Annotated in this window: 46 protein-coding genes (1 of these 46 only partly in view); 30 read left to right on the forward strand and 16 right to left on the reverse strand. The window is 61.4% G+C overall.

Annotated elements, in window-relative coordinates; all coding sequences use genetic code 11:
• Positions 1–193: the 5' portion of a threonine/serine exporter family protein gene (locus QZ460_RS00225; protein WP_290539570.1), read on the reverse strand. The gene continues 308 nt to the left of window position 1, outside the view; the window shows 193 of its 501 coding nt (coding positions 1–193); its start codon is at positions 191–193; its stop codon lies beyond the left edge, outside the window.
• The gene (locus QZ460_RS00230) at positions 190–957 is read right to left on the reverse strand and encodes a threonine/serine exporter ThrE family protein (protein ID WP_290539571.1); all 768 of its coding nucleotides are present in this window, start codon (positions 955–957) and stop codon (positions 190–192) included. The genes QZ460_RS00225 and QZ460_RS00230 overlap by 4 nt, the downstream gene beginning before the upstream one ends.
• A gap of 193 nt (positions 958–1,150) precedes the next feature.
• Between QZ460_RS00230 and QZ460_RS00235 the strand changes: the two genes are divergently transcribed.
• Both QZ460_RS00235 and QZ460_RS00240 read left to right on the forward strand, forming a co-directional pair.
• On the forward strand, positions 1,151–2,863 hold the full coding sequence (locus QZ460_RS00235; protein WP_290539572.1) for a glycosyltransferase family 39 protein: 1,713 nt from the start codon (positions 1,151–1,153) through the stop codon (positions 2,861–2,863).
• Positions 2,860–3,228: a GtrA family protein gene (locus QZ460_RS00240; protein WP_290539573.1), complete on the forward strand. Its 369-nt coding sequence runs from the start codon at positions 2,860–2,862 to the stop codon at positions 3,226–3,228. The genes QZ460_RS00235 and QZ460_RS00240 overlap by 4 nt, the downstream gene beginning before the upstream one ends.
• A 63-nt stretch (positions 3,229–3,291) precedes the next feature.
• On the opposite strand, the gene QZ460_RS00245 is transcribed toward QZ460_RS00240, so the two are convergent.
• Positions 3,292–4,011: a polyprenol monophosphomannose synthase gene (locus QZ460_RS00245; RefSeq protein ID WP_290539574.1), complete on the reverse strand. Its 720-nt coding sequence runs from the start codon at positions 4,009–4,011 to the stop codon at positions 3,292–3,294.
• 163 nt (positions 4,012–4,174) lie between these two features.
• Between QZ460_RS00245 and QZ460_RS00250 the strand changes: the two genes are divergently transcribed.
• Genes QZ460_RS00250 through QZ460_RS00260 form a run of 3 tightly spaced genes read left to right on the forward strand, consistent with a single transcriptional unit; the run spans position 4,175 to position 8,195 of the window.
• On the forward strand, positions 4,175–4,615 hold the full coding sequence (locus tag QZ460_RS00250) for an N-acetyltransferase (RefSeq protein ID WP_290539575.1): 441 nt from the start codon (positions 4,175–4,177) through the stop codon (positions 4,613–4,615).
• On the forward strand, positions 4,612–7,272 hold the full coding sequence (locus QZ460_RS00255; RefSeq protein ID WP_290539576.1) for an AsmA-like C-terminal region-containing protein: 2,661 nt from the start codon (positions 4,612–4,614) through the stop codon (positions 7,270–7,272). Before QZ460_RS00250 ends, QZ460_RS00255 begins: the two co-directional genes overlap by 4 nt.
• A gap of 5 nt (positions 7,273–7,277) precedes the next feature.
• The gene (locus QZ460_RS00260; protein ID WP_290539577.1) at positions 7,278–8,195 is read left to right on the forward strand and encodes a lysine exporter LysO family protein; all 918 of its coding nucleotides are present in this window, start codon (positions 7,278–7,280) and stop codon (positions 8,193–8,195) included.
• Between the two features lie 181 nt (positions 8,196–8,376).
• Here the strand turns inward: QZ460_RS00260 and QZ460_RS00265 are convergent, their stop codons facing one another.
• The 5 genes from QZ460_RS00265 to QZ460_RS00285 form a co-directional block, all read right to left on the reverse strand.
• Entirely contained in the window at positions 8,377–8,676 is a 300-nt protein-coding gene (locus QZ460_RS00265) for a transcriptional regulator (RefSeq protein WP_290539578.1), read from the reverse strand.
• A 4-nt stretch (positions 8,677–8,680) separates the two neighbouring features.
• Complete coding sequence (locus tag QZ460_RS00270; RefSeq protein WP_290539579.1) at positions 8,681–9,271, reverse strand: hypothetical protein; 591 nt, start codon at positions 9,269–9,271, stop codon at positions 8,681–8,683.
• 5 nt (positions 9,272–9,276) lie between these two features.
• Complete coding sequence (locus tag QZ460_RS00275) at positions 9,277–9,906, reverse strand: hypothetical protein (RefSeq protein WP_290539580.1); 630 nt, start codon at positions 9,904–9,906, stop codon at positions 9,277–9,279.
• Positions 9,907–9,916: 10 nt separating this feature from the next.
• On the reverse strand, positions 9,917–10,150 hold the full coding sequence (locus QZ460_RS00280) for a 2TM domain-containing protein (RefSeq protein ID WP_290539581.1): 234 nt from the start codon (positions 10,148–10,150) through the stop codon (positions 9,917–9,919).
• Positions 10,151–10,521: 371 nt separating this feature from the next.
• Positions 10,522–10,818: a GNAT family N-acetyltransferase gene (locus QZ460_RS00285; protein ID WP_290539582.1), complete on the reverse strand. Its 297-nt coding sequence runs from the start codon at positions 10,816–10,818 to the stop codon at positions 10,522–10,524.
• Positions 10,819–10,891: 73 nt separating this feature from the next.
• Here QZ460_RS00285 and mutY point away from each other — a divergent pair, with 73 nt between their 5' ends.
• Entirely contained in the window at positions 10,892–11,941 is a 1,050-nt protein-coding gene (mutY, locus tag QZ460_RS00290) for an A/G-specific adenine glycosylase (protein ID WP_290539583.1), read from the forward strand.
• On the opposite strand, the gene QZ460_RS00295 is transcribed toward mutY, so the two are convergent.
• The 4 genes from QZ460_RS00295 to QZ460_RS00310 all read right to left on the reverse strand — a co-directional run bounded on the left by QZ460_RS00295 (position 11,917) and on the right by QZ460_RS00310 (position 16,069).
• Positions 11,917–12,870: a calcium/sodium antiporter gene (locus QZ460_RS00295; protein ID WP_290539584.1), complete on the reverse strand. Its 954-nt coding sequence runs from the start codon at positions 12,868–12,870 to the stop codon at positions 11,917–11,919. The two genes, mutY and QZ460_RS00295, sit on opposite strands and share 25 nt — an antisense overlap.
• Before the next feature lie 3 nt (positions 12,871–12,873).
• On the reverse strand, positions 12,874–13,677 hold the full coding sequence (gene zupT / locus QZ460_RS00300) for a zinc transporter ZupT (protein WP_290539585.1): 804 nt from the start codon (positions 13,675–13,677) through the stop codon (positions 12,874–12,876).
• Positions 13,678–13,998: 321 nt separating this feature from the next.
• The gene (locus QZ460_RS00305; protein WP_290539586.1) at positions 13,999–14,868 is read right to left on the reverse strand and encodes an HAD-IIA family hydrolase; all 870 of its coding nucleotides are present in this window, start codon (positions 14,866–14,868) and stop codon (positions 13,999–14,001) included.
• A 4-nt stretch (positions 14,869–14,872) separates the two neighbouring features.
• On the reverse strand, positions 14,873–16,069 hold the full coding sequence (locus QZ460_RS00310; RefSeq protein ID WP_290539587.1) for a metallophosphoesterase family protein: 1,197 nt from the start codon (positions 16,067–16,069) through the stop codon (positions 14,873–14,875).
• Positions 16,070–16,305: 236 nt separating this feature from the next.
• On the opposite strand from QZ460_RS00310, the gene QZ460_RS00315 reads away from it, so the two are divergent.
• The 24 genes from QZ460_RS00315 (at position 16,306) to folD (ending at position 48,748) form a co-directional block, all read left to right on the forward strand.
• Positions 16,306–17,706, forward strand: coding sequence for a sn-glycerol-1-phosphate dehydrogenase (locus QZ460_RS00315; protein WP_290539588.1), 1,401 nt, complete (start codon positions 16,306–16,308; stop codon positions 17,704–17,706).
• 109 nt (positions 17,707–17,815) lie between these two features.
• A complete protein-coding gene (locus QZ460_RS00320; RefSeq protein ID WP_290539589.1) occupies positions 17,816–19,267 on the forward strand; it encodes an MFS transporter in 1,452 nt (483 codons plus the stop codon).
• A gap of 231 nt (positions 19,268–19,498) precedes the next feature.
• The gene (locus QZ460_RS00325; protein WP_290539590.1) at positions 19,499–20,272 is read left to right on the forward strand and encodes a DeoR/GlpR family DNA-binding transcription regulator; all 774 of its coding nucleotides are present in this window, start codon (positions 19,499–19,501) and stop codon (positions 20,270–20,272) included.
• 345 nt (positions 20,273–20,617) lie between these two features.
• Positions 20,618–21,892, forward strand: a complete 1,275-nt coding sequence (locus tag QZ460_RS00330) for a dihydroorotase (protein WP_290539591.1) — start codon at positions 20,618–20,620, stop codon at positions 21,890–21,892.
• Between the two features lie 2 nt (positions 21,893–21,894).
• Complete coding sequence (carA, locus tag QZ460_RS00335) at positions 21,895–22,986, forward strand: glutamine-hydrolyzing carbamoyl-phosphate synthase small subunit (protein ID WP_290539592.1); 1,092 nt, start codon at positions 21,895–21,897, stop codon at positions 22,984–22,986.
• Positions 22,979–26,161, forward strand: a complete 3,183-nt coding sequence (gene carB / locus QZ460_RS00340) for a carbamoyl-phosphate synthase large subunit (protein WP_290539593.1) — start codon at positions 22,979–22,981, stop codon at positions 26,159–26,161. The genes carA and carB overlap by 8 nt, the downstream gene beginning before the upstream one ends.
• A 234-nt stretch (positions 26,162–26,395) precedes the next feature.
• Positions 26,396–27,136: a dihydroorotate dehydrogenase electron transfer subunit gene (locus QZ460_RS00345; RefSeq protein WP_290539594.1), complete on the forward strand. Its 741-nt coding sequence runs from the start codon at positions 26,396–26,398 to the stop codon at positions 27,134–27,136.
• Entirely contained in the window at positions 27,130–28,041 is a 912-nt protein-coding gene (locus tag QZ460_RS00350; RefSeq protein ID WP_290539595.1) for a dihydroorotate dehydrogenase, read from the forward strand. Before QZ460_RS00345 ends, QZ460_RS00350 begins: the two co-directional genes overlap by 7 nt.
• Positions 28,042–28,043: 2 nt before the next feature.
• Complete coding sequence (pyrF, locus tag QZ460_RS00355; RefSeq protein ID WP_290539596.1) at positions 28,044–28,748, forward strand: orotidine-5'-phosphate decarboxylase; 705 nt, start codon at positions 28,044–28,046, stop codon at positions 28,746–28,748.
• Positions 28,749–28,778: 30 nt separating this feature from the next.
• The gene (locus QZ460_RS00360) at positions 28,779–29,039 is read left to right on the forward strand and encodes a thioredoxin family protein (protein ID WP_290539597.1); all 261 of its coding nucleotides are present in this window, start codon (positions 28,779–28,781) and stop codon (positions 29,037–29,039) included.
• A gap of 119 nt (positions 29,040–29,158) precedes the next feature.
• Positions 29,159–29,788, forward strand: a complete 630-nt coding sequence (gene pyrE / locus QZ460_RS00365) for an orotate phosphoribosyltransferase (protein ID WP_290539598.1) — start codon at positions 29,159–29,161, stop codon at positions 29,786–29,788.
• A gap of 185 nt (positions 29,789–29,973) precedes the next feature.
• A complete protein-coding gene (pyrB, locus tag QZ460_RS00370; protein ID WP_290539599.1) occupies positions 29,974–31,059 on the forward strand; it encodes an aspartate carbamoyltransferase in 1,086 nt (361 codons plus the stop codon).
• 37 nt (positions 31,060–31,096) lie between these two features.
• The gene (locus QZ460_RS00375; RefSeq protein WP_290539600.1) at positions 31,097–33,388 is read left to right on the forward strand and encodes a GH92 family glycosyl hydrolase; all 2,292 of its coding nucleotides are present in this window, start codon (positions 31,097–31,099) and stop codon (positions 33,386–33,388) included.
• Between the two features lie 541 nt (positions 33,389–33,929).
• The gene (gene purE / locus QZ460_RS00380; RefSeq protein ID WP_366934977.1) at positions 33,930–34,403 is read left to right on the forward strand and encodes a 5-(carboxyamino)imidazole ribonucleotide mutase; all 474 of its coding nucleotides are present in this window, start codon (positions 33,930–33,932) and stop codon (positions 34,401–34,403) included.
• Between the two features lie 188 nt (positions 34,404–34,591).
• Positions 34,592–35,713 (forward strand): 5-(carboxyamino)imidazole ribonucleotide synthase, encoded by a 1,122-nt coding sequence (gene purK, locus QZ460_RS00385; RefSeq protein ID WP_290539602.1) that lies wholly within the window; start codon positions 34,592–34,594, stop codon positions 35,711–35,713.
• A gap of 118 nt (positions 35,714–35,831) precedes the next feature.
• Positions 35,832–39,551, forward strand: coding sequence for a phosphoribosylformylglycinamidine synthase (locus tag QZ460_RS00390; protein ID WP_290539603.1), 3,720 nt, complete (start codon positions 35,832–35,834; stop codon positions 39,549–39,551).
• A gap of 66 nt (positions 39,552–39,617) precedes the next feature.
• Positions 39,618–40,553 (forward strand): endonuclease/exonuclease/phosphatase family protein, encoded by a 936-nt coding sequence (locus QZ460_RS00395; RefSeq protein WP_290539777.1) that lies wholly within the window; start codon positions 39,618–39,620, stop codon positions 40,551–40,553.
• 37 nt (positions 40,554–40,590) lie between these two features.
• Complete coding sequence (gene purC, locus QZ460_RS00400; RefSeq protein ID WP_290539604.1) at positions 40,591–41,307, forward strand: phosphoribosylaminoimidazolesuccinocarboxamide synthase; 717 nt, start codon at positions 40,591–40,593, stop codon at positions 41,305–41,307.
• 1 nt (position 41,308) lies between these two features.
• On the forward strand, positions 41,309–42,727 hold the full coding sequence (purF, locus tag QZ460_RS00405; protein WP_290539605.1) for an amidophosphoribosyltransferase: 1,419 nt from the start codon (positions 41,309–41,311) through the stop codon (positions 42,725–42,727).
• A 142-nt stretch (positions 42,728–42,869) separates the two neighbouring features.
• Positions 42,870–43,895: a phosphoribosylformylglycinamidine cyclo-ligase gene (gene purM, locus QZ460_RS00410; protein ID WP_290539606.1), complete on the forward strand. Its 1,026-nt coding sequence runs from the start codon at positions 42,870–42,872 to the stop codon at positions 43,893–43,895.
• A 4-nt stretch (positions 43,896–43,899) separates the two neighbouring features.
• Positions 43,900–44,466, forward strand: coding sequence for a phosphoribosylglycinamide formyltransferase (purN, locus tag QZ460_RS00415; RefSeq protein ID WP_290539778.1), 567 nt, complete (start codon positions 43,900–43,902; stop codon positions 44,464–44,466).
• Positions 44,467–44,608: 142 nt separating this feature from the next.
• Positions 44,609–46,138 carry a bifunctional phosphoribosylaminoimidazolecarboxamide formyltransferase/IMP cyclohydrolase gene (gene purH / locus QZ460_RS00420; protein ID WP_290539607.1) on the forward strand — a complete coding sequence of 510 codons (1,530 nt, stop codon included), beginning with the start codon at positions 44,609–44,611 and terminating at the stop codon, positions 46,136–46,138.
• A gap of 273 nt (positions 46,139–46,411) precedes the next feature.
• Positions 46,412–47,659: a phosphoribosylamine--glycine ligase gene (purD, locus tag QZ460_RS00425; RefSeq protein ID WP_290539608.1), complete on the forward strand. Its 1,248-nt coding sequence runs from the start codon at positions 46,412–46,414 to the stop codon at positions 47,657–47,659.
• Between the two features lie 231 nt (positions 47,660–47,890).
• Complete coding sequence (gene folD, locus QZ460_RS00430; RefSeq protein WP_290539609.1) at positions 47,891–48,748, forward strand: bifunctional methylenetetrahydrofolate dehydrogenase/methenyltetrahydrofolate cyclohydrolase FolD; 858 nt, start codon at positions 47,891–47,893, stop codon at positions 48,746–48,748.
• A gap of 105 nt (positions 48,749–48,853) precedes the next feature.
• Here the strand turns inward: folD and QZ460_RS00435 are convergent, their stop codons facing one another.
• The 4 genes from QZ460_RS00435 to QZ460_RS00450 are packed head-to-tail and all read right to left on the reverse strand — an operon-like array spanning position 48,854 to position 57,503.
• Positions 48,854–50,359: a BACON domain-containing protein gene (locus QZ460_RS00435; protein WP_290539610.1), complete on the reverse strand. Its 1,506-nt coding sequence runs from the start codon at positions 50,357–50,359 to the stop codon at positions 48,854–48,856.
• A 27-nt stretch (positions 50,360–50,386) separates the two neighbouring features.
• Positions 50,387–52,192, reverse strand: coding sequence for a RagB/SusD family nutrient uptake outer membrane protein (locus QZ460_RS00440; protein ID WP_290539611.1), 1,806 nt, complete (start codon positions 52,190–52,192; stop codon positions 50,387–50,389).
• Positions 52,193–52,210: 18 nt separating this feature from the next.
• On the reverse strand, positions 52,211–55,480 hold the full coding sequence (locus tag QZ460_RS00445; protein ID WP_290539612.1) for a TonB-dependent receptor: 3,270 nt from the start codon (positions 55,478–55,480) through the stop codon (positions 52,211–52,213).
• Between the two features lie 52 nt (positions 55,481–55,532).
• On the reverse strand, positions 55,533–57,503 hold the full coding sequence (locus QZ460_RS00450) for a calcineurin-like phosphoesterase family protein (RefSeq protein WP_290539613.1): 1,971 nt from the start codon (positions 57,501–57,503) through the stop codon (positions 55,533–55,535).
• Positions 57,504–57,671: the final 168 nt, after the last annotated feature.

Genomic DNA, 57,671 nt, shown 5'->3' on the forward strand with positions numbered 1-57,671 from the left:
TTGCCGCACAGAGCGATGCCGTGGCGATGTCCATGCCCAGGCCGTTCATCAGGCAGAAGCGCAGGGCGTGCCCCACGGCAGCCAGCAGGGCGATGCGCGGGAAGGCGCGCATCGGGGGATCGGAGATGGCTCCGAAACCGACGGCCGCCACGGCCGCGAAAAGACCGTCGAGAAGAATGTCCGCAAAGGTCATAGCAGGCTGTTTTTAACCATGAGTAAAGTGGCCGAAAGCCCGATGGCGATGCAGATGATCAGCAGCAGGGCGTTGATCAGCCGGCTGAATCCGATCAGGATGTGGCCTTCGACGATGTCGATCACGCCGTTGATCAGCGGCACGCCCGGCACGAGGTAGAGCACGCTCGTGGCTAGAGCCGTTTCGGCCGTGCAGTCGAAGCGCAGGGCCGCCGAGGCGCACAGCGAGGCCATGAAGGCCGAGATGATGAAGACCAGGAAGTGGTTGACGCCGTGTGCCTGCATCCGCTGCCGGGCGGCGAATCCCACGAGGGTGGCGGTGAAGACGATGCCTATGGCCGTCCAGTCGCCGCCGAAAAGACGGCAGAACGAGGCGTTGGCCAGCCCGACGGTCACCAGCACGAAGATCGGGTCGATGCGCGGTTTGTCGATCAGCTCCCCGTAGCGGCGGCGGATTTCGTCCAGCGGGAGCCGGTCGTCGAGGGCGTCCCAACTCAGGGCGCTCAGGTCGGAGTTGCGTTCGAAACTGATCGGCAGGGCGGGAATCTTTACCACGCGGGTGACGGCCTCGCCCGTCGCCTCGTCGTGGACTGTGAGGATCGTGCTTTTCTGGAAACTCGACAGTTGGATGTCGACTCCCTGCGACTGTCCGATACGCTGCGAGTTGCGGATCACACGCGAGGTGTGGACCCCCGATGCGAGCAGGTAGGTTGCATAGTCCGCAATGAAATCGAGGATTTCGGTCAGTTCTTGTCTGGTTTTCATAGCGGCTGCAAAAATAGTTCATTTTCTCCAAACGCCCCGTCTCCGGAGCTGAAAAATTTGTCCGGAGCACGATTTTGCAGCCCTCCTGCGCCGCAGTCGGGGCCTCGCTGCGGGGCTGTCGGAGGCGGGATTTGGGGGCAATGCGGGGCATTTTTAGGCGGAACGGATAAATTTTCCTACCTTTGCTTCCGGTATGGAAGCATCTTTCAAAAAGACATACGCCTTGCCGGGGGCCGACCGCCTGGTCCTGCTGTGGCTCGGGCTGTGGTGGGTCGCCAACCTCGTGCAGGCCGGCTTTACGGAACTGGCCAACGACGAGGCCTACTACCATATGTTCGCCGAGCGGCTTGCATGGGGCTATTTCGACCATCCGCCCGTGACGGCACTGCTGGTCTGGGCCGGAGAGCACCTCTTCGGCGGGGAGTTGGGCGTGCGGTTCTTCTTCACCGTGCTGCAGCCCCTCTACCTCTGGTTGCTGTGGCGCCTGATCCGCCCGGCGGATGCCGACCGCCGCGATGCCGCGCTGTTCGTCGTGCTGTCGGCCGCGACGCTGATGCTCCAGCTCTACGGCTTCATCGCCGTGCCCGACGGGCCGCTGATGTGTACGACGGCGTTGTTCCTGCTGACTTTCAGGTGGTTTTCAGAGAACCGCCGCCGGGCGTGGCTGTGGATGGGCGTCGCCATGGCGCTGATGGCATACAGCAAATACCACGGTGCGCTGGTGGTCCTGTTTGCGCTGGCCGCCAACCCGCGGCTGTTGCTGCGTCCGGCCCTGTATGCGAGCGGTGCGGTGGCGCTGCTGCTGCTCGTTCCGCACCTCGTGTGGCAGTACGAGCACGACTGGGCTTCGTTCGCCTATCATCTCTCAGGCCGCAATTCGGTCTTCAGACCCGATTATGTCGTTGAGTTTCTGGCCAATATGCTGGTTGTCTTCAACCCCTTCTTCGTGCCGCTCTACGTGCAGGCCTGGCGGAAGGTGACGCCGCAGACCCCTGTCGAACGGGTGCTGAAGCTCCTGCCCGTGGCCTTCATCGTCTTCTTCCTGTTCTCGTCGCTGCGCGGGTATGTCCAGCCCCAATGGGTGATCGTCTCCTGCTTCGGTCTGGTCTATGTGCTCTTTGCCTATGCCCGGCGGCATCCCCGCACGCGGCGCTACGTGATGCGGGCCGGGAGTGTGACCCTCGGGCTGCTCGTTCTGGTGCGGCTGGTGATGCTCTTCAATCCGCTGGGCATCCGCTTCGAGGTGTTCAACAATCCGGAGAGCTACGCCGCCATCGCCGCCGAGGCCGACGGCCGTCCGGTGGTTTTCCGCCACGGGTACGCCATTGCGGCCAAATATGCGTTCTATACGGGCGGCGAGGCCTACTGCCAGCCCAATATCCGTTACCGCACCCATCAGTGGCAGTTCCGCGACGACGATTCGCGGTTCATCGGCCGCGAAGTGCTCGTCGAATGTCCGGAGGGGACCGTCTCGGACAGCACCCGGCAGGTGCGGAGCTTCACGATGGCCAACGGGCGGAGATTCACCTGGTTTGTCGATCCCGATTTCCGGCCCGTGCGGCTGGTGGACATCGCCTTTGCGGGCCTGCCCGCAAAGGTGGAGGCGGGAGCGACGTTGCGCCTCGAACTGCGCATCACGAATCCCTATCCCCATGCAATCCGCGTGGGCGAGGGCGACACGCAACTGGTGATGTTGTGGAAACACGGGCGTTTCCGCGTCGAGGAGTTCCCGACCGGCGCGGCCTTCACGATCCCGGCCTACGGCCAACTTACGCGTGAGGTTACCTTCACCGTTGCGCCACAGCTGGCCGGCGAGACTTTCGATGTGGCCTTTGCCCTGAGCCGCGAGGGGTATACGAATTGGTTTAACGGAAAATCCCTTCGGACGGAGGTCGGAAGTTTATGATCGAACAGTTTCTCAAATTCTGCGTCGTCGGCGGTTCGGGCGTCTTTGTCGATTTCGGCATCACCTACCTCTGCAAGGAGTGGTTGCGGCTGAACAAATACCTGGCCAACTCGCTGGGATTCCTCTTCGCCTCGACTTCGAACTACCTGCTTAACCGGATCTGGACGTTCCAGAACGAAAATCCCGACATCGCGGGCCAGTACCTTCGGTTTCTGGGCATCGCGGCTGTCGGGCTGGTGATCAACAACGCCACCATCTACCTCCTGCACGGCCGTTTCCGCCTGAATTTCTACCTGGCGAAACTCTTTGCCATCGGTGTGGTGACGTTTTGGAATTTCTTCATGAATTATTTCTTCACCTTCTGAGCGGCCTGAGCGGCCCGAGCGGTCTGAACGGCCTGAGCGGTCCGCGCCGCACCCCCCCCCGCATCATTTGCTTTTGCGGATGCGGCGGAAGGGGAGCTTCAGCACCCCGAAAAACGCCTCCCCGAAGATCCCTCCCGACATCTTCGACGTTCCCTCGCGGCGCTCGACGAAGATGATCGACACCTCCTTGAGCCGCATTCCCAGCCGCCAGGCCGAGTATTTCATCTCGATCTGGAATCCGTAGCCCTTCATGCGGATGGCCTCCAGGTCGATCGTCTCCAGCGCACGGCGCGAGTAGCAGACAAATCCGGCGGTGGCGTCGCGCAGCGGCATGCGTGTGACGATGCGCACGTACATCGAGGCGAAGTAGGACATTAGCAGACGCGACATCGGCCAGTTGACGACGTTGACCCCCTGCACGTAGCGCGAACCCACCACGACGTCGTAACCTTCGGCCGCGGTGCGGTAGAGGCGCACCAGATCGTCGGGGTTGTGCGAAAAGTCGCAGTCCATCTCACAGATGTAGTCGAAACCGTGCTCCAGCCCCCAGCGGAACCCCGCGAGGTAGGCCGTGCCCAGGCCCTGTTTCCCGGTACGTTCCACGAGGTGGAGCCTGTCCGCGAACTCCCTTTGGCGCTCCCGGACGATCGCGGCCGTGCCGTCGGGCGAGCCGTCGTCGATGACGAGCATCTCGAAGGGTTCGGGCAGCGAGAAGACCTTGTCGATCATCGCCGAAATGTTCTCTTTTTCGTTATAGGTCGGAATGATTACCAGTTTGCGCATGGCGGGTGTCGTATCTTTATTGAATGTACAAAGATAATATTATTTTGCCAATCGCGGCTATTTTGCGCGCTGTTTCCGATCGCGGGCCGTTGCGAGGTAAAAGTACGCTTTTTTCCGCAGACAACCGCGCCGTTTCCGTTAAAAAGGTTATCTTTGTGCTGAAATGGAACTTGAGGTGCGACAGGTGACCGAAGTCACCGATTCCCTGCTCGAAGCATTCGGGCGGCTGATGCCGCAGCTTTCACCGCGGCTGGCGGCTCCTTCCGGGGAGCGGCTGCGGGCTGTGGCGGCGAACCCTTCGGCGGCGCTTTTCGCCGCGATGTCCGGCGGTGTTGTCGTCGGGGTGCTGACCCTGGTGTGGTACGACGTGCCGTCGGGGCGCAAGGCCTGGATCGAGGATGTGGTGGTCGACGCCGCGGCCCGGGGTCTCGGGGCCGGCGAAGGGCTCGTGCGTGCGGCGCAGACCCATGCCGCCGCAATCGGGGCCGGGAAGGTGATGCTCACCTCCAACCCCTCGCGCGGCGCGGCGCGGAGGCTCTATGCGAAAATGGGATTCAAAGAGGCGGAAACTACGGTTTTTGCCTGCAAAACAGATAGGGTATGAAAAAAATCGTGAGGATCGCGGTTGCGGCCGTGGTCGTTATTCTTGCCATCGCCCTGATTGCGCCGGTCGCGCTCCGGGGCAAGATTGCCGACATGGTGAAGCGCGAGGCCAATGCAATGCTCGCCGCGCGGCTGGATTTCGAGAAACTCGACATCAGCCTGCTGCGCCATTTCCCCAACGCTTCGGTGGACCTGAAGGGGCTGACGCTGGTGGGTGTCGACCGTTTCGAAGGCGACACGATTGTCGCTGCGCGGCGTATTTCGGTGGTTGTCAATCTGATGTCGCTTTTCGGCGACAGCGGATTCGAGGTGACGAAGGTCATTCTGGCTTCGCCCGAGGTACATGCGCACAAACTGGCCGACGGAGCCGTCAACTGGGATGTGATGAAGCCCTCGGACGCTCCGGCGGAGGAGACTCCCGCCGCGGAGTCCGCGCCGTCGTCGTTCCGGCTTTCGGTTCGCGACTTCCGCATTTCTGACGCGGCGATCCGCTACGAGGACGATTCGACGAACATGCAGTTTGCAACCGCGCCCCTTTCGCTGCGCCTTAGGGGCAACATGTCGGCCGACCGCACCGACCTCGACCTGCGGCTGACGGCTGCCGCCATGCGTTTCGTGTCGGGCGGCATCCCGCTGTTGAGCGACGCCGAGGCGGAGCTTGGGGCCGTGATCGATGCCGATCTGGCCAACAAACGCTTCACCTTCTCGCGCAATACGCTGCGTCTGAATGCCATTTCGGTGGGTCTCGACGGCTGGGTCGAACTGGACGGCGACGCCGTGGCCATGGACCTCAAGGCCGGCTGCGACAAGGTGCAGTTCAAGGATGTGCTGTCGCTGATCCCGGCCTTCTATACCCGTGAGTTCAAGAACCTCACGGCGGGCGGCGAACTCTCGATGGCGCTCTGGGCCAAGGGCGAGATGCGCGGCCCGAAGCTCCCGGCCTTCGAACTGAAAACCGAGGTCCGCAACGGCAGCTTCCGATACTCCTCGCTGCCCAAGGCCGTGACGGACATCCAGATCGCCGCCAAGGTCTCGAATCCCGGAGCGGTGATGGACAAGACGGTTGTGGATCTTTCGAAATTCGGATTCCGGATGGCCGGAAATTCCGTTGCGGCGACCTTCTACGCCACGAATCTCGCCTGCGACCCCGTTTTCCGGGCTTCGGCCGATGGACGGGTCGACCTGGGCGCCGTCAGGGAGGTCTATCCGCTGGACAAGGGTGTCGATCTGGGGGGCCTGATCACGGCGGATCTGAAACTTTCGGGGCGCATGTCCGACATCGAAAAGAACCGCTACGAAGAGTTGGGCGCCCAGGGAACCTTCGTCGTCGAAGGGTTGGGGCTGGTGCTTCCCAGCCTCCCGGCGGTCCATATCCGCCGTGCTGCGGCCACCGTCACGCCCGCCGCGATGACGCTCGGGGAGTTCGGACTGACGGTCGGCAAGAGCGATCTTGCGGCCAACGGCCAGCTGACCGGCTACATCGGTTACCTGCTGCGGGGCGACATGCTCTCGGGGCGTCTCTACATGAAATCGGAACTGCTCGACCTGAACGAGATCATGGGCGTCCTGCCCTCGGAGGAGGGCGTTGCCGCGGATGAAGAGCTCCCGGCGGAGCCGCTGCGGCCCGTGGAGGTTCCGCGCAACCTGAATCTCTCGCTCAACACCGATCTGCGGAAGGTGCTTTTCGGAAAGATGACGATCGGCGACATCTCGGGTGAGATGCGCGTTGCCGGCGGCGCACTGTCGCTCGAACGGCTCACGATGAATCTCTTCGGCGGCAGGGCCTCCGCTTCGGGCAGCTATTCGACGGCTGCCGATCCGACGCGTCCGATCCTGAAGCTCGATGCCGCCATTTCGGGCGCATCGTTCCAGAAGACTTTCGAGGAGCTGGAGATGGTGCAGAAACTCGTGCCGGTCTTCGCCAGGACGGGCGGCGACTACTCGCTGTCGCTCGACCTCGAAACGCCGCTCGACGAGGCCATGTCTCCCGATCTGCAGGCGCTCGATGCCACGGGCGAGATCAAGTCGGCCAATATCCGCGTGCAGCAGATCGAGGCTTTCGATGTCCTGGCCAAGGTGCTGGGCAACGACAACCTGCGAAAAATCGAGGCCCGGGATGTCGCCATCCGCTTCGCCATCAGGGACGGTCGCATCACCACGCAGCCCTTCGACCTGAAGATGGGCGGTGTGAACATCAACCTCGCAGGTTCGACGGGGCTTGATCAGACCATCGACTACCAGGCCCGGGTGGCCATTCCGGGCGGAAAGACGCTTGAGTCGATCGGGGTGAACATCGGGGGGACGTTCTCCTCGCCGAAAATCACGCTCGGGGTGCGGGAGGCTGCCGAGGAGGCCGTGAAGAACGTCGTCGACGAGCAGATCCGAAAGCTCACGGGCAGCGAGTCCCTTTCGGAGGGGGTCGCCAAGCAGGCCGAGAACCTCCGCGCCGAGGCGAAGCGCGCCGGCGAGAAACTCGTCGCCGCGGCGCAGGAGCAGCGCACAAAACTCGTCGAGGCTGCGGCTTCTAAGGGGACTTTGGCCCGGATCGCCGCCGAGAAGGGCGGAGATAAACTGGTGCAGGAGGCCGAGCGGCAGGCGGCCAACCTCGAAGCCGAGGCCGAGCGTCAGATCGAAAAACTCACAGCGAAAAAGAACTGATCGGAATGCTTGCCATCTTTGCCGTCATCATCGGAGGTGTCGTGACGGGGCGCCTGCTTATCGGCTGGCGCCTCGCCTTCGTTCAGCGTCTGATCACCTGCATTATCTGGGTGCTCCTGTTCCTGCTGGGTGTCGAGGTCGGTGCCGACCCGGCGGTCGTCGGCTCGCTGGCGACGCTCGGGATCTCTGCCTTTGCTATCTTCGCGCTGTCCGTTGCGGGGAGCATCTTCGCCGCGTGGCTGCTGTGGCGGCGGATCCGCAGCCGGGGTGTGTCGGCGGAAGAGGGCGGCGATGCGGCCGAAAGCCCCGTTTCGACGTGGACGGCCCTGAAGGGTAGTCTGGTGATCGTCGCCTTTTTCGTTGCGGGATGCGTCGCGGGGCTTTTCGCTCCGCTTGACGTGGCCGGTTCGCGCCTGAGCGCCTATGTGCTCTATGCGCTGATGTTCTGCGTCGGCGTGACGCTGGGCAACGACCGCACCCTCGCCGAACGGGTGCGGCGTCTCGATCCGCGACTGGCGCTGCTGCCCGTCGCTACGGCTGTCGGCACGCTGGCCGGGGCGGCCCTCGCCGCGCCGCTGCTCGGCGAATGGTCGCTGACCGATGCACTGGCCGTGGGCGCGGGATTCGGCTACTATTCGCTTTCGAGCATCTTCATTGCCGATCTCCGGGGTCCGGAGCTGGCGACAATCGCCCTGCTGTGCAACGTCATGCGTGAAATCTTTACCCTGCTGGCCGCCCCGCTCGTGGCGCGCTGGTGCGGACCCCTGGCCGCCGTGTCGATCGGCGGCGCGACGACCTTCGACACCACGCTGCCCGTTATCACGCAGGCCGCCGGGCGCCTCTATGCCGTGGTCTCGATCTTCCACGGCTGTGCGCTCGATTTCAGCGTCCCGTTTCTGGTGACGTTCTTCTGCTCGATCTGATCGTGAGGGATTTGGCTGTGGCGCGATCCGCGGCTTGCCTTTTCGGGCGTGTGGTCCTGCCCGGATGTTGTTTCTTCGAAACGAAGCCCCCTCCCATCGCTCGATGAGGGGGGCGGATCGTAATGGGGCGGGATCTGCGGGCGATGCCCCGGGCGGCGCTGTCGCCAGCGGGCGGGGATGCTCAGTCGTGACGGGGCTGTTGCCCGATATAGCTTTGCAGCGCCTCGACATATTCGGCGAAGGCGTCGCGCCCGGCGTTGGTGATGCGGCACACGCTGCAGGGGATCTTGCCGCGGAAGGTCTTCTCGACCTCGATGTAACCCGCCTTGGCGAGTTTGTCCAGCTGCACCGAGAGGTTGCCTGCCGAGGCTCCGGTCTGCTGCCGGATGAAGACGAAGTCGGCGCTTTCGACCCCGATGAGGATCGAGATGACGGCCAGTCTCAATTCGGAGTGCAACAGGGGATTCAGCTCTTTGAACATCGCGTTATCGGGCTGGGTGGTTCGACTTGTAGTTGAGGATGTGCCCCGGGGCGATCATCATGGCCGCGAAGCCTGCGATGAACAGCAGCGGCTGCCACATGGTGCCGGCGATCAGGGTGCACGGGGCAAGGATGATGGCCGCGATGCCCCCGACGATGGCGGGCGTGAAGCGGATGATGAGGCCCGTCACGGTGGTTCCCATGCCCATGATGAGCAGGATGAGGAAGAGTATCGGCAGGTGCATGGGCGTGAAGAGCTCCAGGATGCTGACAAATCCCGCCGAAAGACCCATTACGGTCCAAAGGTCCCCGATCACGCGGTCGACGAACGTGCGAGCCTCGCCTTCGGGCTTCTTTTCGCGCGAAAGCCGCATCAGCAGCCAGCCCAGCAGGGGCAGCAGCAGCCAGAGGTAGTTCCAGCGGGGATCCTGGAAATGGAGGAGTGCGCCCCAGACGGCGAGCGTTGTCAGGATGGTGGCGTAGCCCCATGCCAGCAGCGGGCGGCCTGCGTTGCGGACCATGCGGTTGCGGGTGTTTTCGATCATGCGGCCGATCAGCGCCAGACTTTCGGCGGCTTCCAGTTTGCGGTCTTCCATCGGTGTTATCGGTTTTTCGACGCCTCTGTGGCGTCGTGTTTGACTTGGCGTTTGAGTGCGTATCCCGAACCTGCGAGCCCGACGAGGACCGCTACGGCGAACTGAATCAGATTGCCGTCCGGGTTGACATTGATCCACGATTCGCGGATGATGCCGAAGGCAACCGGCAGCAGGAAGCACGAAACGTAGTACATGTATTTGTTGCCAATCACGGTTCCTGAGATGAAAAGCCCTGCGCTGATCAGCAGCAGGACCGGGAACAGCGGGTCGATGGGCCATTCGCTTTCCGGTTCCAGGCAGATGGCGAAGGTGGAAAAGGCGGCCAGACCGGCTATGCATCCCCATATTTGCTCCAGCAGGCGGTCGGTGTAGCTTCTGACCTGTGTCGCGCAGTGGCGGTTGTACCACCGGGTGATGCCCCAGCCGACCGCCAGCGTGGGCAGCCACAGCCATTGCCAGATGCGGCTGTCGGTGAAGGTGAGCAGGAGGAAAATGCCGACGGAGGTCGCCGCGAGCAGGTATCCCCATAGGATGAAGAGGTTGCTGCTGCCCGAGGAAAGGCTGCGGCGCGTGTCGCGGATCATCCGCTGGATGAGTTCGAGCCTTTGGTCGGCGGTGTGGTTTTTGTTGTCCATTGTTTTGTTTTTAGCGGTTGCGATCGTTGTATTCGTCGTCGCAGTCGAACAGGTAGCGGACGAGCGCGAGGACGATGTGCAGCCCCCATCCGGCAATGACCCACACTACCCACCAGGACTGGGGCGAAGTTTGCCAGTTGACGAAGGCGAGGAAGGAGCAGATCACGGCGTAGGTGGTCAGATGGCGGGAGAACCAGCGCGCGAAAAGGTGGCGTTTGTCGGTGCAGGCGGGCGGCTTTTCCATGGTGTTTTCCGGTTGTGAGCGGTTACTCGGTTTGTAAACGTATTGCAAATATAAAGTAGTTTATAAAATAAACCAAATTTTGGGCCGGAAATTTTTCGAAAAAACGAATCTCTCTGTTTCTAGGGGGGGAGAGGGACGAGGGGGTGAGGAATCGGGTGCGGCGCGAGGGAGAGACAAGCGGATAAGGAAAGCGGAGAAGGAGGGGGAAGAGAACGAGAAGGAGAACGAGAATAGAATATGGCGCGGCGATAGGGAATAGGAGCGGAGAAGAGAAGACGAGGAGAAAGAACCGGACCCTTCGCAAAGAGTCCGGTTTTGTGGCGGGATGCTTCATGCAGTCCGCTGGTTGTGTGAGGCGGCTCGGCCCGGGGCTATTGCTCCCCGGCGGTCAGCACCAGATCCATCCATTCGGGGTGGCGGCGGATATAGGCCGCGGCGAACGGGCATTGGGGGACAACCTTGAGCTCCTTTCTGCGGATCTCCTCCAGCACGCCCTGCACCAGTTCCTTGCCGATGCCCCGGCCTTCGTATTTTGCGGGTACTTCGATGTGTGTCAGTACGATATGCCCGCGTCTCGGGATGTATTCGGCCAGGGCGATCTCGTCTCCGAGGTCGAGTTCGTAGCGCTTCTCGGCGGCATTGTCGACCAAAGTGTGCTTCTTTTCCATGTGCTTCTCGTTTTAATTAATCGGGTCGGAATACTTCAAAATTGATTCCGATGTCGTATTTTTGTCTTCCATTATGGACCGTATTGCCGAAATACTGCTTGACTGGTATGCCCGCGAGGGCCGCGACCTGCCGTGGCGCCATACGCGCGACCCCTACCGCATCTGGCTCTCGGAGGTGATCCTCCAGCAGACCCGCGTGGCGCAGGGGATGGAGTACTACCTCCGTTTCACGGAGCGTTTCCCCGATATCGCGTCGCTTGCCGCCGCACCCGAGGACGAGGTTCTGAAACTCTGGCAGGGGCTGGGCTATTACAGCCGTGCCCGCAACCTCCGGGCCGCGGCCCGACAGGTCGTCGAGCATTTCGGCGGGGTATTTCCCGTCGCGCCGGATGATGTGCGCTCGTTGCGCGGCGTGGGCGACTATACCGCTGCGGCCGTCTGCTCGGCAGCCTACGACGCCCCGTGCGCCGTCGTCGACGGCAATGTCTACCGGGTGCTCTCGCGGCTCTTCGATCTGGCAGAACCGATCGACACCACGGCCGGGAGGCGGGCTTTCGCCGAGTTGGCGCAGGCGCAGCTGGATGCCGCCCGTCCGGGCCGCTACAATCAGGCGATCATGGACTTCGGGGCGATTCAGTGTACGCCCCTGTCGCCCCGCTGCGGGACGTGCCCGCTGTCGGAGCACTGTCTGGCCCTTGCGGCCGGCACCGTTGCCGACCGCCCCGTGAAGCAGGGCAAAACCCGGGTCCGCGACCGCTGGTTCAATTACCTGCACGTCACCTCGGGCGACCGGGTTTTGCTGCAGCGCCGCGAGGGGCGCGACATCTGGCAGGGTCTTTACGAGTTTCCGCTGATCGAGACCGACGCTCCCGTTGCATTTCCGGATCTTGCGGCCCTGCCGCAGTTCCGCCGCTTGCTGGGCGAGGGTCCGTGGCATCTGGTGCGCAGTGTCGCCCGGCCCTGCCACCGGCTTTCCCATCAGGCGCTCCATGCGGTCTTCCACCGCATCGAAACCCCTGACTTCACTCCGGCCGCCGCTGCTATGGCCGTTCCTGTCGCGGCTGTGGGCGACTATGCCGTGCCGCGGCTCGTCGACTGTTACCTGATCAAATACCCGATGTAGGCGATGTAGATCGCCAGAAACAGCGCGCCCTCCCAGCGGTCGATCGCCCGGCGTTTGAAGGTGAAGGCCGCCAGAAAGAGCAGGATCGAACTCAGGACAACCATCAGCAGATCCCCGACCGTGATGCCGCCCATCGAGAGCGGATGAATCGTCGCGCTCAGACCCAGAATCAGCAGAATGTTGGCCATGTTCGAGCCGATGACGTTGCCCAGTGCCATGTCGGCCTTGCCCTTGAAGAGCGACACGAGCGACGAGGCCAGTTCGGGCAGCGAGGTGCCGCCTGCCACGAGTGTGATGGCGATCACCGATTCGCTGATTCCGAGCCGCCGGGCGATCTGCGTGACGCTGCGGAGGAACAACTCGCCGCCGAAAATCAGTCCGGCGAGGCCTCCGACGATCATCACGGTCATGAGCCATCCGGCCATTCCGGATTTTGTCCTGGCGGCCGGGGCCGTTGTCTCGGGACGTTTCGTGGTGCGGATCGTGTACCACATCAGCGCGGCGTAGAGCAGGAGCATGACGATGCCGTCGATGCGTCCGATGCGGTCCGCCGCCCCCTTGAAGAGCCAGGAGTCCGTCGCCAGCGCCAGTAGCAACAGCGACGTGATCACGCCGAACGGAATGTCGCGGCGGATGTTGCCCGCCGTGAGCGGCAGGGGACGGATCAGGGCGCAGACGCCCAGGATGACGAAGACATTGAAGAGGTTCGATCCCACGACGTTACCGATCGCCACGTCGCTTTTGCCCGCGATGGCCGAGAGCACCGACACGACCAGTTCGGGTGTCGAGGTGCCGACGGCCACCACCGTGAGCCCGATGATGAATTCCGGCATGCGGAACCGCTGGGCCAGCGCTGCGGATCCGTCGGTGAGGAAATTCGCTCCTGCGAGGATCAGCCCCAGGCCGATGATGAGAAAGAGTATATCCATGATTTATCCCAATAGAATCAGACTTACGGCCATCAGGGCCATGCCGGCTACCACGCCGTAGATGGAGGTGTGGGCTTCGCCGTATTCGCGGGCCGCAGGCAGCAGCTCGTCGATCGAGATGAAGACCATGATGCCTGCCACGCCGGCCAGGATGCTGCCCATCAGCGTCGGGGTCATGAAGGGCATCAGCACCAGATAGGCCAGCACGGCGCCGATCGGTTCGGCCAGACCCGAGAGGAGCGACAGGCGGAAGGCCTTTCGGCGGTCGCCCGTGGCGTAGTAGATCGGGATCGAGACGGCGATGCCTTCGGGGATGTTGTGGATGGCGATGGCCACGGCGATGGCTACGCCGAGGGCTACGTTGTCCACCGCCGAGGTGAAGGTGGCGATGCCTTCGGGGAAGTTGTGGATGCCGATGGCCAGTGCCGTCATCACACCCATGCGCATCAGTCGGGGGTTGTGCGGCTGCTGGTCCATCTCCTCGACGCTGTGGGCCTCGTGGGGGTTCTCGATCGAGGGGACCAGCCGGTCGATGATGCCGATCAGCAGGATGCCGGCGAAGAAGCTCGCCACGGTGACGATCACACCCGTGTGTGTGCCCCATTCGGCCGTGAGGGTCGCGTTGGCCTGCTGGAACAGCTCGACGAACGAGACGTAGATCATCACGCCGCCCGAGAGACCCAGCGAGAACGACAGCAGCCGTTTGTTGGTGCGCTTGGCGAAGAAGGCGATGGCGCTGCCGATGCCCGTGGCCAGCCCCGCTCCGAGAGTCAGCAGCAGGGGGATGAGAATATTGTGTTCTTCCATGCGGATTGTTTTCGTTTGTTTCGTAAATAGGCGGCCGGTCCTTGGGTCGGCCGGGATTTTTACTGCAAAGATAATGCATAAAACGAAATACCGAACCCGCAGGAATTCGGTATTTTCAATCGTACTATCGGCATATCCTATCGGGTGTTTTGGGGATATGCCTCCCTGGATATGCCTCCCCGGATGGCAGACCGGCGAATTGGCCGGCGGGCGGATTGGTGATCTGACCGATGGGGGGCGGCGGGCTGGATACCCTGCTGGGCGCCTTGCCGGGGCGTCCTGTCGGGGCGTCCTGTCGGATGCCCGACAGGAGGCTTGCGGCTATCTGTTGGCCAGGCGGATCAGTTCGCCCAGCACTTCGATGCTGTCGGCCGTGATATGGGGCTGCGGGTCGGCCTTGTCGGCCACGTCGAGCGTCGTTTCGCCCGAGAGCACCAGCACACCCATCGCCCCGGCGTTGTGGGCCATCTGCACGTCGGTGTAGATGCGGTCGCCGACCATGGCGATCTCGGAGGGTTGCAGGCCGTGGCGTGCGAGGATGCCCGAAAGCATGTTCGGGTCGGGCTTGCCCAGTGTGATGTCGGGGCGGCGTCCCGTGGCGTGCTCGAGGCAGGCGCAGATCGATCCGCAGTCGACCAGCACCGTCGGCAGGTCGGTGGGGCACACCCGGTCGGGGTTGGTGGCGATGTAGGGCACTCCCTGCTTGATCCACCAGGCCGCGCGGCAGAGCCGTTCGTAGCGGAGCGTCATGTCGAAGGCCGCTACGATCACGTCGGGCACGTCGTCGGCCGAGTCGGTGCACGACTCGAAGCCCGCGGCCTCGAATTCCGAGATCATCGACGGAGTGCCGAGCAGGAAGAGCCGTTTGGCCGCGGGGTGATGGGCCCTGATGTAGTCGATGGTGGCCAGCGCCGTGGTGTACATCTCCTCGCGCGAGGCCTTGATGCCCAGTGCGTCGAGTTTGCGGAGGTAGTCCGCGATGCTTTTCGAGGGATTGTTCGTCAGGAACGAATAGCTGATCCCCAGTTCTCGGAGCCCCTGCAGAAAGGCCTGCGTGTAGGGGAAGAGCGACATCCCCATGTAGATCGTGCCGTCCATGTCGAGGGCCACGTGGCGGATGCGGCGCAGGCGTTGCGTCAGTTCGCTCTGCTCCCAGACGGATCGGTATTTGTCGAAGGTTTTGGTTTCCATGTCGTTATTTGCTCTTTTTGTCGATACGGTGTTGCTTGATCACGGCGCCCGAGGTGTCGACCACCTTCAGGTCGATGCCCTCGGCGTCGGCCGACACGCGGAGGCAGTCGTTGTTTGAGTTGACAAGGATCGGGAAGTCGACTCCGCGGCTGCCGTCGTCGATCCACTGGTAGCGGTGGTAGTGGCCGCAGAGCATCAGGTCGATGCCTTTGCCGACGAGTTCGGGGACGAACAGTTTGCGGATCTGCTGCTCGCCGTACCAGCTGTCCGCCTGACCCGGGATCATGTGTATCAGCACGATGCGCACGGGAGCGGCCCGGAATTCGTCGCTGTCGACAACGCCCTTCAGCCATTCCGCCTGCTGCCGGCGGTATGCGTCCCAGTCGCCCATGCCGTAATAGCGGGTATCGCTGTCGGGCTTGTCCTCGCAGCCGTCGAGCACGATGAAGAAGGCCGGGCCGCGGCGGAATGTGTAGTAGGTTTCGCCGGTCGGCGTGGGGAAGTAGTCGAGCCAGTGCTGTGCGTGAGTGCCGCGGTTTTCGTGGTTGCCGCGCGTCGCGACGAGGGGGATACCCGCGGGCGTGAGGATCTTCGATGCCGACCTCAGGCAGGCGTCCCAGAGAGCCTGTGCGGTCTCGATCTGGCTGCTTAGGTCGCCGTTCAGGCAGACGAAGTCCGGCCGGGCCTCGGGCGCCTGCTTGATCAGCAGCCGGAACACGGAGTCGCGGTCGTGGATGTCGTTGACCATCCAGAAATCGACCTTTTCCTGTGCCGGGTCGAGGGTTCTGATGGTGTAGGGCTCGCGCAGGTAGACCTCGCTGCCGTCCCCGTTGTCGAGGATGACGCGCCGGTTGCCCTCGTTCAGGACGATACCCCGCTGCATGATGCGGTAGCGGTAGGTCGTGCCGGGTTGGAGCCCTTCGATCCGTACGCGGTGCATGCGTCCGACGCGGCAAAGTCCGAGGTGCGAGTCGTAATACCTAGGCCGTTCGGTCGAGTAGAAGTGCGATCCGTCCATCGGGGCGAGTTCGACCCAGCCGATGGCGTCGGCCTTCGCGTCCCAGACGACTGTGAAGCCGTCTTCGGTGACATTCAGTACATAGGGTCCGTTGGCGATGCGCACCGTCGGCGGCACGGCGTTTTGGGCGAGGGTGGCGGCCGTCAGCAGGAGCGCGCCCAGCAGCAGGGTGAGTCGTTTCATGGCGAAAGTTGTATCGGTTCGAGATTCAAAGGTATGTTTTTATTTTCTTTTATCCAATTATTTTCCTTTGTTAATCCTAAAGCGTAAAAATAGATTATTAAAAGAAGTTTTTTAACTTGCTTTTGATGACTAAAAGGAAAATAATAGCTATATTTGCCTTTGTTTTGAGAAATCCGGGAGGAGTTCTCCGAATTTCGTTTGCGAAAAAACGGAAATGCTAAAATCAGACAGATCCTATGAATAAGGTAGAGAGCGCCCTTCAGCGCACGACCGACACCCAGGCGCTGGTGCTCGGTGTCGGAACCCTTCCGCGGACGGCGGAGCTGTTTCGCGAGTTGTTCCCCGGCTGCCGCGCCGTCGTGGTCGCCGACGCCCATACGTGGCGCGTTGCCGGCTGTCAGGTGCACCGTATCCTTGCCGATGCGGGGATCGGGCAGGACGAACCGCATCTGTTCACCGACCCGAAACTCTATGCCGAATGGTCGTTCGTCGAGGAGTTGGACGGTGTGCTGGCTGCGACCGATGCCATTCCCGTGGCGGTGGGTTCGGGCGTGATCAACGACTTGACCAAACTCTGCTCCCACCACAACGGCCGCCGGTACATGGTGGTCGGCACGGCCGCTTCGATGGACGGGTACACGGCCTACGGAGCCTCGATCACCAAAGAGGGCAACAAGCAGACCTTCGACTGCCCGGCTCCGCTGGGCATGCTCCTCGATCCTTCGATTTCGGCCGCTGCACCCGCCCGGATGTCGGCTTCGGGCTATGCCGACCTGATTGCCAAGATCCCCGCCGGGGCCGACTGGATGCTTTCCGATGCCGTGGGGGCGGAGCCGCTGGACGATTTCGCCTTCGGATTGGTGCAGGACGGGCTGCGCGAGGCGTTGTCCGATCCCGCAGGCGTTCGTGCCGGCGATGTGACGAAGGTCGGCCAGCTGGCCGAGGGGCTGCTGCTGAGCGGTTTTGCCATGCAGGCCACGCAGTCGAGCCGCCCGGCGTCGGGCGCCGAGCATCAGTTCAGCCATCTATGGGACATGGAACATCTGAAATACAACGGCGCTTCGGTGTCGCATGGCTTCAAGGTCGGTATCGGTACGCTGGCCTCGACGGCCTTTTTCGAAATGCTGCTCGACGCCCCCGTGGAGCAGCTGGACATCGAGCGGTGCGTCGCGGCGTGGAAATCGTGGGACGAGACCGAACGGGACATCCGCGCCGTTTTCGGCAATGACCCCGAATTCGTGGCCCGCGGCCTTTCCGAGACCCGCAACAAGTATGTCGACAGGGAGGGGCTGCGCGACCAGCTCGTGCGGCTCAGGGAGGCATGGCCCCAGCTGCGCGAACGCATCCGCCGGCAGATCCTCTCGTTCGACGAGGTGCACCGCCGTCTGGAACTCGTCGGTGCACCTTGCGAACCGGAGCAGATCGGCGTTTCGCGCGCCCGTTTCCGGGCGTCGTTCGAGAAGATTCCCTACATGCGCAGCCGCTACACGGTCGTCGATACCGCCTTCCGCTGCGGCTGGATGGAGGAGTGGCTCGAACGCCTGTTCGGCAAGGGCGGCATCTGGGAGATCGGCAGCTCCGCCGCAGTCTCAGGCGAACGGGACAGTTCCGCCGCGGCTCCGCTTGCGGGGGCATAGGGACGTGCGGGGCTTCGGGTGATGAAACGGAAAAATCACGGAAATAATTTAGAATATCGCTCCGAAAGTTGTATATTTGGCTTCTGAAACCACTAACTTTCATTTCGAAATGATATCTGAACAAACCAAGCGCTTCAAGTATTGGCAGATGCGTACGATCGTTGCGACGATGGTCGGTTATGCGCTCTTCTACTTCGTGCGCAAGAATTTTTCGCTGGCCATGCCCGGTCTGGAGGCCGATCTCGGCATTTCGAAGACGAGCCTCGGCATCTTCCTCACCCTGAACGGACTGATCTATGGCTTTTCGCGTTTCGTCAACGGCATCCTGGCCGACCGCATGAACGCCCGCTGGTATATGGCCGTCGGTCTGTCGCTGTGTGCGCTGGCCAACTTCGCATTCGGATTCGGCGAAGACGTCTCCTACTGGATCACGGGCGAGCATTCGGGCGATCGGTTCGGCAACACGATGATTCTCTTCATGGGCATCATGTGGGTCGTCAACGGGCTGTTGCAGGGCACGGGATTCCCGCCCTGTGCGCGTCTGCTGACCCATTGGATTCCACCGACGGAGCTGGCGACGAAAATGTCGGTGTGGAATACCTCGCACTCGATCGGCGCGGGGCTGGTGGTGATCCTCTGCGGGTACATCATGGGGACGCTGGGCACGAACCTGACGAGCGATCCCGACACCGTGGCCTCCATTGCCGCACACTTGGGTGTCTCGCCCGACGATGCCGCGGGCATGGAGCGCGTGATGACCTCCGCGGCGCATGTCGGGGCGTGGAAGTGGTGTTTCTGGATTCCCTCGGCGATCGCCTTTGCCGGGGCCATCGGGCTGGTGGTTTTCCTGCGCGACACCCCGACCTCGGTGGGGCTTCCCGAACTCGAGGGGACCGAGAGCGGGCGGGCGAAAGCCCAAACCACGGGCGCCGAGCACAAGGCCTTCCTGATGAAATACGTTTTCCGGAATCCGCTGATCTGGATCCTGGGCTTCGCCAACTTCTTCGTTTACATCGTTCGTTTCTCGGTGCTCGACTGGGGGCCTTCGCTGTTGAGCCAGTCGAAGGGCGTCTCGATGGCGCACGCCGGATGGCTTGTGGCGATGTTCGAGATCGCCGGCATTCTCGGCATGCTCTTCGCCGGATGGGCGACGGACCGGTGGCTCAAGGGCCGTGCACACCGCACCTGCGTCTTCTGCATGGCGGGCGCCGCGCTCTTCGTCTTCCTGTTCTGGCAGCTGCCTGCCGACGCTCCGATCTGGCTGCTGTTCGCCTCGCTCTGCGCCGCCGGGTTCTGCATCTACGGCCCGCAGGCACTGATCGGCATTGCCGCCGCGAACCAGGCCACGAAGAAGGCCGCCGCCACGGCCAACGGCCTCACGGGGCTCTTCGGCTACGCTTCGACGCTCGTTTCGGGTGTGGGACTGGGCTTCGTGGCCCAGCATTACGGCTGGAACTGGGCTTATGTCGGCATTCTGGGCATGGCCGTTGCGGGCATGCTGGTCTTCCTCCTGATGTGGGGAGCCAAGGCCGACGGCTACGAATCCGAGGCGACGGAATAAGGAACGGAGGTTCTACTTTGGATGATGATACGGACTTCGGTCCGTGAGGGTTCGGCCTGTCGCGGGGTCGGACCCTTTTTTTGCGATAAAAAAAAGTTTTTATATCTTTGGGTCGTAACGAGACTTCTGGGAGGTTGGGGCGTTTTGCCGGACCACATGCAACTCGGTTTTGGAGCCGTCCGTTCTTTTTTCGGTATCGTTGCTTTTATAACTCTTTAAAAACCAACCGATATGTTGAGCATCGCCGAACGGCACAAATACATTCTCGATAACCTGAACAAGCACGGTTTCGTCCGGATTACCGACGTCGCCAACGAATTGGGCGTAACGAAGGTGACCATCCGCAAGGACATCAAGATTCTCGAAAGCAAAGGCTTATTATATAAGGTACACGGCAGCGCCCGCCCGGCCAATCCCCATGTTGCGGACCTCGACGTGCATGTGAAGGACAACATCAACCGCGACGCCAAGCGGCGCATCGCCCAGCGGGCGGTGGAGATGCTCGGCGAGACCGACTCGATCATCGTGGCCTCAGGCTCGACCGTCTATGCCTTTGGCGAGGAGATCAAGATGCGCATGTGGCATCACCTGAACATCGTCACGCCGTTCCTGCGGCTGGGCGTGCTGCTCAACGAGTCGGAGAACGTCAACGTCGTGCAGCTGGGCGGCGCGGTGCACAAGAAGTCGCTGTCGGTGCTGGGCGAAGAGGCCGCGCGCGAACTCGACGACTGCATCTGCTCGAAGGTCTTCTTCGGGGTGGACGGCATCGATCCCGAGCACGGCATCACGACGTCGACGATCGACGAGGCGAAGCTCACGCGGCGGATGATGCACGCCGCCTCGCAGGTCATCGTGCTGGCCGACTCGTCGAAATTCGGACAGCGCGGCTTCGGCCGCGTCTGCGCGCTGGAAGACATCGACGTGATCGTCACCGACGAGCGGATCCCCGAGCAGATGATCTCGATCGTCGAGGAGGCGGGCGTCGACCTGATCATCGTCCGATAGTCTGTTTCCCGGGGCGGAGGAGTGGGGAGGCGGGAGACCTGCCGCTCCGAAAATCTGTGCCATGTGCCTGTAGGTCCGCTTCATGCGGCGGGCGGGCGGATGGGCGTGGGGGTGTGTTGAAAAATTTTTCCGGGAAAAGTTTTGCAGAGGCCGTGAAAATGCCCTATCTTTGTACACAATTACGGCAACTCCTGAATCCTATGAACTCTAAATCCAACATGGCATCGGCGCAAGCGTTTTGGCTGCAGGATTATTGGTCGGGGTTCCAGTCTCCGACGGATTCAGGCATTATTGTTTATTAGGGTAACTGTTTTGGTTGCCCTATTTTTTTGTATCCAGCTACGAATGAAGACATTTTATACCAATGCGAAGGTTTTTCGCAACGATCGTTTCGAGCCGGGGCTGATCGCAGTCGAAGGGGGCCGCATCGTGGCCGCCGGGGAGCCGCAGCCGGGCGACAGGGTGGTGGACCTCGGGGGGCGTTGCCTCGTGCCGGGGCTCGTCGACGTGCATGTGCACCTGCGCGAGCCGGGTTTTCCGCAGAAGGAGACGATTGCGACGGGTACGGCCGCTGCAGCCCGCGGGGGCTATACCACGGTCTGCTCGATGCCCAACCTGAACCCTGCACCCGATACGCCGGCCACACTCGGCGAGCAGCTGGAGTTCATCCGCCGCGACGCCGTGGTGCGCGTGAAACCCTACGCTTCGATCACGATGGGGCAGCGCGGATGCGGTGAACTGGTCGATTTCGGGGCCTTGGCTCCGGAGGTGGTCGGATTTTCCGACGACGGCCGCGGCGTGCAGTCGGCCGAGCTGATGGAGGAGGCGATGCGCCGCGCCGCGGCTGTCGATCGGCCGATCGTGGCCCATTGCGAAGTCGACGAATTGCTGTGCGGGGGGTATATCCACGACGGGGTTTACTGCCGCGAGCACGGACACAAGGGCATCTGCTCCGAGAGCGAGTGGCAGCAGGTCGAGCGCGACATCGCGCTGGCCGGGAAGACCGGCTGCCGCTACCACGTCTGCCATGTCTCCACGAAGGAGAGCGTCGAACTGGTGCGCCGCGCCCGGGCGAAGGGATTGCGCGTGAGCTGCGAGACGGCGCCGCACTACCTGCTGCTGTGCGATGAGGATTTGCAGGAGGAGGGCCGCTTCAAGATGAACCCGCCGCTGCGGAGCCGTGCCGACCGCGAGGCGCTCGTTGCCGGCATCCAGGACGGCACGATCGAGGTCATCGCCACGGACCATGCCCCCCACACCGCCGCCGAGAAGGCGCGCGGACTGGCCGGGAGCGCCATGGGGATCGTGGGGCTGGAGACCGCCTTCCCGCTGCTGTATCGATACCTGGTGCTGGAGGGGGTGATTTCGCTCGAGAGACTCGTCGCCCTGATGGCCGTGAATCCCCGCCGGATTTTCGGGCTCGAAGGAGGCGTCGAGGTGGGTGATGCCGCCGATTTCACGGTGCTGGACCTCGGGGCGGAGTATGCCGTGGATCCCGAAACGTTCCTTTCGAAGGGTCGGGCCACGCCCTTCGCCGGATGGAGGGTGCAGGGCCGCGCCGTGCTGACGGTGGTGGGCGGCAAGGAGGTTTATGACGACAACTACGAATCAAACAGATAAGGATGAAAGCTTTTACGAAAAAAATTGTCTTGGAGAACGGCCGCGAGTTCTACGGATACGGTTTCGGAGCCGACCGCGAGGCCATCAACGAGATCGTCTTCAATACCTCGATGGTGGGGTATCAGGAGATCATGTCCGATCCGTCGTATACGGATCAGATGGTCGTGATGACCTACCCGCTGATCGGCAACTACGGTATGGCCGACGAGGATTACGAGACCAAAACGCCGACCATCGGCGGTATGATCGTGCGTGAGTACAACGACTCGCCGTCGAACTTCCGCTATACGAAGACGCTGAACGAGGTCTTCGAGGAGCACGACATTCCGGCCATCTGGGGCGTGGACACCCGGGCCCTGACGCGCATCATCCGCGACGAGGGGAGCCAGAAGGTGCTCATCACCGACGCGGCGACGTCGCACGACGAGGCCCTGCGCAAGCTCGGCGCATACGTCATGCCGCGCGACATGGTTTCGCGCGTGAGCTGTAAGAAGCGCTGGATGTCGCGTGTTCCCAACCACAAGTACGACGTCGTGGCCATCGACTGCGGCATCAAGTACAACATCATCCGTCTGTTGAACCGCGTGGGGTGCAACGTGACCGTCATGCCCTACAATTCCACCGTGGAGGAGGTCATGGCCTTCCATCCCGACGGGCTGGTGCTTTCGAACGGCCCGGGCAACCCCGAGGACGTGGCGCCGGTGATCGAGCTGGTGAAGCAGCTCCGCGGCAAACTGCCCATCTTCGGAATCTGCATGGGCCACCAGCTGATCTCGCTGGCCTACGGTGCCCGGACCTTCAAGATGAAGTTCGGCCACCGCGGAGCCAACCACCCGGTGAAGAACCTCGTGACGGGAAAACTCGAAATCACGAGCCAGAACCACAGCTATGCCGTGGATATCGATTCGCTCGCCGGAACGGGGCTTACGCTGACGCACGTCAACCTGCTCGATGGTACGGCTGAGGGCCTAGAGTGCGCCGCCGACCGGGTTTTCTCGATGCAGTACCACCCCGAGAGCGCTTCGGGTCCGCAGGACAGCGCCTATTTGTTCAAGAAGTTCACAAAAAAAATGGAGGAGCACAAAAATGCCTAGGAGAAAAGATATCAAGAAGGTTCTGGTCATCGGTTCGGGTCCCATCGTCATCGGACAGGCCGCCGAGTTCGACTATGCGGGTACGCAGGCGTGCCTCGCGCTCAGGGAGGAGGGTTATGAAGTGATCCTCGCCAACTCGAACCCTGCCACCATCATGACCGACACGCACATTGCGGACAAAGTCTACATGGAGCCGCTGACGCTGGAGTATGTCGCCAAGATCATCCGCTTCGAGCGTCCCGACGCCATCGTCCCGGGGCTGGGCGGGCAGACGGGCCTGAACCTGGCCGTGCAGCTGGCCAAGAAGGGTATCCTGCAGGAGTGCCAGGTCGAAATCCTGGGCACGTCGTTCGAGTCGATCGAGCGCGCCGAGGACCGCGAACTGTTCAAGGAGCTGTGCGAGTCGCTGGGCGAGCCGGTGCTCCCTTCGCATATCGCCACCTCGATCGAGGAGGCTGTGGCCCAGGCCGAGGAGATCGGCTATCCGGTGGTGCTGCGCCCGGCCTTCACGCTGGGCGGCACGGGAGGCGGTTTTGCCGACGACGAGGCCGAACTGCGCGAGATGATGCGCAACGCCCTGTCGCTCTCGCCCGTGCATCAGGTGCTCGTCGAGAAGAGCATCAAGGGATATAAGGAGATCGAGTACGAGGTGATGCGCGACAGCAACGACACGGCCATCTGCATCTGCTGCATGGAGAACATCGACCCGGTGGGTATCCACACCGGCGACTCGATCGTCGTTGCCCCGAGCCAGACGCTCACCAACAAGGAGTTCCAGATGCTGCGCGACTCGGCGCTGAAGATCATCCGCGAGCTGAAGATCGAAGGCGGCTGCAACGTGCAGTTCGCACTCGACCCCCTCTCGTTCAAATACTACCTGATCGAGGTCAATCCCCGTGTGTCGCGCTCCTCGGCCCTGGCATCGAAGGCTTCGGGCTATCCCATCGCCCGCGTTAGCGCGAAGATCGCCGTGGGACTCACGCTCGACGAGATCCGGATCGCCAACACGCCGGCGTCGTTCGAGCCGACACTGGACTACATCGTGACGAAGGTCGCCCGCTTCCCCTTCGACAAGTTCTCCGACGCGTCGAACAAACTCGGCACGCAGATGAAGGCCACCGGCGAGGTGATGTCCATCGGCCGCACGATGGAGGAGTCGCTGCTCAAGGCCGTGCGTTCGCTCGAAACGGGCGTCTGCCACATCTACCACAAGAAATTCGACAACTGGTCGAACGACGACCTGCTGGCCTACATCAAGGGAGGGACCGACGACCGGCTCTATGCCATCGGGCAGCTGATCCGCAACGGCGTCGACCTGGCGCTGATCTACGACAGGACGAAGATCGACATGTTCTTCCTGGAGAAGTTCAAGAACATCGTCGAGTTTGAAAACGTCGTCCGCGCACACCCGATGGATGTTGAGACGCTCCGCGCCGCCAAGCGCATGGGTTTCAGCGACAAGTATATCGGTCAGCTGTGGGGCCTTTCGCAGAACGAGATGTACCGTCTGCGCGAGACGAACGGCATCTTCCCGGTCTACAAGATGATCGACACCTGTGCCAGCGAGTTCGCCTCCTATGTGCCCTATTTCTACTCGACCTACGAGGAGGAGAACGAGTCGATCATCAGCACGAAAGAGAAGATCGTCGTGCTCGGCTCCGGTCCGATCCGCATCGGGCAGGGCGTCGAATTCGACTATTCGACCGTGCACGCCATCTGGTCGATCCGTGCGGCGGGCTACGAGGCCATCATCATCAACAACAACCCCGAGACCGTCTCGACCGACTATACCACCAGCGACAAGCTCTACTTCGAGCCGCTGACCGTCGAGGATGTGATGAACGTCATCCACCTCGAAAAGCCGAAGGCCATCGTGGTGTCGCTCGGCGGACAGACGGCCATCAACCTCGCCGAACCGCTCGCCGAACTGGGTGTGCCCATCATCGGCACGGACACGCAGGCGATCAAGAACGCCGAGGACCGCGGCTGCTTCGAGAAGATCATGGAGGAGCTGGGGATTCCGCAACCCGAGGCCGAGGCCGTGGTCGACATCGAGTCGGGCGTCCGTGCCGCGGCGCGCATCGGCTATCCGGTGCTGGTGCGTCCGAGCTACGTGCTGGGCGGCCGTGCCATGCAGATCGTCTCGAACGAGGAGCGCCTGCGCCACTACCTGCAGACCGCCGTGGAGATCGACGTGGACCAGCCGGTACTGGTCGACCGCTATATCATGGGCAAGGAGCTGGAGGTGGACGCCATCTGCGACGGCAAGGAGGTCTTCATCCCCGGCATCATGGAGCATGTCGAGCATACGGGTATCCACTCGGGCGACTCGATCAGCGTCTATCCGACCTTCAGCGTGAGCCAGAAGGCCAAGGACAAGATCATCGACTATACGGTCAAATTGGGCCTTCGGATCGGTATCGTGGGTCTCTACAACATCCAGTTCATCGTCGCCGGCGAGGACGACGTCTACGTCATCGAGGTCAACCCGCGTTCGTCGCGCACCGTGCCCTTCCTCTCGAAGTCCACGGGTGTGCCGATGGCTCACATCGCCACGCAGGTGATTCTGGGCAAGTCGCTCCGCGAGCAGGGCATCACCGAGGTCTACGGTCGTGAGAAGGAACGCTGGTATGTTAAGGCCCCGGCCTTCTCGTTCGCCAAGATCCGCGGCATGGACTCGTACCTTTCGCCCGAAATGAAATCGACGGGCGAGGCCATCGGCTACGACGACAAGTTGACCCGCGCGCTCTACAAGGCGCTGCAGGCTACGGGCATGCACGTCTCCAACTACGGAACGATCTTCGTGACGATCGCCGACCGCGACAAGGAGCAGGCTCTTCCGCTGGTGAAGCGTTTCTACGACCTGGGCTTCAACATCGAGGCGACGACCGGAACCGCCGAGTTCCTGCGGGCGCACAACATCCGCACGCGCACGCGCCGCAAGCTCAACGAGGGCAGCAGCGAGATCATCGAGGCGCTGCGCCAGGGGCATGTCAGCTACGTGATCAACACCATCGACATCAACCAGCACAACACGCGTCTGGACGGGTATGAAATCCGTCGCACGGCCGTCGAGAACAACGTGACGGTCTTCACGGCGCTGGAGACGGTGAAGGTGCTGCTGGACGTGTTGGAGGAGATCACGCTGCGGGTTTCGACGATCGACGCAAAATAAAATTCCGGCAGGAGGCCGGCGCTGTCGCCGGATCGTGGATCCCGGAGCTGCCCTGCAGTCCGGACCGGCCGGGGAGCAAAACCGGGAGCGGCCGGGTTGCTAAACCGGGGGCGAAACGGGGGTGCGGAAGAGCAGCCCTGAGTGCCCGGAACGGGCCCGGAGCGTGGGTTCTGCAGAGAACGGCATGCGGACGGTCTTGGTGCCTTCGGCGCCAAAAGTACGGAAAGGATAATTATGTATAAGAAGGATATTTATAAAATTCTCACGAACGAGCCGCTGACCGACGCGGTGTGGCGGATGACCCTCGCGGGCGATACGCAGTGGATCGCGGCGCCGGGGCAGTTTGTCAATATCGCGCTGGAAGGCAGGTATTTGCGCCGCCCTATCTCGATCTGTGATTACGATGATGGCTCGATTGTGCTGATCTACAAGGTCGTGGGCGAAGGAACCGCGCAGATGAGCCGCATGCTGCCGGGTGGGACGCTCGACCTGCTGACGGGACTGGGCAACGGTTTCTCGACGAAGAACGACGCGCGGAAGCCCCTGCTCGTCGGGGGCGGCGTGGGTGTGCCGCCGCTCTACAACCTGGCGAAAAAACTTCTCGCCGAAGGAAAACCCGTGCAGGTGGTGCTGGGCTTCAACACCGCGGCGGAGGTTTTCTACGAGGAGGAGTTCCGCGCGCTGGGCTGTCGGGTCGTCGTCGCGACGGTCGACGGTTCGCGGGGCGTCGGGGGATTCGTCACGACGGCCATCGCCGGGCAGGAGTTGGATTTCGATTACTTTTACGCCTGTGGACCGCTGCCGATGCTCCATGCGCTCTACGACGCCGTGGAGCAGGACGGACAGCTGTCGTTCGAAGAGCGCATGGGCTGTGGATTCGGCGCCTGCATGGGGTGTTCGTGCAAGACCAAATACGGCCACAAACGCATCTGCAAGGAGGGCCCCGTTTTGGAGAAAGGAGAGATCATATGGTAGACACATCGGTCGAACTGTGCGGCCTGAGGCTGGATAATCCGGTCGTCCCGGCCAGCGGAACCTTCGGCTACGGCAACGAGTTCCGCGCGTTCTACGACATCAACATCCTCGGGTCGTTCTCGTTCAAGGGGACGACGCGCGAGGCGCGCTTCGGCAATCCCACGCCGCGCATCGCCGAGTGCGCTGCGGGGATGATCAATGCCGTGGGGCTGCAGAATCCCGGCATCGACGCCGTGATCAGCGAGGAGCTGCCGCGGTTGAAAACCTTCTTCCGGAAACCCGTCATCGCCAATATTTCGGGCTTCTCGGTCGAGGAATATGCCTACTGCTGCGAACGCATCGACCGGCAGGAGCAGGTGGGGCTGATTGAGGTCAACGTCTCGTGTCCCAACGTGCGGCACGGCGGCATGTCGTTTGGAACCAGTCCGGAGGCCGCCGCGGAGGTGACGCGCGCCGTGAAGGCCGTGACGACGAAGCCCGTCTTCATCAAGCTTTCGCCCAACGTGACGGACATCGTCGCGATCGCCCGGGCGTGCGAGGAGGCGGGGGCCGACGGCATCTGTCTGATCAATACGCTGCTGGGCATGCGTATCGACGTCGTCCGCCGCCGTCCGGTCATTGCCAATACGATGGGCGGATTCTCGGGCACGGCGGTCTTCCCCGTTGCGCTGCGGATGGTCTATCAGGTGGCCCGGGCGTGCCGGATTCCCGTGATGGGATGCGGCGGCGTCACGACGGCCCGCGACGTGATCGAGATGATGATGGCCGGAGCCACGGCCGTGCAGGTCGGGGCTGCGAACCTTGTGAATCCCTATGCCTCGAAGGAGATCGTCGAGGCGCTGCCCGGCGAAATGGAGCGCCTGGGTATTGAAAAATTGAGTGACATAATCGGAATAATCGAATAGAAATGCAACGCGACGTAATCATTGCCTGTGACTTCAAGTCGGCGGAAGACACCTTCCGGTTTCTCGACCTCTTTCAGGCCGAAGAACGCAAACCTTTTCTGAAAATCGGCATGGAGCTGTTCTACGCCGAGGGTCCCGCCATCGTGCGGGAGATCAAGCGCCGGGGACATCGGATTTTCCTCGACCTGAAACTCCACGACATCCCCAACACCGTGAAAAAGGCGATGGCCGTGCTGTCGCGGCTGGATGCGGACATGTGCAACGTCCATGCAGCCGGGACTATCGAGATGATGAAGGCCGCGCTCGAGGGACTGACGCGCGAGGACGGCACGCGGCCCCTGCTGATTGCCGTGACGCAGCTCACCTCGACCAGCGAGGAGCGCATGCGCGGCGAACTTCTGATCAACGCCTCGATCAACGACACGATCGTGAAATATGCCCGGAACACCCGCGACGCAGGGCTGGACGGTGTGGTCTGCTCGCCGCTCGAAGCCGGCATGGTGCACGAGGCATGTGGCGAAGGGTTCCTCACGATCACGCCCGGCGTGCGTTTTGCCGATGGCGATGTGGCGGACCAGGTGCGCGTCACGACGCCGGCCCGCGCCCGGGAGATCGGTTCCGACTTCATCGTCGTGGGACGTCCGATCACCGCGGCCGAGGACCCCGTGGCGGCTTACCGCCGATGTGTTGCCGAATTTTGCGGCTGATTTGCTGAATGACTTGAAAATAATTTGCTTATGAAACCGGTGAAACTTTTCTACCTGCGCACGTGCCCCTTCTGCAAGAAGGCGCTGCGCTACATCGACGAGGCGCGTGCCGCCCATCCGGAGCTGGCCGCCGTCGGGATCGAGATGATCGAGGAATCGGAACAGCCCGATGTGGCCGATACGTTCGACTACTACTACGTGCCCACGTTTTATGTGGACGGCGTGAAGGTCCACGAGGGCGGCATCTATCCCGATGAGGTGGAGAAGATTTTGCGCTCGGCATTGGAATAAACCCTTGTTTTGAGGCGGGGCGCTGCCTGAGGCGGCCGTTGTCGGGGACTCTGCCGGCCACGGCCGTAGATCGGCATTGCGCCCGCCGAAGAGATGAAAACTGAAAAAAACGAAATAAGATGGAGAAGAAAATTGCTAAAGACCTGCTGTCTATCGGCGCGGTATTCCTGCGTCCCGAACAGCCTTTCACCTGGGCGAGCGGCATCAAAAGCCCGATCTACTGCGACAACCGGCTGACCCTGACGGCGCCTGTCGTCCGCGGCCATGTCGAGGAGGGACTCGCCGAAATCGTCCGCACGAAATTCCCCGAAGCCGAGGTGCTGATGGGAACCTCGACGGCCGGAATCGCCCATGCGGCCATCACAGCCACGATCCTCGACCTGCCGATGGGCTACGTGCGCTCGGGACAGAAGGACCACGGCCGCGGAAACCAGATCGAAGGCCGGTTGGAGAAGGGACAGAAGGTCGTCGTGATCGAGGACCTCATCTCGACGGGCGGTTCGTGCATCGAGGTGGTCGAGGCGCTGCGCGAGGCCGGTGCCGAGGTGCTCGGTGTGGCTTCGATCTTCACCTACGGGATGCGGAAGGGACTGGACCGCATGCGGGAGGCGAACGTCACGAATTACAGCCTGTCGAACCTCGACGCCCTGGTCGAAGTGGCTGCCGAGGAGGGGTATATCAAGCCCGAAGACAAGGCGCGGCTGATCGCCTTCCGAAACAACCCGTCGGACGAATCGTGGATGAAATAAGCGTTTGCCGCGATTGTCCGCTGCTTTCCGCATCTCCCCGGCGTGTTGCGAGGCGCAGGCTCGGTAGCTCCCGGCCGCATCCCGCGTCCCGTTCGGCGGAATTGGCCGGAGGACGATGGCAAATCCCGGGACTCCGAACGGAGGGGCGGACGAATTCCGGAAACTTGTAAATGAATTGAAAACCTATGCGACATTTGATTGATCCCACAGACCTTACGGTCGCCGAAACCGAGCAGATCGTAGCTCTGGCCGAGGATATTATCGCCAACCGCGCTAAGTACAGCGAGGCGTGCAAGGGCAAGAAGCTGGCCACGCTCTTCTACGAGCCTTCGACCCGCACGCGGCTGAGTTTCACGGCGGCGATGCTCGAACTGGGCGGGCAGGTCATCGGTTTCTCCGACGCCAACTCCTCGTCGGTGTCGAAGGGCGAGACGGTGGCCGACACCGTGCGCGTGATCCGCTGTTTCGCCGACATCATCGCCATGCGCCACTTCAAGGAGGGTGCGCCGCTGGTGGCCTCGCAGTATGCGGGCATCCCGGTCATCAACGCTGGCGACGGCAGCCACGCACACCCCACGCAGACGCTGACCGACCTGCTGACGATCAAGCGTGAGAAGGGACGCTTCGACAACATGACGATCGGATTCTGCGGCGACCTGAAATTCGGCCGCACGGTCCATTCGCTGATCAAGGCGCTGTCGCGCTACTCGAACATCAAGGTGATTCTGATCGCTCCGCAGGAGCTGCGGCTGCCCGACTACATGCTGGCCGAGATGACCGAGAACTCGAAGCTGGAGTTCCGCGAGGTCGAGACCATGGAGGAGGTGATGTCCGAGCTGGACATCCTCTACATGACGCGCGTCCAGAAGGAGCGTTTCCTCGACGAGGATGAGTTCGACCGCGTGAAGAACAGTTTCGTGCTCGACCCCGAGAAGCTGAAGACCGCCAAGGAGGATATGATCATTCTCCATCCGCTGCCGCGCGTCAACGAGATCACGCGCGCTGTGGACAACGACCCCCGCGCGGCGTACTTCCGCCAGGTCGAGAACGGAAAGTTCGTGCGCATGGCGCTGATCTATACGCTGCTGCGCTGGGCTGACGAGAACCGTCCCTTCGAACACACGCCGGTCTTCAACGAAAGCTATGTCGTGAATGAATACGAGTGCCCGAACCGCCGCTGCATCTCCGCTTCGGAGGATGTGGACCATTTGTTCCACCGTCAGGCGGACGGGACCTGCCGCTGTGCCTACTGTGAAGCGAAAGTTCGCTGACCGATTTTTTTACTCAACTCGATAATCTGGATTTAAAATGAAAACCCTCATCCTGTTGTTTTTTTCGGCCTTGGCCTGGGGCTGCTGCGAAAACCCGAAACACGAAGTGTCGCTGCGCCCTTCCGAATACGTCACGACGCTGGTCGGCACACAGTCCGACTATGCGTTTTCGACGGGTAACACCTATCCCGCCGTTGCCCTGCCGTGGGGCATGAACTTCTGGACGCCCCAGACGGGCAAGATGGGCGACGGCTGGGCCTACACCTACGGATCGCACACGATTCGGGGTCTGAAGCAGACGCATCAGCCCTCGCCGTGGATCAACGACTACGGACAGTTCTCCCTCATGCCCGTGCGCGGCAAGGACAAGATCGATGAAGAAGCGCGCCAGAGCTGGTTCTCCCACCAGGCGGAGACCGCGAAGCCCTACTATTATTCGGTCTATCTGGCCGACCACGATGTCGTGGCCGAGATGGCTCCGACGGAGCGTGCCGCCGTGTTGCGCTTCACCTTCCCCGAGAGTGAGGAGGCGGGAGTGGTGGTCGACGCTTTCGACCGCGGATCGCAGGTCAAGGTGATCGACGAAAGGACCCTCGCGGGCTATACGACGCGCAACAGCGGCGGTGTGCCCGACAATTTCCGCAACTGGTTCGTCATCCGCTTCGACAAGCCGATCGAGAGCTATCGGATGTTCGACGGCGGGCAGGAGATCCGGGGCGACGCCGTGACGGGCTCCCATGCGCTGGCGGCCGTGTACTTCACCACCCGCCGCGGCGAGCAGGTGACGGCGCGCGTAGCCTCGTCGTTCATCTCCGGGGAGCAGGCCCTCCGCAACCTCGAAACCGAGGTCGGCGATGCCGATTTTGAGACGGTGAAAGCCCGTGCGCAGGAGCGCTGGGACGAGGTGCTGGGCAAGATCGAGGTCTCGGGCGGCACTGTGGACCAGATGCGCACGTTCTACTCGTGTCTCTACCGGTCGACGCTGTTCCCGCGCAAATTCTACGAGATCGACGCCGAGGGCAATCCGGTGCATTACAGCCCCTACAACGGCGAGGTGCTGCCCGGATACATGTACACCGACACGGGTTTCTGGGACACGTTCCGATGCCTGTTCCCGCTGCTCAACCTGGTCTATCCGTCGGTCAACGCCGAGATTCAGGCCGGACTGGCCAATACCTGGCGCGAGAGCGGCTTCCTGCCCGAATGGGCCTCGCCGGGCCACCGCGGCTGCATGGTGGGCAACAACTCGGCCTCGGTTGTAGCCGACGCCATGCTCAAGGGCATCACCCCCGAGGAGGATGTCGCCACGCTCTACGAGGCGATGCTTGCGGGGCGCGACAAGGTGCATCCCGAGGCCAGCTCCACGGGGCGTCTCGGACACGAATATTACAACTCGCTGGGCTATGTGCCCTATAACGTGGGGATCAACGAAAATGCCGCCCGGACCCTGGAATATGCCTACGACGACTGGTGCATTGCGCAGGCGGCGAAGATGCTCGGCAGGGACGAAGATGCCGCACGGCTGGAAAAGGCAGCCCGCAACTACGCAAACCTGTTCGATCCCGAAACCCGCCTGATGCGGGGCCGCAACGAGGACGGCACCTTCCAGTCGCCGTTCAGCGCCTACAAGTGGGGCGACGCCTTCACCGAAGGCAACTCGTGGCACTACACCTGGTCGGTGTTCCACGATCCGGAGGGGCTGGCCGGGTTGATGGGCGGCAGGGCCGAATTCGGGAAGATGCTCGATTCGGTATTTGTCGTGCCGCCGATCTACGACGACAGCTACTACGGATTCCGCATCCACGAGATCACCGAAATGCAGGTGGCCAACATGGGCAACTACGCCCACGGAAACCAGCCGGCACAGCACATGATCTACCTCTATAACTACGTCGGCCAGCCGTGGAAGGCGCAGTGGTGGACGCGCGAGGTGATGGACCGGCTCTATTCGGCAAAGCCCGACGGATACTGCGGCGACGAGGACAACGGGCAGACCTCGGCATGGTATGTCTTCTCGGCCCTCGGGTTCTATCCCGTGTGTCCGGGGTCGGACGAGTATGTGGTCGGCTCTCCGCTGTTCCGCAAGGCGACGATCCACCTCGAGAACGGCCGCAGTGTGGAGATCGATGCTCCGCAGAACTGTGCCGAAAACCGCTATGTGGGCCGGATGACCGTCGACGGCAAGGCTGTCGGGAAGACGTTCCTCACCTACGGCGAGTTGCTCGACGGTGCAAAGATCGGTTTCGAGATGCAGTCGGAGCCCGACAAGGAGCGCGGAACGAAGCCCGGGGATGCTCCCTATTCGATGAGCCGGGAGGATTGTCGATAAATTGTCGATAGAATCTGTCCGGGAATTTTGAAAGTATGTCGAAAAGCGCTATTTTTGTAACGTTATTTTTACGACTGTTAGGTTAATTCCCCATGATTTCAGGCTACAATATCGACCAGCGCGAACGAGAGAGACAGCAGGGCCATGCCGCTGTTTTCTATTCGAGGGCGTGTCAGCATCAGATGAGATGTGCAGGGTCCCTGGAGCAACAGATGCCTGTCTGCGGGGTGCTCGGATAGATATAAGACCGCCATGGCATGCGATGTCGTGGCGGTCTGCTTTTTTGTTTCCTCCAAAAGACGGGTCTCAAGAGTGGAGGCCGATCTCCCGATCGGCAGACCAGGGCCGGAAGCCGGGAGACCGAAAAGGTCGCCGGATCAGAAGGCTGGGAGGCCGGCGGGGCAGGAGACCGGGACATTGGCTGTTTGGCAGGTCGGTTGGTCGGGAGACCGAAAAGGTCACCGGATCAGGAGGTTGGGAGGTTTCGATGTCGGTTCTCCGTCCGTTTGAGAGGCGGATTTTTAAGTGATATGAAAAACGAATTCGTATGAAAGTAGGTGTGATTATGGGCTCTGTGAGCGACTACGAGGTGATGGCCGATGCCGTTGCCCTGCTCGAGACGTTCGGTGTCGAGTTTGAAAAACGGGTGGTCAGCGCCCACCGTACGCCCGATCTGTTGTGCGAATACGCCAAGACGGCTCGCGAGCGCGGGATCGGCGTGATCATCGCCGGAGCCGGCGGTGCGGCGCATCTGCCGGGTATGGTGGCCTCGATGACCCCGCTGCCCGTGGTGGGCGTTCCCGTGAAGTCGCGTGCCCTGAACGGGCTGGACTCGCTGCTGTCGATCGTGCAGATGCCCGCGGGGGTTCCCGTGGCCACGACCGCCATCAACGGGGCGAAGAACGCCGCGCTGATCGCCGTGTCGATCCTCGCTCTGCAGGATGACGCTCTGGCGGCGAAACTCGACGCTTTCCGCGCGAAGCAGACTGCGGATGTGCTGAAAGCCGAAATATAGAGGAATTTCCGGCCGCATGCAGCCCCTTGCGGGGGAGGCGCGTGGCACCAAAGAGACTCCGGGGCCGCTGTGCGGCTCGGGGATTCCCCGCAATTGCACTCGTCGGCCGTGCCCTTGGGGCGGAGCGGAGCTGCAGATGCGGTGAAGGACAGGCCGCGGACGATGGCGGTCGAAAGCAAAAAAGAACAATGAAGAACGAACGACAGAATTCCAAATCGGTGAAGACCATCGGTATCATAGGGGGCGGCCAGCTGGGGCTGATGATCGCCGAGCAGGCGCGGGAACTGGGTGTGCGCACCGTGTGTCTCGACCCGGCGGCCGACGCTCCGGCATTCAATGTTTGCGACGACCATATTGTCGCGGCGTATGACGATGCGGCGGCGCTCGAAGAACTCTGCCGCCGCAGCGACGCGGTGACCTATGAATTCGAAAATGTTCCGGGCGACATTCTGATTCCGCTGTGCGGGAAATACAACATCCCGCAGGGCTACAAGCCCCTGTATGATTCGCAGGACCGTCTGCGCGAGAAGTCGAACGCCCGCGACCACGGGCTGCGCACACCCGGGTTCGAGGCCGTGGACGACGAAGCGTCGCTGCGCGAAGCCGTGCGGCGGCTGGGGCTTCCCGCCGTGCTGAAAACCCGCACGCTGGGCTACGACGGCCACGGACAGATGGTGCTGAAAACGGAGGACGACATCGCCGGGGCACTGCCCCTGCTTGCGGTTCCCTGCATCCTGGAGGAGTTCGTGCCGTTCGACTCCGAGGCCAGCATCGTGATGGTGGCGGATGCCGAGCGGGTCGTGAGTTTTCCCGTGGGGCGCAACGTCCACCGCGACGGGATTCTGGATTTGTGCTTCGTGCCCGCCGACGTCGATGCCGGACTCCTGGAGCGGATGAAACTCCAGAGCGAGCGCTTCATGCGCGATAGCGGCTATCGGGGCATTCTGGCCATCGAGTATTTCATCAAGGGCGATGAGATTTACTTCAACGAGATGGCGCCGCGTCCGCATAATTCGGGACACTACACCATAGAGGGTGCGACCACGAACCAGTTCCGTGAATTGGTCCGCTATCTGATCGGAGCGCCTTTGCAGGAGCCGCAGGCGGTGGCTCCCACGGTGATGAAAAATATTTTGGGGCAGGACCTCGAAGCCGCCGCGGAAATCGCCGCGGAGAACCTCCCGGGGGTCTACGTCCACCTCTACGGCAAGACGGAGAGCCGTCCCAAGCGCAAGATGGGCCACATCACGTTTGTGGGGATGGATGCCGCACGCTTCGAGGCCGAATGGGCCGGGCGATTTGTGAAATAGACGGTCGAGCCCTTCCGCAGGCCCCTTCCCTCCGGGGCGAGGCCTGCATGTACGGCCGAGGGCCGCGATAGTGCGGCGTCGTGGGCCGCAGAACGATGAGCAAAACAAAACAGAGATAATGAACAACAGGACCAACTACCGCATTTTTGTTGAGAAATTACCCCGCTTCCGGGTCGAGGCCGAGAGCCTGCGCCGCGAGCTGAACACCAATCTGAACCTGGCGTTGGGCGAGGTGCGCCTGCTCTGCGTCTACGATCTTTTCGGCTTCAGCGCCGAGCTGCTGGAAAAGAGCCGCTATACGGTTTTCGGCGAGGTGGTGACCGATTCGGTGACCGACTCGTTCGACCTGACGGGGCGCAAGTATATTGCCGTGGAATACCTGCCCGGGCAGTTTGACCAGCGCGCCGCGTCGGCCGTCGACTGCGTGCGGCTGATCGATCCCGAGGCCCGGGTCGACATCCGCTCGTCGCGGCTGCTCGTTTTCGACGATAAGGTGACCGATGGGCAGCTGGCGAAGATCCGGCATTACTACATCAATGCCGTCGAATCGCGCGAGAAGGACCTCTCGGTGCTCAGCGACATGGAGCAGGCCGAAGTGAAGCCCGTCGCCGTGCTCGAGGGCTTCCGCGAGATGGAGGATTCCGACGCGGAGGCCTATTGCCGGAAGATGGGGTTGGCGATGAATGCCGACGACCTGCGCGAGGTGGTGAAATACTTCCGTTCGGAGGGGCGCGATCCCTACGAAACGGAGCTGCGCATCCTCGACACGTACTGGAGCGACCACTGCCGGCATACGACCTTCACGACCGAACTCGAGGGTATCACCGTCGAGGAGTCGTTCGCCAAGGAGGAGATCGAGGATTCGCTGGCGTTGTATCTGCGCATTCGCCGCGAACTGGGCCGGGAGCACAAGAGCCTCTGCCTGATGGATATGGCCACGATCGGCGCGCGGTACCTCAAGCAGAAGGGACTGCTGGACGACATGGAGGTCTCGGAGGAGAACAACGCCTGCTCGGTGCATATCGACGTCGATGTCGACGGACACACCGAGCAGTGGCTCCTGCAATTCAAGAACGAAACCCACAACCACCCGACCGAGATCGAACCCTTCGGCGGGGCTTCGACCTGTCTGGGCGGCGCCATCCGTGACCCGCTGTCGGGCCGCAGCTACGTCTATCAGGCGATGCGCGTGACGGGTGCGGGAGACATTTACCGTCCGGTTTCCGAGACCCTTCCCGGAAAACTGCCCCAGAGCGTCATTTCGAAGAAGGCCGCGGCGGGGTACTCGAGCTACGGCAACCAGATCGGACTGGCTACGACCCATGTCCGCGAGATTTATCACGACGACTATGTCGCCAAACGCCTCGAAGTGGGGGCCGTGGTGGGGGCCGTGAAGGCTGCCAATGTCCGCCGCGAGCGTCCCGCGCCGGGCGATAAGATCATTATGTTCGGCGGACGCACGGGGCGCGACGGAATCGGCGGAGCGACCGGCTCTTCGAAGGAGCACGATGCAAAGTCGCTCGAAACCTGCGGCAGCGAGGTGCAGAAGGGCAATGCCCCCGAGGAGCGCAAGCTCGAGAGGCTGTTCCGCCGTCCGGAGGTGACGCGTCTGGTCAAGAAGTCGAACGACTTCGGTGCGGGCGGCGTCAGCGTCGCCATCGGCGAGCTGGCCGACGGACTGGACATCTATCTCGACCGCGTGAAGACCAAGTACAGCGGCCTGAACTCCACGGAACTGGCCATCAGCGAGTCGCAGGAGCGCATGTCGGTTGTGGTCGAGGCCGGGGATGTCGAGGAGTTCATGCGTTACTGCCGCGAGGAGAACATCGAGGCGGTACACGTGGCCGATGTGACCAACACGGCGCGCATGCGGATGTTCAACGGCGACCGGAAGGTCGTGGACCTCAAGCGCGAATTCATCGACAGCGCCGGGGCGAAGCATTATGCCGAGGCGCGGATCGGTGCGGTGGAGAACCGCGATCCCTTTGCCCGCGAGGTGGCGGGTGAGACCCTCGCCGAGCGTTTTGCGAACAACCTCAAGGACAACAATGTCGTCTCGCAGCGGGGACTCGTGGAGATGTTCGACGCGACGATCGGCCGCTCGACGGTGCTGATGCCCTTCGGTGGCCGCATGCAGCGCAGCGAGACGCAGGTCTCGGTGCAGAAGCTCCCCACGGACGGCTATACCGATACGGCCAGCATCATGGCCTTCGGCTACAACCCCTATCTGGCATCGTGGAGCCCCTACCACGGCGCGGCCTATGCCGTCGTCGAAGCTGCGGCGAAGGTCGTGGCCGCGGGTGCGCGTTACGACCGGATGCGCTACTCCTATCAGGAGTATTTCGAGCGCATGACCCGGAATCCCGAGTCGTGGGGCAAGCCGCTCGGGGCACTGCTCGGTGCGCTGAAGATGCAGGTCGAACTGGGCCTGCCTTCGATCGGCGGCAAGGACTCGATGTCTGGAACGTTCCAGGACATCAACGTGCCGCCGATGCTGATGGCTTTCGGTATCACGACGGTCGATGCCTCGAAGGTCATTTCCACCGACCTGAAAGGCCCCGGGCACCGCATCTATCTCGTCCGCCATACTCCGCTGGAGAACCGGATGCCCGACACGGCACAGCTGAAGGAGAACTTTGCGTTCGTCAGCGGGCAGATCGAGTCCGGGAAACTCCTCTCGGCCTGGGCCGTGGGCTTCGGCGGTATCGGCGAGGGCCTCGCGAAGATGGCTTTCGGCAACGGTGTCGGCGCAGAGGTGACGGCGGATGAAAAGCTGCTGTACGAATATGCCTACGGCTCGATCCTCGTCGAGTGCGAGGGCACGCTCGAATACCCCCGCGCCGAGCGGCTGGGCTTCACCGTCGCCGAGGAGGTGCTGACGGTCAACGGCGTGAAAATGCCTCTTGAAGAGCTCTATAAAGCCAATACGGAGAAATTTGCGGCGGTTTACCCGGACAAGGGCCGGAACTCGGCCGAGGTGATGACCTCCGCACCCGTGGCGAAGACGTTCGTCTATCCCGGCGAGGCGGTCGAGACCCCGGTGGTCTATATCCCGGTGTTCCCCGGCACGAACTGCGACTACGACACCGCCAAGGCGTTCCGCACGGCGGGGGCCGAAGTCCGGACGAGCGTCCTGTGCAACATCTCCGGCGACGACGTCCTGCGCTCGATCGCCGAAATGAAGGAGCATATCCGCCGGGCGCACATCTTCGTGCTCGCAGGCGGGTTCTCGGCGGGCGACGAACCCGACGGAAGCGCCAAGTTCATTGTCAATGTATTGAACAATAAGGATATTCGCGACGAAATCCACGCGTTGATCGACCGCGGCGGTCTGATTCTGGGCATCTGCAACGGTTTCCAGGCACTGGTCAAGTCGGGCCTTTTGCCCTACGGACGTCTGGGTATGGTCACCAAGGAGTCGCCGACGCTGTTCCGCAACGACATCAACCGGCATATTTCGCAGATCGTCACCACGCGTGTCGCCACGACCGCTTCTCCGTGGCTCTGCGGCTTCGAACCGGGTGAACTGCATTCGATCGCCGTCAGCCACGGCGAAGGCAAGTTCGTGGTGAGCGAGGAGCTCGCCCGCGAGCTGTTCGCCAACGGGCAGGTGGCCTTCCAGTATGCCGATGCTGCGGGAAATCCCACGGCTGAGGCTCCCTGCAACCCCAACGGGTCGTCCTACGCCATCGAAGGTATTATCTCGCGGAACGGACAGATCCTCGGAAAGATGGGCCATACGGAGCGTTACGAACAAAACCTGTTCAAGAACATCGCCGGCAACAAGCAGCAGTCGCTGTTTGCCAATGCCGTGGCCTATTTCCGCAAAGAACGATAACCCGATAACCCGAGACCGATGAAGACGTTCCTGTACCGATTTTGCGGCATGTTGCTGTTTGCGGCGATGCTTGTTCCGGGCCCTGTCCAGGCCCGGAAGAGAGCGAAGAGCCCGAAAAACAACATGCGCCTGCTGTATTGGAACATCCAGAACGGGATGTGGTCCGGGCAGGGCGACAACTACGACAAGTTTGTGGAGTGGGTCCGGGCCTGCGATCCGGATGTCTGCGTCTGGTGCGAGGCCCAGTCGATCTACAGGACCGGCACGGCCGACAAGATGGAGGCTGACGCGCGTTATCTGGTCGGGAACTGGGGCGTATTGGCCGCCCGCTACGGCCACAAATACTGGTATGTGGGTGGACATCGCGACAATTACCCGCAGGTGATCACGTCGAAATATCCGATCGGGAACGTCGAACGTATCGTCGGCGCGGAGCCCGACAGTGTGGTGACGCACGGCGCGGGCTGGGCGCGCATCGAGAAGAACGGCAAGACGGTGAACATCGTCACGCTCCATGCCTGGCCGCAGGGATATGCCTTCGGGGCCGGGGACCGTGCTGCGAGCCGTGCCGAAAACGGCGGCGACAAATACCGCCTCATGGAGATGGAATACATCTGCAACCATACGATCCGTAGGGTCCCGGGAGCCGAAAAGCAGCTCTGGATGATGTTGGGCGACTTCAACGCGCATGCGTCGTGCGACAACAGTTTCTACAAGTATCCGGCGGACGACCCCCGTTTTTGGGTGCACGACTACCTGCTCCGGAGCACGCCCTATGTGGATGTGATCGCCGGGAAACACCCCGGGGAGTTCAAGACCACGACGGGCGGCAAGGCGCGCATCGACTTCGTTTACTGCACACCGCCGCTCTACGAGCGCATCACGCATGCCGATGTGGTGACCGACGCCTACACCGGGCCGGTCCGCGATCCGGGCGGACTTTCGAATTTCTGGCACCCCTCGGACCACCGTCCGATCGTGGTGGACTTCAATATGCAATGAAACAGCGAATCAAATAATCCAAAAAACACCAAACATCATGAAACAGTTCGAAATGCTCTACGAGGGCAAGGCAAAACAAGTTTTCCGCACGGACGATCCCGATAAGATCATCATCCACTACAAGGATGCCGCTACGGCTTTCAACAACATCAAGAAAGCCACGATCGAAAACAAGGGCGTGCTGAACAACGCCATTTCGACCCTGATCTTCAAGGAACTGCAGAAGGCCGGCGTGAAGACCCACTATGTCGAGACGATCAACGACCGCGATCAGATCTGCCGCCGGGTGACGATCATTCCGCTGGAGGTGATCGTGCGCAACGTCATCGCCGGTTCGATGGCCCAGCGTCTCGGCATCGAGGAGGGCACGCAGCCCTCGAACGTCATTTTCGACATTTGCTACAAGAAGGACGAACTGGGCGACCCGCTGATCAACGACCATCACGCCGTTGCGCTGGGTGCCGCTACCTATGAGGAGCTGAACGAGATCTATGCCATGACGGCCAAGATCAACGAGGTGCTCAAGGAGCTGTTCCTGAAGATGAACATCAAGCTGGTGGATTTCAAGATCGAGTTCGGCAAGACGTCGGACGGCGAGATCGTGCTGGCCGACGAGGTGTCGCCCGACACCTGCCGCCTGTGGGACGCCACGACCAACGAGAAACTCGACAAGGACCGTTTCCGCCGCGACCTGGGCAAGGTCCGCGAGGCTTATGAGGAGATTCTGGCGCGCCTGCAAAAAATCGTAGAATAGTATGATGGAAGTGATCCGCGACCGTGAATTGCACGAGGAGTGCGGGGTGTTCGGCATCTATGGGGTGCCGAATGCCGCGTCGCTGACCTATTACGGTCTCCACGCCCTGCAGCACCGCGGGCAGGAGGGGGCCGGCATTGTCTCGGTGGACGAGGGCGGCGTGTTCCGCCGCATCAAGGGCGGAGGTCTGGTGACGGAAGTCTTCGACGAGGCGAAACTCGCCACGCTGAAAGGATCCACGGCCATCGGCCATGTGCGTTACACCACGGCCGGGGGCGGCGGCATGGAGAATGTCCAGCCGTTCCTCTTCCGCCACAACACGGGCGACTTCGCGCTGGCGCATAACGGCAACATCGTCAATTCGGAGTTGCTGCGCCGCCACCTCGAAAACAAGGGCAGTCTGTTTCAGTCGACTTCCGACAGCGAGATCCTGGCCCACCTGATCAAGAAGGAGACGCGCTACCACGACCGGCCGCGCATCTTTTCGATTATCGACGCGCTGAACATGCTCGAAGGCTCCTTTGCCTTCCTGATCATGACGGCCAACCGCATCTATGCCTGCCGCGACAAGTACGGACTGCGTCCGCTGTCGATCGGCAAGCTGGGCGACGGATGGGTGGTTTCGAGTGAGACCTGCGCTTTCGATGTGCTGGGTGCGGAGTTCGTGCGCGACGTCGAGCCGGGCGAGATCGTGACGATCGACCGGACGGGCATCCGCAGCCGCGACTACTCGATGTACAAGCGCCACGAGATGTGCTCGATGGAGTACATCTATTTCGCACGCCCGGACAGCGATGTCGACGGATGCAACGTCCATGCCTACCGCAAGGAGTCGGGGCGTCTGCTCTGGAAGGAGGCTCCCGCCGAGGCGGACATTGTGGTCGGCGTGCCCGATTCGAGCCTCAGTGCCGCGATGGGTTATGCCGAGGCGAGCGGCCTGCCCTATGAAATGGGACTTATCAAGAACAAGTATATCGGCCGCACCTTCATCCAGCCCTCGCAGGAGCTGCGTGAAAAGGGCGTGAGGATGAAACTTTCGGCCGTGCGTTCGATTGTCAAGGGCAAGCGCGTGGTGCTGGTGGACGACTCGATCGTGCGCGGCACGACCTCGCGGCGCATCGTCGCGATGCTCAAAGAGGCGGGAGCCATCGAAGTGCACGTGCGCATCGCCAGCCCTCCGATGACCGATCCCTGCTTCTACGGCGTGGATACCTCGACGCGCGAGGAGCTGATCTCGGCCCGCAAGAACACGGCGGAGGTCTGTGCGGAGATCGGGGCCGATTCGCTGGTCTTCCTCTCGCCCGAGGCGCTGTTGAAGGCGGGCAACCGCAAGGAACTTTGCATGGCCTGCTTCACGGGACACTATCCCACGGCGCTGTACCAGTTGCCCGAGGAGGCCAATAAAGACGTTAAGTGTTAAGACATTCCGGTCGCAACGCGATAAGCCCCTCCCGCGGGGGAGGCTTGGAGTGGGGTCAGGATGGCAAACGCGGCGAGATGCCGTGGATGATAGGGCCGACAGCATTCCCGGAGCATGAAATTTAATCAAATAGTATTGTTTTATGGCTCAAAGTTATGAAAAGGCCGGCGTGAATCTCGAAGCCGGATACGAAGTGGTGCGGCGCATCAAAAAGCATGTGGCCTCGACCTCGCGTCTGGGGGTGATGGGTAACATCGGCGCCTTTGGCGGCATGTTCGACCTCTCGGCCCTCAAGGTGAAGGAACCGGTGCTCGTGAGCGGGACCGACGGCGTGGGAACCAAACTCAAGCTGGCCTTCGAAATGGACAAGCACGATACGATCGGCATTGATGCCGTGGCCATGTGCGTCAACGACGTGCTGGCGCAGGGTGCCGAACCGCTGGTATTCCTCGACTACGTGGCTGTGGGGCACAACGAACCCCAGAAGATCGAGGCCATCGTCGCGGGTGTCGCCGAGGGCTGCCGTCAGGCCGGCTGTGCGTTGGTGGGCGGCGAGACCGCCGAGATGCCGGGCATGTATACCGAGGGCGAATACGACATCGCCGGATTCACGGTGGGCGTCGTGGAGAAGTCGCAGCTGATCGACGGTTCGAAGGTCAAGGCGGGCGATGTGCTGGTGGGTGTGGCGTCGAGCGGCGTGCACTCCAACGGCTTCAGTCTCGTGCGCAAGATCGTCGCGGACAACTGCCTGAACCTGCACGAATCCTATCCCGAGTTGTCGAACAAAGAGCTCGGCGAGGTGCTGCTCACGCCGACGAAAATCTATGTGAAGCAGGTGCTGGAGGTGATTCGCAACTGCGACGTGCACGGCATCAGCCACATCACGGGCGGAGGTTTCGACGAAAACATTCCCCGCATCCTCGGCCCGGGTCAGGGACTCGAGATCGACGAAGGGGCGTGGGAGATTCTGCCCGTGTTCCGCTTCCTGGAGAAGTACGGCAAGGTGGCCCACCGCGAGATGTTCAACATCTTCAACATGGGTATCGGCATGGTCATCGCACTCGATGCCGCCGAGGCACAGAAAGCCATTGATATCCTCACGGAGCAGGGTGAGCGCGCCACGGTCATCGGGCGCGTAACCGACACCGAGGGTGTCGTTATCCGATAGGGGGATGCGGCGCCTTGCGGTTTTCGCCAGCGGCAACGGCACGAACTTCGAAAACATCGTCACGGCCTGTGAGCGGGGCGAGCTGGATGCCGAAGTCGTGCTGATGGTCTGCGACAAACCCGGAGCAAGGGTGGTCGAAAGGGCTGCTGCACACGGGGTTGCGACATTTGTATTCACTCCGAAACAGTATGCCTCGAAGGCCGATTACGAACGGGAGATCGTTGCACGGCTGGATGCCGCGGGCGCGGAGCTGGTCTGCCTGGCGGGCTATATGCGGATTGTGGGCGAGGAGCTCCTGGGGGCCTACGGCGGGCGGATCATCAACATCCACCCCTCGCTGCTGCCGGCCTTCCGCGGGGCCCATGCCATCGAGCAGGCGCTGGAATACGGCGTCAAGGTCTTCGGTGTGACGATCCATTACGTCGATGCCGAGCTGGACGGCGGACACATCATCGCCCAGCGGGCCTTTCCCTACGAGGGAAATGACATCGAGGAGTTGGAGCGGATGATCCATGCCACGGAATATCCGCTGTATATTGAAACGATTGGTAAATTGATCGACTTTTCGTGATAAGACCCTTTCTCCGGCACTTCCTTCGTGAGCCGGGACAGTCGCATGCGGTTTGCATGCTCCTGCCTCGTCTTACTTTTTGAAGCTCCGGATAAAGGGGATTCTGACGAAGAGTCACAAACAGAGATTAAACAAAAAAGATATGCGCGCTTTAATTAGTGTAAGTGACAAGACCGGTGTCGTGGAGTTCGCCCGGGGGCTGCGTGCCCTGGGCTGGGAGGTGATCGCCACGGGCGGTACAATGAAGCTCCTGGCCGACAGCGGCGTGGAGGTGATCAACATCAGCGACGTCACGGGATTCCCCGAGATCTGCGACGGCCGTGTGAAGACCCTGCATCCCAACGTGCACGGTGGACTGTTGGCCCGCCGCGACGATCCGGAGCACCTGAAGGCCCTGAAGGAGAATCACATCGAATTCATAGACATGGTCTGCGTGAACCTCTACCCGTTCCGCCGGACGATCGAGACCCCCGGGGTGAAGATGGAGGACGCCATCGAGAACATTGATATCGGCGGACCTTCGATGCTCCGCTCGGCGGCCAAGAACTGGGCCGACGTGACGGTGGTCTGCGATCCCGCGGACTACGACGTGATTCTGGGAGAGATCCGCGCCGGAGGCAATACCGAAAAGGCCACGCGTCTGAGACTCTCGGCCAAAGCCTATACGCATACGGCCGAGTACGATGCGATGATCGCCACCTACATGCGTGCGCAGGCCGGGCTGAACGAGAAGCTTTTCCTTGAGTTCGATCTCGTGCAGTCGCTGCGCTACGGCGAAAACCCCCACCAGTCGGCCAAATTCTTCCGCGAGGAGAAGGAGGTGCCCTATTCGCTGGCATTTGCCCGGCAGCTCAACGGCAAGGAGCTGTCGTACAACAATATTCAGGACGCCAACGCCGCGTTGTGCATCGTACGCGAGTTCGACAAGCCTTTCTGCGTGGGTCTCAAGCACATGAATCCCTGCGGCGCGGCCATGGGCAAGGACGTTGTCGAGGCATGGACGAAGGCTTACGAGGCCGACAAGGTGTCGATCTTCGGCGGCATCGTCGCGACGAACTGCACGGTGACCCGCGAGGCCGCCGAGCTGATGAAGCCGATTTTCCTCGAAATCATCATGGCCCCGAAATTCGACGAGGGGGCGCTCGAAGTGCTCACGACGAAGAAGAACCTGCGTCTGCTCGAGGTCAATATGGACCGCGGCGATGTGGATCCGAAACAGTATGTGAGCGTCAACGGCGGTCTGCTGGTACAGGACCTCGACGTGGCGACGAAGGCCGTCACGGCGGAGATGTGCGTCACGAAGGCGAAACCCGCCCCGGAGCAGATGAAGGACCTCAATTTCGGCTGGCATATCGTCAAACACGTGAAGTCGAACGCCATTGTGGCGGTGAAGGACGGCCGGACGCTGGGCGTCGGCGCCGGACAGATGAACCGCATCGGCTCGGCGGAGATCGCCCTGAAGCAGGCGCATGCCGCAGGCGTCACCGAGGGCATCGTGCTGGCTTCGGACGGGTTCTTCCCCTTCGACGACTGTGTGACGCTGGCTGCCGAGTACGGCGTGACGGCGATCGTGCAGCCCGGCGGTTCGGTCCGCGATGAGGACTCGATCCGGAAGGCCGACGAGAAGGGAATTGCCATGTGTTTCACCGGCGAGCGTCATTTCAAACACTGACGGGCCGGACCTCCGGGCGAAATCAGAGGGGCAATCCCGCCAAATCTCCCTCCCCTGGGAAGGGGAATTGGGGCGTTCAGAAATCACGGGACTCTCAGCCGGCGGGAGCCGATCAAGAGCATCGGGGATTTTGGCTCGTGATTGATTTTTTAACTTTTCCAGTCGCTTGCGGCAGGCTCTCTCAAAGGGGGGCGGACTCGCAACCATGGCGGACGGCCGTGGATCCGTCGGCCGACAGCGTGCGAGCGGTGGGGAAAATTTATCTTATTCGTTATGAAAGTACTGGTAATAGGTTCCGGCGGCCGCGAACACGCCATTGTCGACGCGCTGTCGCGTTCGCCGCAGGTCGAAAAAATTTACTGCGCACCCGGGAATGCGGGCATCGCCCGGCAGGCCGAGTGTGTCGCGATCCGCGAAACCGAGGTGGAGCGTCTGCGCGATTTCGCCGCGGAGCAGGGCATCGGTCTCACGGTGGTGGGTCCCGAGGTGGCGCTGGCGGCGGGAGTCGTCGACTGCTTCAAGGCCGCGGGGCTGCGCATCTTCGGGCCGACGCAGGCCGCGGCACGCATCGAGTCGTCGAAGGAGTTCGCCAAGTGTCTGATGGCCAAATACGGAATTCCGACGGCGGGCTTCCGCGCATTCACCGGCTATGACGAGGCGTTGGCCTATGTGCAGGGGCGTCCCCTGCCCGCAGTGCTGAAATACGACGGACTGGCTGCCGGCAAGGGGGTGGTGATCGCCCGGACGATGGCCGAGGCCGAGGCGGCACTGCGCGATATGCTGCTCGACGACAAGTTCGGCGAGGGCAAGGTGGTGGTCGAGGACTACCTCGAAGGTCCCGAGTTTTCGTTCATGTGCTTCGTTTCGGGGCACAAGGTGTGGCCGATGGTGTTGGCGCAGGACCACAAACGGGCCTATGACGGCGATGAGGGTCCCAATACGGGCGGCATGGGCGCCTATTCGCCCCTGCCCTTCATCACGGATGCCGACAAGCGCTTTGCGCTGGAGAAGATCATGCAGCCCGTGGCCGACGCGATGGTCGCCGAGGGGTGTCCCTTCGAGGGGGTGCTCTACGGAGGACTGATGAAGACCGCGCGGGGGATCGAGGTCATCGAGTTCAACGCCCGTTTCGGCGATCCCGAGACCGAGGTGGTGCTGCCGCGTCTGAAGAGCGACATCGTCGACATCTTCTGCGCTGTGGCCGAGGGCCGCGATGCGCAGCCGGAGTGGCACGATTTCGCGACGCTGGGCATCGTGCTGGCCTCGAAGGGCTATCCGGGCGACTACGAAAAAGGACATGGGATTCAGGGCCTGGACCGTGTCGAAGGGACTGTCTATCACATGGGAACCCGGGCCGACGGCGACCGGATTCTCACCAACGGAGGCCGCGTGCTGTTCGTGGTGGGCCGGGGCCGCGACTTGGCCGAAGCGCGGAAGAATGCGTTGGCCGACGTGGACCGCATCGACTGCGACAACCTGTTCCACCGCACCGATATCGGTCACCGGGCTTTCGGCGATTGATGCCTTGTCCGGCCTTGTCCGGCCGGGTCCGCGGCGAGCGCGCTGTGGGCCGGTTGGGCCGGGAGTGCCGGGTGCCGCGGCGAATCTTGTGCGGAGCGGCTTGGACGGAACAGGCTTGTGCGGCCTGGGGCCGGGCGGTGGATCTTGCGGGAAACAGGCTTGCGCGGATTCCGGAGGGGCGGATGTTGCGCCTTGCATTTTACACTTTTGAAACGATAATACGAGCGATATATGGCAAAAATCATCAGCGGAAAAGAACTTTCAGCAAAACTGAAACTTGAAATGGCGGAGCAGGTGAAGACCTTCCCCGCAAAATACGGGCGTGTGCCCCATCTGGTCGTCATCCTCGTGGGCGAGGATCCCGGCAGTGTGAGCTATGTGACGGGCAAGGCCAAGGCGTCGGCCGAAGTGGGCATCTGCAATACCACGATCCGAAAGCCCGAATCGGTTTCCGAGGCCGAGCTGCTGGACATCATCGCGACACTGAACCGCGACGACGAGGTGGACGGCATTCTGGTTCAGCTGCCCCTCCCGAAGCACATCGACGAGGACAAGGTGATTGCCGCCATCGACAAACAGAAGGATGTCGACGGATTCCATCCCCTGAACGTCGCGGCATTGTGGCAGAAACAGCCCTGCACGCTTCCCTGCACGCCGAAGGGCATTATCAAGATGCTGCAGACGGCAGGCGTGGAGATTGCCGGCAAGCGTGCCGTGGTGATCGGACGCAGCAATATTGTGGGGCTTCCCGTGTCGAAACTGCTGCTCGATGCGAACGCCACGGTGACCATGGCCCACAGCCGCACGCGCAACCTCGGGGAGGTGACGCGCGGCGCGGAGATTCTGGTGGTGGCTATCGGGCGGCCGAAGTTCGTCACGGCGGACATGGTCTCGGAAGGGGCTGTGGTGATCGACGTGGGGGTAAACCGCGATCCGGAGACGGGGCGGTTGTGCGGCGATGTCGATTTCGCCGCCATCGAGCCCAAGGCCTCGGTGATCACTCCCGTGCCGGGCGGCGTGGGACCGATGACGATCTGCTGCCTGATGGAGAACACGATCGAGTGTTTTCTGCGGCGGGCAGGCCGATAGATGGCGGATCCGCGCGGAAACATCGTCTTTTGGCGCCTTTGCTGAAAAAATCAGCCGTTGACCTTCGGGGTCAACGGCTGATTTCGTTTTGCGGGGTTCCCCTTGTCAGGGGTTTATCGGTTCGGAGATTTTGACGTTGTCGAGGAACCAGCGGTTGGCTGTCTTCTCGGGCCACTGCGTCTGGCGGATTGTGATTCGGGTCTCCTTGGTGATCGTGACCCCGGACAGCAGGATTTCGGCCCTGATCCATTCGAGCTTGTGGTTGTTCTCCCACTCGTGGGTCGGAATGTCGAAGGTCATTTCCTCGCCGCCGTTCTCCACGATGACGATCAGATTCACGGGGTCGATCTTGCCGGATCCCTGGCGCATCGGGCACCAGTCGAACGACAGGCGGGGTTTGGCGTCCGATGCAATGCCGTCGATCGACGGAAGGACGATGCCCGCCTGATACGACGTTTTGCCAAACTTGAGGTAATTGCGCTGGAGGTAGATGCATTCTCCCTCCGTTTTGGTGGTGACGCGCAGGAATTTGTAGCCTTTCGCTTCGAGTGCATCGAGGCTCGATACCCCGTCAACGCTGACTTTCGGGAGTTGCGGAGCCGTAGCATTAGGATCGTCCGTTTCGACCGTCCGTCCTGCACCGCCTGCTACGGACCACGCTTCGAGCCATTCGAAATTCTCCATGAAGTAGACGATTTCGTTCAGCCCGTTGTCCTCGACGGCGGTGACCATGATGCGCTGCACGGGCTCGGCCAGACCGGCGTAGTAGCCGGTGACGGTTACGATATGCCCGGCCAGTGTGGCCAGACCCAGACTTGAGGGGGTGTCCACGAAGCTGACCGAATACCTGGCATCCGCCGAAACGACGAGGCTGCTGCCGTTGAAGACGCCCTTGACGGAGACGTATTCCCGCTTGGAGGGGGCGTAGTCGTCGATTTTTGCGCTGATCTCTTCCGGTGCGGGGTAGTTCACCGTTCCGGAGGTGAGGACCTTCACCCGGTCGCAGTCGATGATGGCCGGGAGGCTCTGCGAATCGGACGACTTGGTGCCCAGAAACGAAATCCGGTCGCCGACGGAAACCGTCGTTTCGTTTGCAACGAAGATGTTGTCCGTATTTTGGTCGTCGCTGATGACGAAGCCTTTGGTCGTCACGGCCACGACGATCGCCGACGGCACGGAGAGGATCGTTTCGTCGGCCAGGGCGGCGATCTCTCCCGCCGTGTACTCCTTCACATCGCGGTATTTGTCGCCGTCCTGCGTGATGAGCACCTCCGCGCGGCTTGCGAGGGTCCGTCCCTTGAAGACGAGGGGCGCTTTGCGGGGATTGTCCTCCGCGCCGTCGCGCATGTTGTCGCTCACCGCGATCGTCACGTCGACGACACCGGTTCCCGAGGCGGGTGTGACCGTCACCCAGTCGGGGGCTTCCGACACCCAGTCGGCGTCGGCATAGACGGTGATGATCTTTTCGACGGCTTTCGTCGCTTCGAAATTCACGGTGCGGGCGCTCGCCAGAACGGCTTCGGAAAGATGGTCCTCCTCCTTGTCGCAGCCCCAGAAGGTGCACAGGGCCGCCATGAGGAGCGGGGCTGTCATATATTTTACAAATCTCATAATCATGTTTTTTAGGTTGTTTCCCACTTAAAAATCGAGTCCGTCGCTCCAGCCCGGATTCTGCGTGAGGTTCGGGTTGAGCGAACGCTCGCCGCTGGGAATCGGGTAGAGGTAGTCGCGCTCCTCGTTGAACGGAGTGCGCAGGCTCTCTACGGTTTTGTGATAGTAGACATAGCCTTTGTTGCCCTCGGAGAGAATGATATCCGAGCCGAGTTCGTATACCGAAACCCCTTCGCCGCCTGCGGGCTTGCTGCTTCCTGCCTCATAGAGAATCAGATCGGGCGTTTCTTTGCCGGCAAGATGGTATGAGCCGGGTTTGGGGAAATACATGCCCGAAATGGGCTGGTTGATGCAATGGCCGGCTTTCCAGCGATACAGATCCTGAAGCCGGAAACCCTCCTGGATCAGCTCGACGGTGCGTTCGCGGCGGATCTCCAGAATGACGTTCTGGTTGGCACCGGTCACATTGGGATAGCCGTATTCCTCGGACGAAAGATACCAGTCGACTTGTTTGGTCTTGAGATGCTTCAGATCGAGGGCCGGCATCCCCACCCGCTTGCGGATTTGGTTGACGGTGAGATCCAGATCACCCTGCGTGAGGGATCCCAGCTCGGCCTTGGCCTCGGCATAGTTGAGCAGCACCTCGGCGTAGCGGAAAACCGGCATGTCGCAGGTCGAACGGTCGTTGCGGTCGATCTGTCCTCCCGAGGCCGTCGGCTCCTGGACGAACTTGATGGGTTGGTAGCCGGTGATCGTGACGCCGAGATCGGGCCCCTGCACCTGCTTGGCGCCGATGCGTTTGTAGCCCGGCGTGCGGATCGACTGTGCCAGACGCGGGTCGCGGTCTTTCACCTCCTCGGTGAAGGGCATCGTCTGCCACCCCGCCCGGTCGGTGAAGGAGGTGCCGTCCTTCATCTGGTACATGTTGATGAATTTGCGGGTGTAGCCCGGGCGGCCCTGGGTCGGCAGGAGCGTGTAGGCCGTCGCGTTGTGGTAGACCTGCGCCTCGTAGCTGTTCCGGATGGCGAGGATATACTCTTCGGGGCTGGCATTCTCCTGTGCGAAGAGCATCATGTAGTCCTTGTCCGGATTGTTGGTGGTGTAGAGCTTGTAGGGACCCTCGTCGATGATGGTTTTGGCGGCCTTGGCGGCTTCCTCCAGATAGTAGTCGGCGTCGTGTCCCTCGAGGTTGAGGCTGTGGTATTTGCGATAGGTGCCCTCGAAGAGGCAGAACCGCGCTTTCAGCGCCAGAGCCGCCCATTTGTTGACGCGGTAGGGGGTCACCTCTTCGGTCAGGCCGCCGCTGGCGATGGCTTCGTCGATGTCCCTGATCATGTTGGTCAGGATTAGTTCGCGTGAATCGCGCGGTTTGTAGAGCGCTGCGTCGGCCGAGCCGAGCTGCATGTCGTACCAGGGCACGTCGCCGAAGCGTCGCACCTTGTCGAAATAGAACGAGGCGCGGAAGAATTTGGCCAGTGCGGTATATTCGGTCACGGCCTCCGTGTCTTCGCATTGGTCGATATATTCCAGCAGGGTGTTTATGCGGCGCAGGTTGCCCCACGACCAGCCACCGCCGGTGTTCGGGACGGTGCGTTTGTCGCCTCCGTAGAGGATGTCGGAGAGGGTCAGCTGAACGAGCAGGTCGTTCTGCTCATCGTAGGGCGTCTTGTCCAGCAGATTGTCGTAGAAGGGGTTGGAGAAGAGCTCCAGGTCGCTCCTCGTCTTGAAATAGTCGAACTGCGTCACCCGATCCAACGGTTCTTTGTCGAGCAGGGAGTCGCAGGCCGAGAAGCCGGTGACCAGCGTTGCTGCCAATATGATTAATCGCTTCATGATATTCGGATTTTGAAATTAGAATGTGATGTCGATGCCGAACATGAACGTCTTGGCCCACGGATAGTAGGCGTTGTTGTTCACGCCGGAACGGTTGATGGCCGCTTCGGGGTCGACGTATTTGGAGTTCTTTTTGAGCGGTGACCAGTAGCAGAGGTTCTCGCCCGAGAAATAGATGCGGATCTGGTCGATGCCGGCCTTTTTGGTGAGGGTCGCCGGGATGGTGTAGCCGACGGTCAGGTTCTTCAGGCGCAGGTAGCGGATATTCTGCAGGTAACGGTCGTTGACCTTGCTCAGATAGCCTCCCGAAGCCGAGTAGGCTCTTGCGCGCGGGAAGTAGGAGTTGGGATTGTCCTCGGCCCAGACCTTGCCGAGGAAATCCTTCGGGAGGTAGGAGAGGTAGGAATAGGAATAGCAGCCCCAGAAAGGCATCATCTCGCCGTGGGGATACCAGTAGTGGTTGCCGGTGCCCTGGAAGAAGACCGAAGCGTCGAAGCCCATCCAGCGGATCGAGGCATTGATGCCGTAGGAGAGCGTCGGGAGCGAGTTGCCCAGGATCCTCCGGTCGCCCGGCTTGTCGACGGTGTCGTTGCCGACTCCCCAGACGCCGTTGCCATCGAGGTCGAGGAACTTCAGGTCGCCGGCCTGCCAGCCGCCGGTCAGACGTCCCGTGCTGTAGCTCAGGTCGACCTCTTTGGCATAGGCCTGCGCCTCTTCGGTGGTCTTGAAGAACCCGTCGGTCTTGAAGCCCCAGATTTCGCCGATCTCCATGCCGACGTAATAGTCGCCCTTGGTCAGGTTGGTCAATGACTTGTTGGGGTTGTTGTCGTATTTGGTGATGACGCTCTTGTAGTCGCTGATGTTGAAGCCGAAGCTGTATTCGAAGGGTTTGCCGGCGAGTTTGAACTGGTCGCGCCAGCTGACGGAGAGCTCATAACCCTTCGTGCGCAGTTCGGCGGAGTTCATGCTGGGCGAATCGGCTCCGTATACGCCGGGCAGCGCCATTCCGTCGGTCAGCATGTCCTTCGTGTCGCGGAAGTAGACGTCGCCCGTGAAGTTGAGCCGGTTGTTCAGCATGGTGAGATCCAGACCCATGTCCCACTGCTGGGCGGTCTCCCAGGTCAGGTTGGAGGCTACGGGGGCTCCCAGCGAGGAGTATTTGCCCTTTATGCTGCCGTCGAAGGTGTAGTTGCCGAAATCCTTGTTCGTGATCAGGCGCATGTAGGTGTAGTAGGACGATACGTTCTGGTTGCCCAGACTGCCGAACGAAACGCGCAGCTTGAGGTTGTCCACCAGGTCTTTGGCGTTGCCGAAGAAGGGCTCCTCGGAGATGCGCCATCCGGCCGATGCCGAGGGGAACAGACCCCAGCGGTGGCCCGATGCGAAACGCGACGATCCGTCGTAGCGCCCGCTCACCTCGAAGAGATAGCGCCCTTTGTAGTCGTAGTTGATACGGGCGAAGAAACCCGCCAGGGCATATTCGTTCTGGCCGCCGCCATAGGCCCCGTCGGTGGGCGATCCCGTTGCGAGATTCAGGTCGTCGAGGTCGATGGAGGAGAGGTTGATGCCTGCCACCGAGACGTTCTTGCTGGACCACGTTTCGTAGTTGAATCCGGCGGTTGCCGACACGTGGTGTGCCTCGCCGAATGTTTCGTCGTAGTTGGCATAGACGTTGGCCGAATAGTAGTTGCGGGTCTGGACCACTTCGTCGAGCTGGTTCATGCCGGCCCCCGTGTCGTAGGCGAGCAGCGGCCCGTCGGGATATTCGCGGTAGTTCATGGCCGAGCTGCGGCTCGTGTTGCGGTTCTGGTAGAGACGGTAGGTGAAGTCACCCGTGATGCTCAGCGTCTTGAACGGCGTGATGACCAGACGCGTCGTGTTCGAGAAGTCGTTCGAGCGGTCGACGTTGCGGTGCGTGCCCTCATTGAGCAGGATGTGGCGTCCGTTGGCGATCTTGTAGTCGAGATACGGCGTGCTGTAGAGCCACGATCCGTCGGGGTTCTTCATTGGGAAGTTGGCCAGGGCGTGGCGGGCGCTGTAAGCGATGGTGTTGTCGACGCTGCCGTCTCCCAGCGACTTGTAGTTCGACGAGAAGAACGACGTGTTGTTCGAGAGCGTTGCCCACCGGTTGATCCGGAAATCGAGTTTCGCACGCAGGTTGTACTTGTTGTACACGTCGGGATGGGCGCGCTGGATGCCTTCCTGGCGGTCATAGGCTCCCGAGACGAGGTATTTGATGTCCTTCGTGCCGCCGCTGAGCGAGATGTTGTGCTGCTGCACGGGCCGACGCTGCTGGAAGAGCATGTCCCACCAGTCGTAGTTGCCGTAGTAGACCCACTGTTTGCGGCCGTTGCGGATCTCTTCGACGACCCACGGACGATCGGGGTGCTCGGTCCTGTCGTTCACGCGCGCCAGCAGCTGCTGCATGTCGTAATCATTGTATTTGACATAGTTCGTCCCGGAGTCGGCCTGCCAGAACTTGTTGACCGTATAGACCGACCAGTAGCCGCGGTTCTCGTAGTCGGTCGAGGTTGTGGGCTCCTCCCAGCCGAAACGGCCGCTGTAACGCACCGTCGCCTTGCCGTCCTGGGGCGAGCCGTTCTTGGTGGTGACCAGAATGACGCCGAAGGCTGCGCGGGCGCCGTAGACGGCTGCCGCCGAGGCGTCCTTGATGACCGAGATCGACTCCACGTCGTTGGGATTGACGCGGTTCAAGTCGCCCACCACGCCGTCGATCAGCACGAGCGGGTCGGCCGAATTGATCGAGTTGACGCCGCGGATGTTGATTGCCGGCGTGCTGCCGGGTTTTCCCGAGGAGGTGGTGATGTTGAGACCCGCCACCGAGCCCTGGAGCATGCTGCCCAGCGAATGGGTGACGCGGTTTTCGAGATCCTTGCTCCCTACGGTTGCAACGGCGCCCGTGAGGTTGACTTTTTTCTGTGTGCCGTAGCCGATTACGACGGTGGCATCGAGCATGATGGCGTCCTCCTGCAGGTAGATCGTGATGTTGTCCCGGCTTGGGGGAACCGTCACTTTCTGGGGCAGGTAACCCAGGCAGGAGACCTGAAGAACGGCCTCTGCCGGCGAAACCTGGATCTTGAAGCTGCCGTTTTCGGAGGTGATGACGCCCTTGGTCGTGCCATCGACCAGTACGGCAACACCCACTAATGGCTGTTGATTGGCATCGAGGACTTTGCCCGAAACCTCCCTGCTCTGGGCCGAAAGGACTGTTATGCCCGCTCCAAATGCCAGAAGAAGAGATAGAACCAGTGGTCTTAATACGCTCATGAAATCTATGTTTGATGGTTAATGATTGACGTTCGTCTTGTCGGGGAGGGGATCACTTGCGTTGGTAGGCATCCGTGGAGAATGCTTTCGGCCGCTGCATGTTTTCGGTCCACACGTTTCCGAATTCGTCCTTGACGGTGATCACCAGATCGGTGTCGGCATCGTCCGCCTTCACCTTGAAGAAGTGCGTGAATCTTTCGGTCACGAACGACGGGGTTGTCTTGAGTCCCGCCGTGTTGAACCGCTTGACGGAGAGTGCCGCGATGTGGAGCGGGTCGTAGGCCCAGACTTCGGTGTAGGGTAGCGTCTTGTGGTTCTCGTCGACGACCTGCAGCGTCCAGTCCGAATTCCAGTTCCAGATGTTGATCAGCACCTCGTTGTTGCTGTTCTGCGGATAGGCGTCGACATATCGCTGGTAGTCCCTCTTCACGGAGGCGGGGACATCCTCGGGCATCAGCGGAACGTCGGCCATCGAAAAATGCACGTTGTTCAGATCGTAGCTGCGGAACTGGTAGTCTTCGGGCCATCCGGTCGCTTTGTAGCGCCATTTGAAATCGGTGCCCGAGATCTCCCAGATGCCGTAGCCGCCCGGGGTGCCGTCGGTGCCGATGTGGATTCCGGGCGTGAGGTTGCCCGACCACCACCATGATGCGCATATCGAGCCGGAGTTGTGCTCCCGGAAGTCGCGTCCGCCCACGATCTGAGCATCGGGCGTCACGTTGAAGGTCATGTGGGTGTGCCCCGTCACGAAATGGACCCTGTATCCGTCGAGGATCTCGAAAAGCCGCTGGGTGTTGACCGGGTCGTGGTCGATTCTGAATCCCGATAGGGTCGGGTAGAATACCTGCGCATGCATCGCAACGATGAGGGGAGTCGTCTTGGGCACATAGGAGAGGTCTTTTGCCAGCCAGTCCAGCTGCTCGGCCGAGAGGCTCTTGACATAGTTGCGGGCGTCGGTGCCGTCGTAGCTGCTGCAGTCGATGTCGTCCATGACGACGTAGTGGACCTTGCCGATGTTGAACGAATAGTAGGTCGGGCAGATCTGATCCACATATTTGGTCGCCGCGTCGTAGTCCGAACTGGTCTTGAAGTCGTTGTCGTGGTTGCCCATGGTGTGGAAGATCTGCAGATCCTTGATCTGGCTGTTGACGCTATTCAGGTATTGGGGGAAACAGTAGCTGTTCGAATACCAGTAGAGGTCCCAGGTCATGTCCCCGAGGGTGAGGGCGTACATCTTCTCGCCCTTGTGGCGGGTCATGTAGTCCGTCAGATCGGAGGTGAAGCCGGCGAACTGTGCCAGGTCGTTCGTGCGGTTGGCCAGGTGCATGTCGCCCAGCATGAAGAGCTTGTAGGTATCCTGACCGTCGACCTTTTCGAGCTTGAAGTCGGCCCGCTCGACAGCGTCGGGGCGGTTTTTGAGCGCTTGGTGGAACTGCGGGAGCACCCCGACGGAGGGCACTTCGTAGCCGCTTGGGATGGAGATGAAGACATAGCCCCACTTTTTGGCCGATGAGAGCTGATAGATGCCCTTCTCGTCCGTGAGGGTCACTTCCACGCCGTCGGAGACCACGACGTTCGCCACGCCGATGCCCTCCGACGACACGATTCCGTAGACCGTGGTGCCGGCATCCGGTTTGAAGTCGATGTCGTCGACGATGTTGATGTAGATTTTTCCGAACGGCTTTTTGCGCGTGCCTCTTTTGACGAAGATTCGGTAGGAGCCGGTTTCGCACTCGGCGGACAGGCGCACGGTGAAACTTTCGGCCGCGGTGTCGGCGATGGGGCAGATGTAGGAGATGCCGGCCTCCGACTCAAGCAGGAAGGTGTCGGTGGTCAGGAGCGAGCCCCCTCCCCCGGTCACATGGAACGTGTACTCGCCGCCTTTGGGGACGTCTATCGATCCCGGAACCGTGAATCGCACGTCGAAATTATCCGCGGGGCTCTTTTCGTCTTCGCTGCCGCAGGCCAAAAGTTGCGAGACGGCGATGAGCAGCAGCAACAGGTGCTTGAATACGTTTTTCATTTTCAGTTCTTGTGTTATGGTTTTCTATTTGTCTGCATATTTGGCAAATCCGCTTGCCCGAAAAGTGTGGAGATCCGGAAATTTCCGGTTGGGGACTTGGTCCCGAGGCCTTTGTTTGTGGCCTTGTCGGCCCTTCCGTCTTCTATTATATATATGGTAACCACAGGT

Source organism: Alistipes sp., assembly GCF_020026455.1.
In the GTDB taxonomy this organism is placed as follows: Bacteria; Bacteroidota; Bacteroidia; order Bacteroidales; family Rikenellaceae; genus Alistipes.

Bases quoted from the DNA above. Each gene is read 5' to 3' on its own strand.
- QZ460_RS00230 (WP_290539571.1), bottom strand. From the start codon at position 957: ATGAAAACCAGACAAGAACTGACCGAAATCCTCGATTTCATTGCGGAC.
- QZ460_RS00235 (WP_290539572.1), top strand. From the start codon at position 1,151: ATGGAAGCATCTTTCAAAAAGACATACGCCTTGCCGGGGGCCGACCGC.
- QZ460_RS00240 (WP_290539573.1), top strand. From the start codon at position 2,860: ATGATCGAACAGTTTCTCAAATTCTGCGTCGTCGGCGGTTCGGGCGTC.
- QZ460_RS00245 (WP_290539574.1), bottom strand. From the start codon at position 4,011: ATGCGCAAACTGGTAATCATTCCGACCTATAACGAAAAAGAGAACATT.
- QZ460_RS00250 (WP_290539575.1), top strand. From the start codon at position 4,175: ATGGAACTTGAGGTGCGACAGGTGACCGAAGTCACCGATTCCCTGCTC.
- QZ460_RS00255 (WP_290539576.1), top strand. From the start codon at position 4,612: ATGAAAAAAATCGTGAGGATCGCGGTTGCGGCCGTGGTCGTTATTCTT.
- QZ460_RS00260 (WP_290539577.1), top strand. From the start codon at position 7,278: ATGCTTGCCATCTTTGCCGTCATCATCGGAGGTGTCGTGACGGGGCGC.
- QZ460_RS00265 (WP_290539578.1), bottom strand. From the start codon at position 8,676: ATGTTCAAAGAGCTGAATCCCCTGTTGCACTCCGAATTGAGACTGGCC.
- QZ460_RS00270 (WP_290539579.1), bottom strand. From the start codon at position 9,271: ATGGAAGACCGCAAACTGGAAGCCGCCGAAAGTCTGGCGCTGATCGGC.
- QZ460_RS00275 (WP_290539580.1), bottom strand. From the start codon at position 9,906: ATGGACAACAAAAACCACACCGCCGACCAAAGGCTCGAACTCATCCAG.
- QZ460_RS00280 (WP_290539581.1), bottom strand. From the start codon at position 10,150: ATGGAAAAGCCGCCCGCCTGCACCGACAAACGCCACCTTTTCGCGCGC.
- QZ460_RS00285 (WP_290539582.1), bottom strand. From the start codon at position 10,818: ATGGAAAAGAAGCACACTTTGGTCGACAATGCCGCCGAGAAGCGCTAC.
- mutY (WP_290539583.1), top strand. From the start codon at position 10,892: ATGGACCGTATTGCCGAAATACTGCTTGACTGGTATGCCCGCGAGGGC.
- QZ460_RS00295 (WP_290539584.1), bottom strand. From the start codon at position 12,870: ATGGATATACTCTTTCTCATCATCGGCCTGGGGCTGATCCTCGCAGGA.
- zupT (WP_290539585.1), bottom strand. From the start codon at position 13,677: ATGGAAGAACACAATATTCTCATCCCCCTGCTGCTGACTCTCGGAGCG.
- QZ460_RS00305 (WP_290539586.1), bottom strand. From the start codon at position 14,868: ATGGAAACCAAAACCTTCGACAAATACCGATCCGTCTGGGAGCAGAGC.
- QZ460_RS00310 (WP_290539587.1), bottom strand. From the start codon at position 16,069: ATGAAACGACTCACCCTGCTGCTGGGCGCGCTCCTGCTGACGGCCGCC.
- QZ460_RS00315 (WP_290539588.1), top strand. From the start codon at position 16,306: ATGAATAAGGTAGAGAGCGCCCTTCAGCGCACGACCGACACCCAGGCG.
- QZ460_RS00320 (WP_290539589.1), top strand. From the start codon at position 17,816: ATGATATCTGAACAAACCAAGCGCTTCAAGTATTGGCAGATGCGTACG.
- QZ460_RS00325 (WP_290539590.1), top strand. From the start codon at position 19,499: ATGTTGAGCATCGCCGAACGGCACAAATACATTCTCGATAACCTGAAC.
- QZ460_RS00330 (WP_290539591.1), top strand. From the start codon at position 20,618: ATGAAGACATTTTATACCAATGCGAAGGTTTTTCGCAACGATCGTTTC.
- carA (WP_290539592.1), top strand. From the start codon at position 21,895: ATGAAAGCTTTTACGAAAAAAATTGTCTTGGAGAACGGCCGCGAGTTC.
- carB (WP_290539593.1), top strand. From the start codon at position 22,979: ATGCCTAGGAGAAAAGATATCAAGAAGGTTCTGGTCATCGGTTCGGGT.
- QZ460_RS00345 (WP_290539594.1), top strand. From the start codon at position 26,396: ATGTATAAGAAGGATATTTATAAAATTCTCACGAACGAGCCGCTGACC.
- QZ460_RS00350 (WP_290539595.1), top strand. From the start codon at position 27,130: ATGGTAGACACATCGGTCGAACTGTGCGGCCTGAGGCTGGATAATCCG.
- pyrF (WP_290539596.1), top strand. From the start codon at position 28,044: ATGCAACGCGACGTAATCATTGCCTGTGACTTCAAGTCGGCGGAAGAC.
- QZ460_RS00360 (WP_290539597.1), top strand. From the start codon at position 28,779: ATGAAACCGGTGAAACTTTTCTACCTGCGCACGTGCCCCTTCTGCAAG.
- pyrE (WP_290539598.1), top strand. From the start codon at position 29,159: ATGGAGAAGAAAATTGCTAAAGACCTGCTGTCTATCGGCGCGGTATTC.
- pyrB (WP_290539599.1), top strand. From the start codon at position 29,974: ATGCGACATTTGATTGATCCCACAGACCTTACGGTCGCCGAAACCGAG.
- QZ460_RS00375 (WP_290539600.1), top strand. From the start codon at position 31,097: ATGAAAACCCTCATCCTGTTGTTTTTTTCGGCCTTGGCCTGGGGCTGC.
- purK (WP_290539602.1), top strand. From the start codon at position 34,592: ATGAAGAACGAACGACAGAATTCCAAATCGGTGAAGACCATCGGTATC.
- QZ460_RS00390 (WP_290539603.1), top strand. From the start codon at position 35,832: ATGAACAACAGGACCAACTACCGCATTTTTGTTGAGAAATTACCCCGC.
- QZ460_RS00395 (WP_290539777.1), top strand. From the start codon at position 39,618: ATGCTTGTTCCGGGCCCTGTCCAGGCCCGGAAGAGAGCGAAGAGCCCG.
- purC (WP_290539604.1), top strand. From the start codon at position 40,591: ATGAAACAGTTCGAAATGCTCTACGAGGGCAAGGCAAAACAAGTTTTC.
- purF (WP_290539605.1), top strand. From the start codon at position 41,309: ATGATGGAAGTGATCCGCGACCGTGAATTGCACGAGGAGTGCGGGGTG.
- purM (WP_290539606.1), top strand. From the start codon at position 42,870: ATGGCTCAAAGTTATGAAAAGGCCGGCGTGAATCTCGAAGCCGGATAC.
- purN (WP_290539778.1), top strand. From the start codon at position 43,900: ATGCGGCGCCTTGCGGTTTTCGCCAGCGGCAACGGCACGAACTTCGAA.
- purH (WP_290539607.1), top strand. From the start codon at position 44,609: ATGCGCGCTTTAATTAGTGTAAGTGACAAGACCGGTGTCGTGGAGTTC.
- purD (WP_290539608.1), top strand. From the start codon at position 46,412: ATGAAAGTACTGGTAATAGGTTCCGGCGGCCGCGAACACGCCATTGTC.
- folD (WP_290539609.1), top strand. From the start codon at position 47,891: ATGGCAAAAATCATCAGCGGAAAAGAACTTTCAGCAAAACTGAAACTT.
- QZ460_RS00435 (WP_290539610.1), bottom strand. From the start codon at position 50,359: ATGAGATTTGTAAAATATATGACAGCCCCGCTCCTCATGGCGGCCCTG.
- QZ460_RS00440 (WP_290539611.1), bottom strand. From the start codon at position 52,192: ATGAAGCGATTAATCATATTGGCAGCAACGCTGGTCACCGGCTTCTCG.
- QZ460_RS00445 (WP_290539612.1), bottom strand. From the start codon at position 55,480: ATGAGCGTATTAAGACCACTGGTTCTATCTCTTCTTCTGGCATTTGGA.
- QZ460_RS00450 (WP_290539613.1), bottom strand. From the start codon at position 57,503: ATGAAAAACGTATTCAAGCACCTGTTGCTGCTGCTCATCGCCGTCTCG.